We start from the raw sequence: 57671 nt of genomic DNA on the forward strand, positions 1-57671 counted from the left end.
TGTCGCGCCGGTGCGCGTGGCGGGCCGTACGCGCGCGGAGGGTATTTCGACGCGCGTACGGGACTGGTACGACGTTCGTACGAGACTGGGGGCGTGATCCGTTACGACGCCCTGGACCCGCTGCCCGTACGCGGCGCGCTGCCCGGCCTGAACGACGCCCTGGAGGCCTGCGGCAGCGCGGTGCTCGTGGCGCCGCCCGGCACCGGCAAGACAACCCTCGTGCCGCTGGCGCTCGCCGGTCTGCTGGAGGACGGGCGGCCGCTGCGCCGGGTCGTCGTCGCCGAGCCGCGACGGATCGCCGCCCGGGCCGCCGCGCGGCGGATGGCGTGGCTGCTCGGCGAGAAGGTCGGCGAGAGCATCGGCTACACCGTGCGCGGGGAGCGGGTGGTCGGTCCTCACGCACGCGTGGAGGTCGTCACGACCGGTGTCCTGCTGCAGCGGCTCCAGCGGGACCAGGAGCTGGCGGGCGTCGACGTCGTCGTGCTCGACGAGTGCCATGAGCGGCATCTGGACGCCGACACGGTGGCCGCCTTCCTGCTGGACGTACGGGCCGCTCTCCGCCCCGAGCTGCGGCTGGTGGCCGCGTCCGCGACGACGGATGCCGAGGGGTGGGCCCGGCTGCTGGGCGACGCGCCGGTGGTCGAGGCGCAGGGAGTCTCGCATCCGGTCGAGGTGGTGTGGGCACCGCCGGTACGCCCGGTACGGCCGCCGCACGGGATGCGGGTGGACCCGGCGCTGCTGACGCATGTGGCGTCGGCGGTGCGGCGGGCGCTGGCCGAGCGGGAGGGGGACGTGCTGTGCTTCCTGCCCGGCGTCGGGGAAATCGCCCGGGTCGCCGGGCAGCTGGGAGACCTCGGCGAGGTCGACGTGCTTCAGGTGCACGGGCGGGCGCCGGCCGCGGTGCAGGACGCGGTGCTGTCGCCGGGTGTACGGCGCCGGGTGGTCCTCGCGACCGCGGTGGCCGAGTCGTCCCTGACGGTTCCCGGGGTACGGGTCGTCGTCGACTCCGGGCTTGCGCGGGAGCCGCGGGTGGACCACGCGCGCGGGCTGAGCGCGCTGACGACCGTACGGGCCTCACAGGCGGCGGGGCGGCAGCGGGCGGGGCGCGCCGGGCGTGAGGCGCCGGGAGCGGTGTACCGGTGCTGGGCGGAGGCCGAGGACGCCCGTCTGGCCCGTTTCCCCGCGCCGGAGATCAAGGTGGCCGACCTGACGGCGTTCGCCCTCCAGGCGGCCTGCTGGGGCGACCCGGACGCGACGGGGCTCGCGCTCCTCGACCCGCCGCCGGGTGGGGCGATGGCGGCCGCGCGCTCGGTTCTGTCCGCCGTCGGTGCGGTGGATTCCGCGGGACGGGCCACGGAACGGGGTGCGCGCATGTCCCGGCTCGGGCTGCACCCGCGGCTGGCCCGGGCGCTGCTGGACGCGGCGCCCGAGGTCGGTGCGGCCCGGGCCGCCGACGTCGTCGCCCTGCTGAGCGAGGAGCCGCCACGGGAGTACGGGGACGACCTCGCCGCGGCTTGGCGTGCCGCCCGGCGCGGGGGCGACACCTATGCCGGTCGCTGGCGTGCGGAGGCCCGGCGCCTGCGGGCCGGCGCCTCCACCGGCACAGACTTCTCCCTGCCGCCCACCCATGACTCGCTTTCGGGAACCGTCGCCGTCGAACCCCATCCCGGCACCACAGCCACCCACGGCCCACAGACCAGCGACGCGCCCTCCACACCCGCCTCCACCGCGACCGGGGCGGGTGGACGGGCACGCTCCGGGGACGACCGCGTCGTGGGTCTCGTCGCCGCCCTCGCCTTCCCGGAGCGGGTCGCGCGCGCTCAGGGCGGCTCGTATCTGATGGCCTCCGGGACCCGGGCCGAGCTCGGGGACGGCTCGGGGCTGCGCGGAGCGCCCTGGCTCGCCGTCGCGGTGGCGGATCGGCCGGTGGGCGCCGGGCACGCGCGTGTGCGGCTCGGCGCCGTCATCGACGAGGAGACGGCGCGACGGGCCGCTGGGAGCCTGCATACCGAGGGGGACGAGGTCCACTGGGCCGGCGGAGACGTGGTCGCGCGGCGGGTCGAGCGGCTGGGGGCCGTGGAGTTGGCGGTGCGCCCGATGAAGGACGCCGACTCCGGGCTCGTACGAGAGGCTCTTCTGGAGGGGCTCCGGGAGGAGGGGCTCGGGCTGCTGCGGTGGACGCGGGACGCGGAGGTGCTGCGGCAGCGGCTCGCCTTTCTGTACCGGCACCTCGGTGCTCCTTGGCCCGACGTGCGCGACGACGCCCTGCACGCGCGCGTGGAGGAGTGGCTGGAGCCGGAGCTGGGGCGGGCGCGTCGGCGGGCCGACCTGGGGAGGATCGATGCCGGTCAGGGGCTGGGCCGGCTGCTTCCGTGGGCCACCGGCGAGGCCGCGCGGCTGGACGAGCTCGCGCCGGAGCGGGTGGAGGTGCCGAGTGGGTCCAGAATCCGGATCGACTACCGGGATCCTGAACGGCCCGTGCTGGCGGTGAAGCTGCAGGAGATGTTCGGGCTGGCCGAGACCCCCCGCGTCGCCGGTGTGCCGGTACTCGTGCATCTGCTCTCCCCCGCGGGACGGCCCGCCGCCGTCACCGCCGACCTCGCCTCGTTCTGGGGAGACGGCTACAGGGCCGTGCGGGCCGAACTGCGCGGGCGCTATCCCAAGCACCCGTGGCCCGAGGACCCGGCCACCGCCGAGCCCACCCGGCACACCAACGCACGGCTCAGGCGTTGACCGGCTCGGGTTCCGCGACCTCCGTCGGCGCCGGATCGCCCGGGCGGCGGCTGCGGGCCTCCAGGCACAACGACAGCGACAACAGTGCGACGCCCAGGAACAGGAAGCCCCAGGGGAGGTAGGAGGTCATCAGGAGGACCAGAGTGCGGTTCGACTTGACCAGGTCGACCGTGTACTTGATGTAGTCCTCGCGCATCTTCACGTGCCCGGAGAAGGCGGTCACCTTGTCCCGGCCGCCCAGCAGGGTGCCGCCGCGGAGTTCCTCCTTGTGAATCTCCTCGCCGTAGACGGGCGCCCCCGTGACCGGCTCCACCCAGAACTTGCGGACCGTCGTGTACCAGATGCTCGTCCCCGTCTTGGCGAGCGACTCCTGGGTGATGCCCTTGACGGGCATGGCCTTGGGGAAGTGGACCTTGGTCCAGGGAATGGTCTGCTCGAAGTAGTAGACCTTGACTCCCCGGAAGTGCTGGGTGCCCTTGTAGTGGATGGGGTTGGTGGTGCGGGCCATCATGTCGAAGTACTCGTAGTCCCGCTTCTCCGTCATGAAGGGCCATTTGAACTCGATGCCCTCGCGTGTGACGGGGTCGCCGTCGACCATCTCGCCGGTGGCGTGGACGGGTTCTTGGCTGTGCGCGTCGAAGATGTAGCGCTCGGGGATCTTGGAGACCATCTTGCCGTCGGGGCCCTGGATATAGGAGAGGGAGTCCCAGACGACGACGTCACGGCCCGCGGTCTTCTCGATCTTCTCGGAGGCCTCGACGTTGCCCTTGAGGGTCTGTACGACGGTGACCTTGGGAACCTTCCTGGCCTTCATCGTGCCGTAGTCGATGAGGGTCGCGTCCTTCGCCTCCAGGACCATGTCCTGGTACTGGTTGGCGGGAATCTTCGCCAGGCGCGGGAAGGCGTACCAGCGCAGCAGTGGGGACAGCGCCGTGAAGAACACGGCGAAGGCGAGCAGGATCAGGCTTGCCTTGCGGCGCATCTCGGCGTCCCTCCCTGGGAGTTACGGGTGTACGGGTGCGGGGGCACGGTCTACGGGTGTTTGGGCACAGTGGTCAGCAGCGGCTTCGGTGACGTCTTTCCTGCCGGTGAGCCCATGGCCGTGATGGTCAGCACCAGGGCGAACGCCACGGCGAGTCCGATCGCGGCGGCGATGAGGGCACGCATGCGGCCTCCCGAGGGCCAGGAGCTGATAGGTCGTCAGGTCCGGCACCGTAGCAACGGCGGGGCGAGATGAGAACACGTTGCGCACACAGACGAGGGCGCCCCTCCGCCGGGAAGCGGAGGAGCGCCCTGGACGCGCGTATGAACTACGAGGTGGCCGCAGCCACCTTCAGCTCCACGGTCAGCGTCGCGCCGCCCGTGGTGTTGATGCGGAGCAGGAACGTGCCGGTGGTGTCGTCCGCGTACAGCTTCGGGAGCTTGAGCACACCGTCGGCGTCCGTGGTGAGGTCCGTGAGGGTGCGTACGGTCTTGCCGTCCGCGTCCTTGAAGTACGGGCCCTTGTCGTTCTCGGTCGCGTCGTCCGCCGACTTGATGAGCGTCGCGGTGGCAGCGACCTTGTCCGCTGCGGCGCCCTTGTAGGTGGCCTTCACCTCGACCTGGTCGGCGAACTCGCCGCCCGGCACGCAGGTCAGCGCGGTGTCGCTGGTGCGGGTGAGGGTGTCGGCCTGGCGCGGGGTGACGGTCGCCGTGTAGTCGAGGCCGGCCATGACGCGGCCGACGACGGTGGCGCGCACCGTGAAGTCGCCGGTCTTCTCGCCCGCGACGAGCGCGGGCGCGGTGGCCGTCCCCGCGCTGTTGGTGACGACCGTGGCGACGCTCTCGCCCCCGGTGAAGGTGGCGTCCGTGTCGTCGCCGACGATCGTGAACCGCACCCGGACCTTCGCCACCGCCTTGCCGGCCTCGGTCTCGGTCCGTACGGCGACCTTCTCGGCGAACGTGTCGCCCGCCGTCGCCGTGAGCTTCCCGGTGCCCGCGTCCTCCAGGTGATCCACGGTCTCGGTGGGGGTGGGCGGCGTCGGACTCGGCGACGGCGTCGAGGGGGTGGACGGCGTGGACGGGTCCGGGCTGGGGCTCGTCGACCCGCCGTCGCCCGGCTTGGGAGTGCTCGGCCTCGGGCTCGGCGTGGAGGGCGCGGTCGGCGTCGGACTGGGGCTCGCCCCGGCGTTGTCGTCGCTGTTGTGCGAGGGCAGCGTGCCCGTGCCGTCCGGCACCTCGTGGGTGCCCTTGCGGTAGTACTCCAGCCACGACAGGACTGTGTTCAGGTACGCCGTCGAGTTGTTGTAGCTGAGTATCGAGGCGTTCATCTGCGACTGGACCGACATGTCGTGGTCGAACCGGCAGAGGTAGTGGCCGGCCGCCAGCGCGGCGTCGTAGATGTTGTTGGGGTCCTTCTTGCCGTCGCCGTTGCCGTCGCGGCCCGCCCACTCCCAGGTCGAGGGGATGAACTGCATCGGCCCCACCGCGCGGTCGTGCGTCGAGTCGCCGTCGTACGCGCCGTTGTCGGTGTCGCTGATGTTCGCGAAGCCGTTGCCGTTGAGGACCGGGCCGAGGATCGGCGAGTACGTCGTGCCGCTCGCGTCGACCCGGCCGCCGCGGGCCTGGCCCGACTCGACCTTGCCGATGGCGGCGAGGAGCTGCCAGGGCAGGTTGCAGCCCGGCTTGGACCCACGCAGGGACGCCTCGGCCTTCTTGTAGGCGTCGAGGACGGTCGCCGGAATGCCCGCCTCGGCGTCACCCGTGGAAACGGGTGTTCCTGTGGTCGGCGACGGGTTCGGGCTGTCGAGCGGCGGCAGGTCGGTGTAGTAGCGCGAGTTGCCGGTCGCGGTGTCGTCGCCGCTCGGGTCCGGTGTGGCTTCGGCGCCGGTCGTCTGTCTGCCGTGGTCGTCGGTGGTCACTCCCGGGGCCTGGGAGGCGGACAGGGCCGCGACCGCGGCCGCGGCCACGGCGGTGGTAGCCGCCCCCTTGCGCAGCCTCCTGCCGAATTGCGCCGCCATTGAGTGAACCCCTCCCGTGGACGACCGCTTCCGCGCTTCGCCGTGCATTTCCTGCTGGTGTTCGACCGTGCTCCCAAGCACGGCAACCCAGGTGACCCTACGACAACTTGCGTCGCGCGGGCACCTGTTCACGCCCGATATTCACCGGTTGGCCATGTGTGATGATGCGCGAAATGCCGCCTCCGAGTGGCCCACTCAGCTGTTTTCACACGTCCCTCATACTGGGCGTCAGTGATCGCTTGGGGCGGACCTGACCCGCCCGACATCAGCCGCAGGGGGACGACTTGCCCTTCACGCTCAGCCATGCCGCGGCCGTACTGCCCGCCGTGCGCGGTGACGGAAGCGGTCGTGGCCGGCTGGTTCCGGCCTTCCTCGTGGCCGGTTCGTTCGCTCCCGACATGACCTATTACGCGGCGAGTGTGCTGCCCGGGGCGATGGAGTTCGGCACCTTCACGCACTCGTTCACCGGCGTGTTCACCTTCGACGTGCTCGTCGCGTGGGCGCTCGTGGGCGCCTGGCTGGTGCTGCGCGAGCCCCTGGTGGCACTGCTGCCCCCGGCCCGGCAGGGGCGTCCGGCACGGCTGCTGCGCTGCGGGACGCCACGCCAACGCCCGCGTCCGTCGACGGCCTTGTGGTGGTACGGCTCCGCTGTGCTCGGCGCGCTGACGCATGTCGTGTGGGACGCGTTCACGCATCACGACCGGTGGGGAGTGCGACTGCTGCCCGTGCTGGGGCGGGACGTCGGGGGCACGCCGGTGTTCTTGTTCGCGCAGTACGGGAGTTCGGCGGTGGCGGCCGTCGTGATCGCGGTCTTCGTGGTTCTCGCGCTACGCCGGACGCCCTCCGGCGAACCCGTGGGGGTACCGGTGCTGTCCGCTTCCGACCGGTGGCTGGCGGCTGCCGTTCTCGGGTGCTGCGCGCTGGTGGGGGCGGTGCAGCGGGCTTCGCGCTGGTGGGCCTATCGGGGCTCCAGCGCGAAGCCCTGGGAGTTGATCCCGTCGCTGTGCTTCGGCGCGGGCGCGGGCCTGGTGCTCGGACTCGGGCTGTACGCCGTGGGCGTCAGGGTGTGGCGTCCGACTCCGGCTCGTCCCAGCCCGGCAGCGGCTCGTACGGAGCCGAGCCGTCCGGCTTCTCACTGATCGCGCTCTCCGGGGTGGGGCCCTGGAACCAGCCGCGCCCCGGGTTCAGGCCGCGGTGCACGGCCTGGGCGATGCGCTCGATGGTGCGGACCCCGTACGCCATCGTCGGGTTGTCGTGCGACAGGACGACGATGCGGTACGTGCGGTTGGGGCCCGTGAACGCGCCGACGCTGTGCACCCGCCAGCCGTGCGTCGCCCGGGGCAGCCAGCCGTTCTTCACCTGGGCCGTGAGGCCTTTCGGCATGCCGGAGGGCACGCCCCAGCGCTGGTCGGTCCGGACCTGGCTCATCAGCTTCAGACCGTAGGCGCGGGTCTTCAGGAACGAGCGGGCGTTGGTGAGCACGTCCAGCAGCCGCATCTGGTCGGCGGCCGTGGTGCGGGTCAGGCCCCAGTAGCCGTCCGGGCCGAGCAGGGTGCCGGACGTCCCGACGCGGGCGAGGAGGCGATCGAGGTAGGCGTGGCCGAGATCGGTCCACAGCCGCAGGGCGGACGTGTTGTCCGACATGGTGATCATGGGGCGGATGTGGGCCAGTTCCCAGTCGGTGAGTGCGCGGCCGAGTTCCTCCGCCCGTCGCAGAGTGCCCTCCATGATCACGACCTTGGCGATGCTCGCCGAGTCGTACTGCCGTTCACTCGCGAGGGCGCAGGTCAGGCCGGTGTCGTCATCCTGCACCGCCACCGAGACGGTGCCCTCGCGGGACGACAGCGCCGCCTGGATGTCACGGGACAGCCGGGCGGCGAGCTCGGGGTCGCGGGGGGAGCGGCAGGCCGCGGGCACCTGGGCGGTGCCGGCTTCCGCGGCGACCGCGGGTATCGGCGCGAGAAGCGCCGAGACGACAGCTGTGGCCCCGAGGACGACGACGGTGGCCACGGCCGTGCGGCGGTGGAGCGTGCGTATACCCATGCCCGCATCCTTACGGCCCCCCTGGGCGGGGGGCGTCTTTGCGGGGGCCACGCGGGTGACGGGTCCCCCACCCGGGTTGGGCGGGGTACAGCGGGCCTGCGCTCAGCCGGGCATTACGGTGGGACACGAAGACCTCCGGGCGGTGCAGTCCTAGACAGCTCCACCACACCGGAGGTCTTCGCCATGATCAAGCCCTGCGAGTGTTGACAGCGCTCGTGATCAATACGCCTAGTGCGCCGCCGACTCCCAGTCCGCGCCCGAGCCGATGGACACGTCCAGGGGAGCCCGGAGGTGGACGGCGGACGCCATTTCGTGGCGGAGGAGCTTCTCGGCCTTGGCGCGCTCGCCCGGGGCGATCTCCAGGACGATTTCGTCGTGGACCTGGAGGAGCATGCGGGACTTGAGGCCCGCCTCCCGCAGCGCACGGTCCACGTTCAGCATGGCGATCTTGACGATGTCCGCCGCCGTGCCCTGGATCGGGGCGTTGAGGGCCATGCGCTCGGCGGCCTCGCGGCGCTGCCGGTTGTCGCTGTTGAGGTCCGGCAGGTAGCGGCGGCGGCCGAAGAGCGTCGCCGTGTAGCCCGTCGCCCTCGCCTCGTCGACCACGCGGCGCAGATAGTCCCGTACGCCTCCGAAGCGCTCGAAGTACGTGTCCATCAGCGCCCGCGCCTCACCCGCGTCGATGTTCAGCTGCTGGGAGAGGCCGAAGGCCGACAGCCCGTACGCCAATCCGTACGACATCGCCTTGATCTTGCGCCGCATCTCCGCGTCGACCGCGGACCGCTCCACGGAGAACACCTGGGAGGCGACGGTGGTGTGCAGGTCCTCGCCGGAGGTGAACGCCTCCAACAGGCCCTCGTCCTCCGACAGATGGGCCATGACGCGCAGTTCGATCTGGCTGTAGTCCGCGGTCATGAGGGACTCGAAGCCCTCGCCGACCACGAAACCGCGGCGGATGGCGCGGCCCTCGTCCGTACGGACCGGGATGTTCTGCAGGTTCGGGTCCGTGGAGGAGAGACGGCCGGTCGCCGCCACCGTCTGATTGAACGTCGTGTGAATGCGGCCGTCCGCCGCGATCGTCTTGATCAGGCCCTCGACCGTGGAACGCAGCTTCGCCTGCTCGCGGTGGCGGAGCATGATCACCGGCAGTTCGTTCTCGGTCTGCGTCGCGAGCCACGCCAGCGCGTCCGCGTCCGTCGTGTAACCCGTCTTCGTCTTCTTCGTCTTCGGCAGGGCCAGCTCTCCGAAGAGGACTTCCTGGAGCTGCTTGGGCGAGCCCAGATTGAACTCGTGCCCGGCGGCCGCGTGCGCCTCCTTCACCGCCTGCTGCACGGCGCCCGCGAACATCTGCTCCATGGCCTCCAGGTGGGCCCGGTCCGCCGCGATGCCGTACCGCTCCATGCGGGCCAGCAGCGTGGACGTGGGCAGTTCCATGTCCCGCAGCAGGTCGGCCGCGCCGACCTCCGTCAGCTTCTCGTCGAACGCCTCGCCCAGGTCGAGGATCGTGCGCGCCTGGGCCATCAGCGCATCGGCCTCGGCCTGTTCGTCGGTGCCGAAGGCGAGCTGGCCGTCGGCCGCGGCGGCGGGCCCCAGCTCCCGGCCGAGGTACTCCAGGGACAGCGCGTCGAGCGCGAAGGTGCGACGCCCGGGCTTGACCAGATAGGCGGCGAGCGCGGTGTCCATGGACACGCCCTCGATGCTCCAGCCGTGCTCGGCGAAGACCCGCATCGCGCCCTTGGCGTTGTGCAGCACCTTGGGCTTCTCGGGGTCGGCGAGCCACTTCGCGAACGCGTTCTCGTCGGCCTCGTCCAGCTGCGACGGGTCGAACCACGCGGCCGCACCGTCGGCGGCGGCGAGCGCGACCTCGGCCACCGAGCCCGTGCCCAGCGCCCACGCGTCGACCGTGGCCAGGCCGAGGACCGCCGTGCCGTGCTCGGCGAGCCAGGGCTTCAGCTCGCCCGCGCCCAGCACCGTGCCGTCGAGCTCCACGCCCTCGGCGACAGGCTGCGTCCCCTCGGCCTCCTCGCCGCCCGGGTCGACGGCGAGGAGCCGCTCCCGCAGCGAGGGATTGCGGATCTCCAGGGTGTCCAGGACCATCGCGACGGCCTTGCGGTCGTATGCCGCGCGCTCCAGGTCGGCGACCGTCCTGGGCAGCTCCACGTCCTTCACCATCTCGGTGAGACGGCGGTTGAGCTGCACCGCCTCCAGGTGGTCGCGCAGATTCTGCCCGGCCTTGCCCTTGACCTCGTCGACGCGCTCGACCAGCTCCGCGAACGAGCCGAACTGGTTGATCCACTTCGCGGCCGTCTTCTCCCCGACCCCGGGGATGCCCGGCAGGTTGTCCGACGGGTCGCCGCGCAGCGCCGCGAAGTCGGGGTACTGCGCCGGCGTCAGACCGTACTTCTCGAACACCTTCTCCGGGGTGAACCGGGTCAGCTCCGAGACGCCCTTCGTCGGGTACAGCACCGTCGTGTGCTCGGAGACCAGCTGGAAGGAGTCGCGGTCGCCGGTGACGATCAGCACCTCGAAGCCCTCGGCCTCGGCCTGCGTGGCGAGCGTCGCGATGATGTCGTCGGCCTCGAAGCCGTCGACCGCGAACCGCTGGGCGTGCATCGCGTCGAGGAGCTCGCCGATCAGCTCGACCTGCCCCTTGAACTCGTCCGGGGTCTTCGACCTGTTCGCCTTGTACTCGGTGAACTCCTCGGAGCGCCAGGTCTTGCGGGAGACGTCGAACGCCACCGCGAAATGCGTGGGCGCCTCGTCACGCAATGTGTTCGCCAGCATCGACGCGAAACCATAGATGGCGTTCGTCGGCTGGCCGGTCGCGGTGGTGAAGTTCTCCGCGGGCAGCGCGAAGAACGCGCGGTATGCCAGCGAGTGCCCGTCCATGAGCATGAGGCGCGGGCGGCCGCTGCCAGGCTTCTTCTCGGTCTTGTTCGATGCTGTTTCTGCCACGCCCCCGATCCTGCCACGGCGCACTGACAGTGCGGACCGTCCGGGACCTGGCACCGTCGCTGTCGGCGCCGCGTGCGAGGATCGATGGCCTATGAGAAGCCGCACAGCGACGTGCGCACGCGAAGGGGTTCAGCGATGGCCAGCAAGCCGCCGAAAAGCGATCCGGTTCAGGACGCGCCGCAGGTCGCCGAGCCGAAGCACGCCGCGGCCGGGCTGCCCGCCATCGGGCACACCCTGCGCATCGCACAGCAGCAGATGGGTGTGCGCCGCACCGCGCTGACCCTGCTGCGTGTCAATCAGAAGGACGGCTTCGACTGCCCGGGCTGCGCCTGGCCCGAGCCGGAGCACCGGCACACGGCGGAGTTCTGCGAGAACGGCGCGAAGGCGGTCGCCGAGGAGGCCACCCTGCGCCGGGTCACCCCCGACTTCTTCGCCGCGCACCCGGTGACCGACCTCGCGACCCGCAGCGGCTACTGGCTGGGCCAGCAGGGCCGCCTCACGCACCCCATGTACCTCCCCGAGGGCGCCGACCACTACGAGCCGGTCACCTGGGAGCGCGCCTTCGACATCATCGCCGAGGACCTGAAGAGCCTCGGCTCCCCCGACGAGGCCCTCTTCTACACCTCCGGGCGCACGAGCAACGAGGCCGCCTTCCTCTACCAGCTGTTCGCCCGCGAGCTCGGCACGAACAACCTGCCGGACTGCTCGAACATGTGCCACGAGTCCTCGGGGTCCGCCCTCTCCGAGACCATCGGCATCGGCAAGGGCAGCGTCCTGCTCGACGACCTCCACAAGGCGGACCTGATCATCGTCGCCGGGCAGAACCCCGGCACGAACCACCCGCGCATGCTGTCGGCCCTGGAGAAGGCCAAGGCGAACGGCGCGAAGATCATCACGGTCAACCCGCTGCCCGAGGCCGGCCTCGGGCGCTTCAAGAACCCGCAGACCCCCCAGGGCATGCTCAAGGGCGCCGCCCTCACCGACCTGTTCCTGCAGATCCGCCTCGGTGGCGACCAGGCCCTCTTCCGCCTCCTGAACAAGCTCGTCCTCGACACCGAAGGCGCCGTCGACGAGGAGTTCATCGGCGAGCACACCCACGGGTACGAGGAGTTCGCGGCCGCCGCCCGCGCCGCCGACTGGGACGAGACCCTCACCGCGACCGGCCTCACCCGGGAGAAGATCGACGAGGCCCTCCGCATGGTCCTCGCCTCCGAGCGCACCATCGTGTGCTGGGCGATGGGCCTCACCCAGCACAAGCACGCCGTGCCGACGATCCGCGAGGTCGTCAACTTCCTGCTGCTGCGCGGCAACATCGGCCGCCCCGGCGCGGGCGTGTGCCCGGTGCGCGGCCACTCGAACGTGCAGGGCGACCGCACGATGGGCATCTTCGAGCGCCCCGCCCCCGCCTTCCTGGACGCCCTGGAGCAGGAATTCGGGTTCGCACCGCCCCGCGAGCACGGCTACGACGTCGTACGAGCCATCCGTGCCCTGCGCGACGGCGAGGCGAAGGTCTTCTTCGCGATGGGCGGCAACTTCGTCTCCGCATCGCCCGACACCGAGGTGACGGAGGCGGCCATGCGCCGCGCCCGCCTCACTGTGCACGTGTCGACGAAGCTGAACCGCTCGCACGCGATCACGGGCGCGCGCGCCCTGATCCTGCCGACCCTCGGCCGCACGGAGCGCGACCTCCAGGGCAGCGGCGAGCAGTTCGTGACCGTCGAGGACTCCATGGGCATGGTGCACGCCTCACGCGGCCGTCTGGAGCCCGCGAGCGGGCAGCTGCTGTCCGAGCCGGCCATCGTCTGCCGCCTCGCCCGCCGGGTCCTCGGCCACGAATCCCGTACTCCCTGGGAGGAGTTCGAGAAGGACTACGCGACCATCCGCGACCGCATCGCGCGTGTGATCCCCGGCTTCGAGGACTTCAACGCGCGCGTGGCGCACCCTGGGGGCTTCGCGCTCCCGCACGCCCCGCGCGACGAGCGCCGCTTCCCGACGGCCACCGGCAAGGCCAACTTCACGGCCGCGCCGGTCGAATACCCGAGGCTCCCCGAGGGGCGCCTGCTGCTGCAGACGCTGCGCTCGCACGACCAGTACAACACCACGATCTACGGCCTGGACGACCGTTACCGGGGCATCAGGAACGGCCGCCGGGTCGTGCTCGTCAACCCCGAGGACGCGCGCGAGCTGAAGCTCTCGGACGGCTCCTACGTCGACCTGGTCGGCGAGTGGAAGGACGGCGTCGAGCGGCGTGCGCCCGGCTTCCGCGTCGTGCACTACCCGACCGCTCGGGGCTGCGCGGCCGCCTACTACCCGGAGACCAACGTCCTGGTCCCGCTGGACGCGACCGCCGACACCAGCAACACCCCTGCCAGCAAGTCGGTCGTCATACGTCTGGAACAATCGGCAACCGACTGAGCGTTTGCTCAGTGAGAGTGATCCACGACGAAGTGATCCACGACGAACGGAGCCCGGCCCGATGGGCGAGCAGCACACCGTGAAGTTCCCACAAGAGGTCATCGACGAGTACGCCGCACTCGGCGTCGACCTGCCCGCGCTGTTCTCCGCGGGCCACCTCGGCTCCCGCATGGGCGTGCAGATCGTCGAGGCCTCCGCGGACCGCGTCGTGGGCACCATGCCGGTGGAGGGCAACACCCAGCCCTACGGCCTGCTGCACGGAGGCGCCTCCGCCGTCCTCGCCGAGACCATCGGCTCCGTCGGCGCCATGCTCCACGGCGGCAGCTCCAAGATCGCCGTGGGCGTCGACCTGAACTGCACGCACCACCGCGGAGTGCGCTCCGGCCTGGTCACCGGCGTGGCCACACCCGTACACCGCGGGCGCACCTCTGCGACGTACGAGATCGCCATCACGGACGAGAACGACAAGCGCGTCTGCAGCGCCCGACTGACCTGCGTCCTCAAGGACCTTCCCACCCGCTGACATCGCACGGCACCCGATCCCCGGTGCGCGGCGCGGGAGTTCGCCCGCCCCCGCAGCACCGGGGCACCGATGTCGCGGTGCCGCGGGGAGGGGGCGAGCAGGCCGCGGCATCTCGCATGGCGAGACGACCGCCGAGCCCCCGCCGCACCGCACCCCACGCCGGCCATTGGCGGAGCCCCGCACTCCGGCATAGCGTGAAGCATGACCGGCATCGGGCCCGTCGAGCCGTACCACCCCGATGAAGCCGACGGCCCTCACGAGGACACGCCAACCGACCAGCTGTGGTCCAACTCCTCACGTTTCGCCACCCGTTGGGCCGCGCTCCCCCGCTCCCGCCGCCGCCTCCTGGCCTTGATCGTCGCCGCGGCCGGCACCGGCGCCTTCTTCATCCTGCGCCCCGCGCCGGTCACCCAGGCCACCCCGAACCCCTACCCGTGGCCGGCCGGCGTCACGACCCTCCACTACAAGGGACGCGGCCCCACCCCCTCGTCCTTCCGGTTCGAGGTCGACGTCGCCCGGGGGAGCCCCGTCACCGTCCACCAAGTCGGCGCCGGACTGCCCGAGTTGGGCGCCACCACCACACCCGGGCTGCCACTGACAGTGAAGGCCGGCTCCCCCCGCACGATCACCGTACGCATCTCCGTATACAAGTGCGCCGCCCTGCCGCCCGCCCTCGACCTCCCCCACCTCGACCTGCTCCTCAGCAACAGGACCGCACAGCAGCAGCAGAGCTTTCTCTTCGGCGGCGCCTACCCGCACGACCTGTGGACCGACCTGCGCGCCGCCTGCTTCCCCAACCCCGCCTCCCCCGCGTCCACTTCGCCGACCGGCACACCCGCCTCACACGGCGGTAACAGTCGGTTACCTCTGCCGTAATGAAGCAATGCTCGCACCCCGCGACCCTCCGCGGCGCGTGCGACGCAATGCCCCAGCCCACAGCCACAACAGCCGAACCCGCTCTGCCCCATGAACCGGAACAGGGCGTTCTCACGATGCGAACACGTAGCGACATCCCCGAACTGCATCCCAAAATGCCCGAATTGCCTATTCTGTACCCGCCAGGACATCCCCCGCATAACAAGAGCGTCACAGCCTTCCTTAGGCTCCTGTGAGCTCCCCCTACCTGCGCTTATAGTCACGGCCAGTCACCGCGCCGCCGGGCGCGTCTACTGCACGGCCTGTACCACCCAGTACGGCCCGGCGAGACTCACGGCCCCCACCCTGGGGTGCCGCGCCAGGGAGAGGATTCAACGTGCGACAGCGTTCTTTGGTCATACTCACCTCCGTGCTCACCACGGGAGCACTCACGCTGACCGCCTGCGGCTCGCGCGACGACAGCGGGGACGGCAAGAGCAGCAAGAAGACCGAGATCATCATCGGCGTGGACGCGCCGCTGACCGGTCAGAACTCCGCCACGGGCCTTGGCATTCAGGGCGGCGTCCAGATCGCCGTCGACGACGCCAACAAGAACAACACCGTGCCCGGCGTGACCTTCAAGGTCCAGGCGCTCGACGACAAGGCGATCCCGGCCTCCGGCCAGCAGAACGCCACCCAGCTCGTCCAGAACGACAAGGTCCTCGGCGTCGTCGGCCCGCTGAACTCCGGTGTCGCCACCCAGATGCAGCAGGTCTTCGCCACCGCCAACCTGGTCGAGATCTCGCCGTCCAACACGGCGCCCGAGCTCACCCAGGGCAAGAACTGGCAGACGTCGAAGTCGCGTCCGTTCAAGACGTACTTCCGCACCGCCACCACCGACGCCCTCCAGGGTGGCTTCGCCGCCGACTACGCGTACAACACGCTGAAGAAGCGCAAGGTCTTCGTCGTCGACGACAAGCAGACCTACGGTGCCGGCCTCGCCAAGCTCTTCAAGGCCGGCTTCACCAAGTCGGGCGGCAAGGTCGCGGGCCAGGACCACGTCAACACCGGCGACACGGACTTCTCGGCCCTCGTCACCAAGATCAAGAACTCGAAGGCCGACCTCGTCTACTACGGCGGCCAGTACGACGAGTCCGAGAAGCTCACCAAGCAGCTCAAGGACGGCGGAGCCAAGATCCCGGTGTTCGGCGGTGACGGCATGTTCACCCCGACCTACATCGAGACCGCGGGCAAGACCTCCGAGGGTGACCTCGTCACCTCCGTCGGCCAGCCCGTCGACTCCCTGCCCTCCGCCGCCGAGTTCATCAAGAAGTACAAGGCCTCCGGCCTCAAGGGCGACTACGGCACCTACGGTGGCTACTCCTACGACGCCGCCACCGCCATCATCAAGGCCATCGGCAACGTCGTGAAGGACGGCAAGATCCCGGACGGCGCCCGCGCCAAGATCGTCGACGAGGTCCAGAAGACGAAGTTCGACGGCATCGCAGGACCCGTCTCCTTCGACGAGTACGGCGACACCACCAACAAGCAGCTCACCGTCTACCAGGTCGTCGACGGCAAGTGGAAGGCCGTCAAGAGCGGCACGTTCAACGGCTGATCCTTCCTGCCGCTAGCACTACCCCAGGGCCGCGCGGCCAGACCACCCGTCACCGCGCGGCCCGTTTCATACGCCCTGCTCAACTCTCCCCACCACATGGAGGCCATGCGGTGAACACCCTGCCGCAGCAGCTGGCCAACGGGCTGTTCCTCGGCTCGATGTACGGGCTGATCGCCATCGGCTACACGATGGTGTACGGCATCGTCCAGCTCATCAACTTCGCCCACGGCGAGATCTTCATGACCGGCGGCTTCGGCGCACTCACGGTCTACCTTTACGTTCTGCCAAACGGCACATCCATGTGGATAGCCCTCCCGGCGATGCTCATAGGCGGCGGACTCGTCTCCGTCCTCATCGCCGTCGGGGCCGAACGCTTCGCCTACCGACCACTGCGCGGAGCACCACGCCTCGCCCCCCTCATCACCGCGATCGGCCTCTCCCTCGCTCTCCAGCAGGCCGTCTTCAACTGGTACCCGGACGCCAAGACCGACCTCAAGTTCCCGCAACTCCCCTTCGGTCCCTGGCACATCGGCTCCATCAGCGTCCAGAGCGGCTCCGTCTTCGTCATCATCGCCGCCCCCATCTGCATGGCGGCCCTCGCCTTCTTCGTCCGCCTCTCCCGCACCGGCCGCGCCATGCAGGCCACCGCGCAGGACCCGGACACCGCCCAGCTCATGGGTATCGACACCAACCGCATCATCGTCATCGCCTTCGCCATCGGCGGCTTCTTCGCCGCCGTCGCGGCCATCGCCTACGGACTGCGCTACGGCACGGTCAAGTACGACATGGGCTTCCAGATGGGCCTCAAGGCCTTCACCGCGGCCGTCCTCGGCGGCATCGGCAACATCTACGGAGCCATGATCGGCGGCCTCGTCCTCGGCCTCGCCGAAACCATGGCCACCAGCTACATCGACGGCATCCCCGGGATGCAGCAGCTCGGCGGCGGCGGCTGGTCCTCCGTCTGGGCCTTCGTACTCCTCATCCTCGTACTGCTGTTCAGGCCACAAGGCCTCGTCGGCGAACGCGTCGCGGACAGGGCGTGAGCACCATGGCAACCACCGAGACCACCACCTCCGTGCGCGGCCTGATCGCACTGCCGCAGGCCGCCGCCCGCGCCCTCATCGCCCTCGGCGCCGTCGCCACCATCGCCAGCACGTTCATGTCCTGGACGTACACGGCGGACTTCCCCGGCGACCTCACGTACTACGGCTCCCCCGCCGGTCTCCAGGTCCTCGACCTCGTCGCCGGCGCCCTCACCCTCCTCTTCGCCCTCACCACCTGGAACGTCCGCGGCCTCGGCTGGCTCAACCCGGCGGGCGCCACCCAGCCCGTCGTCCTCGCCGCCACCTCCGCGGTCGCCGTCAGCTGGTTCAGCGCCATCGCCATCGCCGTCGACCTCAAGGGCCTCGTCGCCCTCGACCCCGGCGCCTACATCGCCGCCGTCGGCTCGCTGATCGGCCTCCTCGGCGCCCTCGCACTCCCCAAGCCCGGTGACACCTTCAAGGACTACGTCACCAAGCCCGAGAACATCCCCCCGGCCGCCAAGCTGCCCGGCTGGGGCGAGCGCCTCGTCATCACCGCCGCCACCGCCGTGGCCCTGATCGTCTTCACCTACGGCATCGGCGTCGACCCCGACGCAAGCGAAACGTTCCTGGGCTACCTGCTCCTGGTCATCTTCGGCGCCTGGGCCCTGCTCACCGCCGGACTTTTCGACCGCTTCGCCGAACTCAACGCCCGCCACAAGGGATTCGCCACCTCCATGGCGTTCCTCGCCGCGGCGATCTTCCCCTTCGTCGAGAACAACGAGCACAACGCCAACCTCGGCGTGAACATCCTCGTCGTCGCCACCGTCGCCCTCGGCCTCAACATCGTCGTCGGCCTCACCGGACTCCTCGACCTCGGATACGTCGCCTTCCTCGGTGTCGGCGCCTACGCCGCGGCCCTCGTCTCCGGCTCCGAGTTCTCCCGCTTCTCCGGCGTCCAGTTCCCCTTCTGGGCCGCCATGCTCACCGGCATGGCAGCGTCGCTCGTCTTCGGCGTCCTCATCGGCGCCCCCACCCTGCGACTGCGCGGCGACTACCTCGCCATCGTGACCCTGGGCTTCGGAGAGATCTTCCGCATCTCCGTCAACAACATGGACGGATCCAGCGGACCGAACCTCACCAACGGCCCCAACGGCATCTCCATGATCCCGGACCTCAAGATCTTCGGGTTCAACTTCGGAAGCTCGCACGACGTCGGCGGAATGACCCTCGGCCGATTCGCGAACTACTTCCTGCTGATGCTCCTCATCACCGCGCTCGTCGTCCTCGTCTTCAACCGCGCCGCCGACTCCCGCATCGGCCGCTCCTGGATCGCCATCCGCGAAGACGAGACCGCCGCCACCGCCATGGGCATCAACGGCTTCCGCGTCAAGCTCATCGCGTTCGCGCTCGGTGCGTCGCTGGCAGGCCTCGCCGGTACGGTCAGCGCCCACGTCGGCTACAGCGTCAACCCGGCCCCGTACCAGTTCGCCGGCTCCGTGCCCCCGAACTCCGCCTTCCTGCTCGCCGCGGTCGTCCTCGGCGGCATGGGCACCGTCAACGGCCCCATCCTCGGCGCCACGCTGCTCTACCTCCTCCCCGAGAAGCTCAGCTTCCTCAAGGAGTACCAGCTGCTGGCATTCGGCGTCGCGCTCGTGATCCTCATGCGCTTCCGCCCCGAAGGCATCATCGCCAACCGCCGCCGCCAGCTCGAATTCCACGAAACCGGCCAACTCGACATCCCCGAACAAGGCCTGCCCGACACCACCGTCGGCGTCACCAAGGCAGGGGCGTGACCCACATGACCACCACCACGGCCCCCACCCCCGTCCTCGAAGCCAGCGGCGTCACCATGCGCTTCGGCGGCCTCACCGCCGTACGCAGCGTCGACCTCACCGTCAACAGCGGCGAGATCGTCGGCCTCATCGGCCCCAACGGCGCCGGCAAGACAACCTTCTTCAACTGTCTGACCGGCCTGTACGTGCCGACCGAGGGCAAGGTCTCCTACAAGGGCACGGTGCTCCCCCCGAAGCCCCACCTGGTCACCAGCGCAGGCATCGCGCGTACGTTCCAGAACATCCGGCTCTTCGCCAACATGACCGTCCTGGAAAACGTGCTCGTCGGCCGCCACACGCGGACCAAGGAAGGCCTCTGGTCGGCCCTCCTGCGCGGCCCCGGCTTCCGCAAGGCAGAAGCAGCGTCCCGCGAACGCGCCATGGAACTGCTGGAGTTCATCGGCCTCGACCACAAGGCCGACCACCTCTCCCGCAACCTCCCCTACGGCGAACAGCGCAAACTGGAGATCGCCCGCGCGATGGCGAGCGAGCCGGGCCTCCTGCTCCTCGACGAGCCCACCGCAGGCATGAACCCCCAGGAAACGCGAGCGACGGAAGACCTCGTCTTCGCCATCCGCGACAGGGGCATCGCCGTCCTCGTCATCGAGCACGACATGCGCTTCATCTTCAACCTGAGCGACCGCGTCGCCTGCCTCGTCCAGGGCGAAAAGCTCGTCGAAGGCACCTCGGAAGTCGTCCAGGGCGACGAACGCGTCATCGCCGCCTACCTCGGTGAACCGTTCGAAGGCGCCCCCGGCGACGAAGAACTCGCCGAAGTCGAAGCCGCGGAAGCCTCCGGCACCGCCGAGGCCTCGGACGCCTCCGACGCGCAGAGCACCACCAGCAAGGAAGGAACCGCCCAGTGACCGCACTGCTGGAGGTCGAAGACCTCAAGGTCGCCTACGGCAAGATCGAAGCCGTCAAGGGCATCTCCTTCACCGTCGAAGCCGGCGAGATCGTCACCCTCATCGGCACCAACGGCGCCGGCAAGACGACCACCCTGCGCACCCTCTCCGGGCTCCTCAAGCCCAGCGCCGGCCGCATCCTCTTCGACGGCAAACCCCTCTCCGGGGTCCCCGCCCACAAGATCGTCGCCCTCGGCCTCGCCCACTCCCCCGAGGGACGCCACATCTTCCCCCGGCTGACGATCGCCGAAAACCTCCAACTCGGCGCGTTCCTGCGCTCCGACAAGGCCGGCATCGAGAAGGACATCCAGCGGGCCTACGACCTGTTCCCCATCCTCGGGGAACGCCGTAAGCAGGCCGCCGGAACCCTCTCCGGCGGTGAACAGCAGATGCTCGCGATGGGCCGGGCGCTGATGTCCCAGCCCAAGCTGCTCATGCTCGACGAACCCTCCATGGGCCTCTCGCCGATCATGATGCAGAAGATCATGGCCACCATCGCCGAACTCAAGGCCTCCGGCACGACCATCCTCCTCGTCGAGCAGAACGCCCAGGCGGCGCTCTCCCTCGCCGACCAAGGACACGTCATGGAGGTCGGCAACATCGTGCTCTCCGGCACGGGGCAGGACCTGCTGCACGACGAATCCGTGCGGAAGGCGTACCTCGGCGAGGACTGAGTTCGCTCCGGGTGTACGAAGAGGCCCGCGCCCTTGTCAGGGGGGCGCGGGCCTCTCGCTGTACCGCAGCTCCGGGACTAACCCTTCGCGGACTTCTTCTCCTCGGCGTCCTCGATGACCGCCTCGGCGACCTGCTGCATGGACATACGGCGGTCCATGGAGGTCTTCTGAATCCACCGGAACGCGGCCGGCTCGGTCAGCCCGTACTGGGTCTGCAGCACCGACTTCGCACGGTCGACGAGCTTCCGCGTCTCCAGCCGCTGCGTGAGATCCGCGATCTCCTTCTCCAGCGCCTTCAGCTCCGTGAAACGCGAGACGGCCATCTCGATCGCCGGCACGACGTCACTCTTGCTGAACGGCTTCACCAGGTACGCCATCGCGCCGGCGTCGCGCGCACGCTCCACGAGGTCGCGCTGCGAGAAGGCGGTGAGCATGAGGACGGGGGCGATGGACTCCTCGGCGATCTTCTCCGCCGCGGAGATCCCGTCCAGCTTGGGCATCTTCACGTCGAGAATCACGAGGTCCGGGCGGTGCTCGCGAGCCAGCTCGATGGCCTGCTCGCCGTCCCCCGCCTCCCCTACGACGGAGTAGCCCTCTTCCTCCAGCATCTCTTTGAGGTCGAGACGGATCAGCGCCTCGTCCTCAGCGATGACGACGCGGGTCGTCAGCGGAGGCACGTGCGACTTGTCGTCGTCGGGCGCGTCTACGGGCTGGGGCGACTCGGGGGCGGTCACGGGGGCTCCTCGTTCAGGGCGCGGGGTACTGCTCCCAAGAGACTACCCAGCTGCGGTATGGTGGTGGCACGGCGGGTGACCGCTGACCTTCGTTTCGAAGGGGCCCCGGTAGCCCAGCGGTAGAGGCCATGGATTCAAAACCCATACAGCGTCGGTTCGAATCCGACTCGGGGCACTTTTCCTTGGATTTCAAGGTCGCCACAAAAAAGCGGATGTTCCCATTCTCGTGAACATCCGCTTTTTGCTACGTGTCGTAACGATCAGTCGCACAGGGTGTCCACATGTACGACGTGGGCACACGTAAGCGGGCTTTGGCGTTGGTGGCTCAAGGGCGCAGCCTGAACTCGGTGAGCAAGGAGACGGGCGTCTCTCGGGCCGCCATCCGCTCCTGGCAGAGCCGCATCGAACCTCGCAGACGCTCCGGCAGCCCCTGCCCCAGGTGCCAGGACGTACCGGCCCCGCCTGCGAACCAGGCGGCGTACGCCTACCTGTTGGGGCTCTACCTGGGCGACGGGTGTATCAACGCCCATCGGAGAGGCGTCTACTTCATCCGCATCGTGTTGGACAACGCCTGGCCCGGCATCATCGACGCATGCGAAGCCGCCATGCGATCCGTCCGCCCGGACAACAGCGTATGCCGCGTCAAGAAGCAGGGCTGCGTCGCAGTCACCGGCTCCAGCAAACACTGGCCCTGCCTCATCCCTCAGCATGGGCCCGGCATGAAGCACAACCGCAAGATCGCCCTCGAACCCTGGCAACAGGCCATCGTCGACACCCACCCCTGGGAGTTCATCCGAGGGCTCATCCACTCCGACGGCTGCCGCGTCACCAACTGGACCGAGAAGGTCATCGACGGCGAGCGCAAGCGCTACGAGTACCCGCGGTACTTCTTCACGAATCTCTCCGCGGACATCAGGCAGCTCTACACCGACACCCTCGGCAAGGTCGGTGTCGACTGGAAGCAACCTAACGCGCGCAACATCTCGGTCGCCCGGCGCGCCTCCGTCGCCCTCATGGACACCCACGTGGGCCCCAAGTACTGACCCCGCAATATGACCCGTCACTGTCTGCGCGGCCGTCCGTTGGGAGCTGCCCCAGATCGCGAAAGAACCGTTGACCGGAGTGACCGCCCGGGGCGATCTTCGGCCGCATGACTCCCATGAACCGACGAGGTTTCGTCGCGGCGGCCGCCGGTGCGGCTGCGGCGGCCGTGTCCCTGAATCCGCAGTCCGCCACCGCGTTGGATGCCCGTAGCGCCAGTACGGCGGACACCGGCGACTTCGAGGACGCCGACCGGGGGTTCATCGCCGCTCTGGAACCCGGAGTCGTGAAGAACGCCGCCGGCGACGTCGTATGGGACAACGACGCGTATGACTTCCTCACGGGGGACGCCCCGAAAACCGCGAACGCCGGCCTCTGGCGGCAGTCACAACTGACGTGCAAGCAGGGGCTGTACAAGGTCGCCGACCGGATCCATCAAGTCCGCGGGCTGGACATCTCCAACATGACGATCGTCGAGGGCGACACCGGGATTGTCGTCATCGACCCCCTGATCTCCGCCGAGACGGCCGCAGCCGCGCTGAAGCTGTACCGCGAGCATGTGGCCGACAAGGAGGTCACCGGGCTCGTCTACACCCACCCGCACGTCGATCACTACGGCGGCTGCCGTGGTGTACTGCCCGACGGGGCCGGGGACGTTCCCATCCTCGCGCCCGAAGGGTTCATGGAGCACGCCGTCTCCGAGAACGTCTACGCGGGGACGGCGATGACCCGCCGGTCGATCTACATGTACGGCGCCCATCTCGACAAAGGACCCGCCGCGCAGATCGGCTGCGGGCTCGGGCAGAACATCTCGGCCGGCACCATCGGGCTCCTGGAGCCGACCGTGTACGTCTCCACGACCGGGCACCGCGAGACCGTCGACGGGGTCGTCATGGAGTTCCAGATGACGCCGGGGACGGAGGCCCCGGCCGAGATGAACTTCCTCTTTCCCGAGCTGCGTGCCGTCTGTATGGCGGAGAACGCGACGCACACGATGCACAACATCGTCACCTTGCGCGGGGCGCAGGTCCGGGACGCCAAGCAGTGGGCCGCGTATCTGACCGAGTCGATCGGGCTGTACGACGGCCGGGTCGACGTCGCTTTCGCCTCGCACCACTGGCCGACGTGGGGCAACGAGGAGATCGTCGCGCTTCTCGAGCGGCAGCGGGATGTGTACGCGTACATGCATGACCAGACTCTCCGGATGCTGAATTCCGGGATGACCGGGCGGGAGATCGCGGAGGAGTTCGTGCTGCCTCCGGCGCTTGCCGAGGTGTGGGCGAACAGGGGTTATTACGGGTCTCTGAGTCATAACGTGAAGGGTATTTATCAGCGTTACATGGGGTGGTTCGATGCGAATCCCGCGCATTTGTGGGAACATCCGCCGGTCGCCGAGGCTAAGCGGTATGTGAAGGCATTGGGTGGGGTGTCTTCCGCTGTTTCGAAGGCGCGGGGATGCGTTCGGGATGGCGATCTGCGGTTTGCGGCGACTCTGCTCAATCATTGCGTTTTCGCGGAGCCGGATTCCGAGAGGCCGAAGGAGCTTCTGGCGCAGGTCTACGAGAAGCTGGCGTATGCGACCGAGAACGCCGTGTGGCGGAATTTCTATCTGACCGGTGCGATGGAGCTTCGTGAGGGCGTGAAGCCGCCTTCGGCCGGGTCGGACAGTTCGGATGTGAAGGCCGCGCTGTCCGTGGATCAGCTGATCGACGCGATGTCGGTGCGGGTGAACGGTCCGAAGGCGTGGGATCTGGATCTGGCGATCGACTGGTATCTGCCGGGGCAGGGCAGGTACTGGCATCTGCGGCTGAAGAACGGGGTGTTGACCCATACCTCCGATGCGAAGGCCGGTGCCGGCGCCGGGCTCACGCTCACCATGTCCAAGGCGCAGTTGTTGCAGCTGCTGGCCGGTAGGGGGCTGGGGTCGATCGGGACCTCCGGTGACACGGCGCTGCTCACGAAGCTGTTCTCGGTGATCGTGACGCCGACGGCGGACTTCAACATCGTCACGCCGTAGGAAGGCCCAAGGGGGCCCTCTTTGAGAAGGGCCCCCTTTGCGGCCTGCTCGGGGCTGTCGTCGCGTACTACTTGGGACTGTCGTCCTCGCCGATGTGGTGCACCCGTACGAGGTTCGTCGAGCCGGAGACTCCGGGCGGCGAGCCGGCCGTGATGACGACGATGTCGCCCTTCTGGCAGCGGCCGTGGTTGAGGAGGAGCTCGTCGACCTGGTCGACCATGGCGTCGGTGGAGCCGACGTGGGGACCGAGGAGGGTTTCGACGCCCCAGGTGAGGTTGAGCTGGGAACGGGTCGCCGGGTCCGGGGTGAAGGCCAGCAGGGGGATGGGCGAGCGGTAGCGCGACAGGCGCCGGACGGTGTCGCCGGACTGGGTGAAGGCGACGAGGAACTTGGCGCCGAGGAAGTCGCCCATTTCGGCGGCGGCTCGGGCGACGGCGCCGCCCTGGGTGCGGGGCTTGTTGCGTTCGGTCAGCGGCGGCAGCCCCTTGGCGAGGATGTCCTCCTCGGCGGCTTCGACGATGCGGGCCATCGTCTTGACCGTCTCGATGGGGTATTTGCCGACGCTGGTCTCCCCGGACAGCATCACCGCGTCCGTGCCGTCGATGACCGCGTTGGCGACGTCCGAGGCTTCCGCCCGGGTGGGGCGGGAGTTGTCGATCATCGAGTCGAGCATCTGGGTGGCGACGATGACCGGCTTGGCGTTGCGCTTGGCGAGCTTGATGGCGCGCTTCTGGACGATGGGGACCTGTTCCAGGGGCATCTCGACGCCGAGGTCGCCGCGGGCGACCATGATGCCGTCGAAGGCGGCGACGATGTCGTCGATGTTGTCGACGGCCTGGGGCTTCTCCACCTTGGCGATCACGGGGAGGCGGCGGCCCTCTTCGTCCATGATGCGGTGGACGTCCACGATGTCCTTGCCGCTTCTGACGAACGACAGTGCGATGACGTCGAAGCCCGAGCGGAGAGCCCAGCGGAGGTCCGCTTCGTCCTTGTCGGAGAGGGCGGGGACGGAGACGGCGACGCCGGGGAGGTTGAGGCCTTTGTGGTCGGAGACCATGCCGCCTTCGACGACGGTGGTGTGGACGCGGGGTCCGTCGACAGCGGTGACTTCGAGGGTGACCTTGCCGTCGTCGACGAGGATGCGTTCACCGGGGGTGACGTCGGCGGCGAGTCCTTGGTAGGTCGTTCCGCAGGTCTGACGGTCGCCCTCGACGCCTTCTTCGACGGTGACGGTGAAGGTGTCTCCGCGTTCAAGGAGTACGGGGCCTTCGCTGAAGCGGCCGAGTCGGATCTTCGGGCCTTGAAGGTCGGCGAGGATTCCGACGCTGCGACCGGTCTCGTCGGAGGCCTTTCGCACGTGGTGGTAGCGCTCCTCGTGTTCGGCGTAGGTGCCGTGGCTGAGGTTGAAGCGGGCTACGTCCATTCCGGCTTCGACCAGGGCTTTGATCTGGTCGTACGAGTCGGTGGCGGGGCCCAATGTACAGACGATTTTTGCTCGGCGCATGGTTCGAGCCTAGGCCTTACCGGTGGGTAGAGAATTGGTCGTGCGTGACTACCCAACAACCTTTGCGTGAAGAGCTATTGACAACTGTTGAATTGTGCGTGGGTCCGCTCCGATGAGCAGAGCGGGTTTTGGGTACGCCCCGGTCGCATTTATCCATTCATCCGCGAGCCTCCGCACAGGAGAAGCGTTCGGTCACCGACCGTCACATTCTCTACAACTGCGGTGGCGCCATCGTGAATCGGGCGTTGACCTGGGCGTAGACGTGTTGGCGCTGGGGTTCGAGGTCGAGGCCGGCGGCTTCGTCCTCGATGGGGCCGCCGCCATAGGCGGATCTGGCGCGCATGGCGCGGGAGGCCTGGGCTTCGAAGGCGTACGGCTGGGCGCTTTCGGCGCCGATGTCGGCGAGTTCGACGAGGGCGGAGAGGTGGGTCCCGAGCGCTTCGGCGTATTCGCGGGCGCGTTGGAGGGCTTCCCGGACGGCTTGCTGCCTGGCGGTGCGGTGGGCGGGTGAGTCGGGGCGCAGGGCCCACCAGGGACCGTCGACGCGGGTGAGGTCGCGGTCCGCGAGTGCGGTGGTGAGTTCTCCGAGTGCGGTGAAGTCGGTGAGGTCGGCGGTGATGTGGACGCGGCCGTGGTAGGTACGGACGCGTTCGCCGCGGCCGCGTCTGCTGAGTTCGGGGCTGATGGAGAAGGCGCCGGTTTCCAGGCGTTCGACCGCGTCGCCGTAGGACTTCACGAGGTCGAGGGCGGCGGCGTTGCGGCGGGTGAGGTCGGCGAGGGCTTCGCGGCGGTCCCGGCCGTGGGCCTCGACGGTGATGCCGATGCGGGCGATCTCGGGGTCGACTTCGAGGTGGGCTTCGCCTCGGACGGCGATGCGCGGGGATTCGGGTGTGCCGTAGGGGACGGCGGGTTGGGGTTCTTGTGGGGTGGAGTCCGCGGTGGGGGCCATACGTCCCACTCTGTCACCGGGAGAGCCGGTTGTGGTGCTCACAGGTCATCAGATCGAAACCTTCTGGACCTGTTGCGGGGTTGGCTGTTGGGCCAGAATCTACGCGCGTCGTTGACCCTTTCCCTAGGAGCCACAGAGATGCCGTTGAACCGCCGGAAGTTCCTGAAGAAGTCCGCCGTGACGGGTGCGGGAGTCGCGCTCGCCGGGGCGGCCGCGGCTCCGGCGGCGCAGGCTGCCGAGACCTCGGGAGGCACGAAGTCGCCGAAGCGGTACTCGCTGACGGTCATGGGCACGACGGATCTGCACGGCCATGTGTTCAACTGGGACTACTTCAAGGACGCGGAGTACACGGACAAGGCGGGCAACGCGCAGGGTCTGGCGCGGATTTCGACGCTGGTGAACGAGATCCGCAAGGAGAAGGGCCACTGCAACACGCTGCTGCTGGACGCGGGCGACACGATCCAGGGCACTCCGCTGACGTACTACTACGCGAAGGTGGATCCGATCACCGCCAAGGGCGGTCCGATCCACCCGATGGCGCAGGCGATGAACGCGATCGGGTTCGACGCCGCGGCGCTCGGCAATCACGAGTTCAACTACGGCATCGAGACGTTGCGGAAGTTCGAGTCGCAGTGTCACTTCCCGCTGCTGGGCGCGAACGCGCTGGACGCGAAGACGCTGAAGCCGGCGTTCCCTCCGTACTTCATCAAGGAGTTCTACGTCCACGGCGCCCCGCCGGTGAAGGTGGCGGTCCTCGGTCTGACGAACCCGGGTATCGCGATCTGGGACAAGGCCTATGTCCAGGGCAAGTTGACGTTTCCGGGTCTGGAGGAGCAGGCGGCGAAGTGGGTTCCGAAGCTGCGGTCGATGGGTGCGGACGTCGTGGTCGTGTCGGCGCACTCCGGCTCGTCGGGCACCTCGTCGTACGGTGACCAGCTGCCGTACGTCGAGAACTCGGCGGCGCTGGTAGCGCAGCAGGTGCCGGGTATCGACGCGATTCTCGTCGGGCACGCGCATGTGGAGATTCCCGAGCTGAAGGTCACCAACACGGCGACCGGAAAGACGGTCGTGCTGTCGGAGCCGCTGGCGTACGCGGAGCGGTTGTCGGTCTTCGACGTCGAGTTGGTCTTCGAGAAGGGGAAGTGGCAGGTCGAGTCGGTGGCGGCGACGGTCCGCAACTCGAACTCGGTGGCCGACGACCCGAAGATCACCAAGTTGTTGAAGGACGAGCACGACGTGGTCGTCGCGTATGTCAACCAGGTGGTCGGTACGGCGACCGAGACGCTGACGACGGTGGAGGCGCGGTACAAGGACGCCCCGATCATCGACCTGATCACCAAGGTCCAGGAGGACGTGGTCAAGGCGGCGCTGGCGGGCACGGCGTACGCGTCGCTGCCGGTGATCGCGCAGGCGTCGCCGTTCTCCCGTACGTCGGAGATTCCGGCCGGCGATGTGACGATCCGGGACCTGTCGAGCCTGTATGTGTACGACAACACGCTGGTCGCGAAGGTGATGACGGGGGCGCAGATCCGGGCGTACCTGGAGTACTCGGCGAACTACTTCGTGCGGACGGCGGCGGGCACGGTGATCGACACGGAGAAGCTGACGAACGCGAACAACCGCCCCGACTACAACTACGACTACGTGTCGGGTCTTCAGTACGACATCGACATCGCGCAGGCGGAGGGCTCGCGGATCAAGAACCTGAGCTACAACGGTGCGGCGCTGGACGACGCGCAGCAGTTCGTGCTGGCGGTGAACAACTACCGGGCCAATGGTGGCGGCGCCTTCCCGCATGTCGCTTCGGCCACCGAGGTGTGGTCGGAGTCGACGGAGATCCGTACGCGGATCGCCGAGTGGGTGACCGCGAAGGGCACGCTCGACCCGAAGGAGTTCGCTTCGGTGGACTGGAAGCTGACGCGGGACGGCACGCCCGTCTTCTAGGGCTGTCCGTCGTCCGGAGCGGTCCACCTGCCGGGCGGTTCGTCTTCCGGAGCGGTCCGTCTTCCGGAGCGGTCCACCTGCCGGAGCGGTCCACCTGCCGGGCGGTTCGTCTTCCAGAACGTCCGTCTTCCAGAGCGGTAGGTCTGCCAAAGAGCCATCAGGGATACGTCCACGGCGCCGGCGATGGTTTTCGCGCCGGCGCCGTGGACGTGGAGGCCGTCGCGGCTGTTGAACTCGTAGCGGATCCGGTCAGCCGGGAGTGGTGAACGCGCCTTCTTTACCGTCCCTCACCGAGAGGGGTGAGCGGCCGGCTGGTCCGGCGTGCGGGTGGGACCTGCCGATGCGGTTCGAGTCCGAAGGTGGTGAAGGCAGTTCGGCCGGGTAGCGGGTAGGGGTCCTTGCCGGTGAGCGAGTTGAGGATGGTGGCGCTGCGCCAGGCGGCGAGGCCGAGGTCGGGGGCACCGACGCCGTGGGTGTGGAGTTCGGCGTTCTGGACGTAGACGTGACCGGCGACGGACGGGTCGAGGACGAGGCGGAACTGGTCGTCGATGCGGGGGCGTTCGCTGCCGTCACGGCGCAGGTAGGGGTCGAGTCCGGCGAGGATCTGGCCGAGGGGCCGTTCGCGGTAGCCGGTGGCGAGGACGACGGCGTCGGTGGTGAGGCGGGAGCGGGCGCCCTGCTGGCCGTGTTCGAGGTGGAGTTCGACCTTGGTGGTGGCGACGCGTCCCGCGGTGCGAACGGTGACGGCGGGGATGAGGACGGCGTCGGGCCAACCGCCGTGCAGGGTGCGACGGTAGAGCTCGTCGTGGATGGCCGCGATGGTGTCGGCGTCGATGCCTTTGTGGAGCTGCCATTGGGCGGCGACGAGCCGGTCGCGGACGGGTTCGGTGAGGGCGTGGAAGTAGCGGGTGTAGTCGGGTGTGAAGTGTTCCAGGCCGAGCTTGGAGTACTCCATGGGTGCGAACGCTTCGGTGCGGGCGAGCCAGTGGATCTTCTCGTGGCCCGGGGGGCGGTTGCGCAGGAGGTCGAGGAAGACTTCGGCGCCGGACTGCCCCGCGCCGATGACGGTGATGTGTTCGGCGGTGAGGAACTGCTCGCGGTGTTTGAGGTAGTCCGCGGCGTGGATGACGGGCACGCCGGGGGCTTCGACGAGAGGCATGAGCGGTTCGGGGATGTGGGGGGCGGTGCCGACGCCGAGGACGATGTTGCGGGTGTAGGAGCGGCCGAGGGATTCGGCTTTCCCGTCGGTGTCGAGTTGGGTGAAGTCGACTTCGAACAGGGCGCGTTCCGGGTTCCAGCGGACGGCGTCGACCTGGTGGCCGAAGTGGAGTCCGGGGATGTTGTCGGCGACCCAGCGGCAGTAGGCGTCGTATTCGGCGCGCTGGATGTGGAAGCGCTCGGCGAAGTAGAAGGGGAAGAGGCGTTCGCGGGCTTTGAGGTAGTTGAGGAACGACCATGGGTTCACCGGGTCGGCGAGGGTCACCAGGTCGGCGAGGAAGGGGACTTGGAGGGTGGCGCCGTCGATGAGGAGGCCGGGGTGCCAGTCGAAGCCGGGGCGTTGTTCGTAGAAGACGGTGTCGAGTTCGACGAGGGGGTGGGCGAGGGCGGCGAGGGAGAGGTTGAAGGGGCCGATGCCGATGCCCACCAGGTCGCGGGGTGCTTCGGCGGCGGGACGTGGAGGGGTGGGCGTCGGGCTCATCGGAGTGTGTGTCCTTCCACCAGTTTCAGGAGCGCGGACAGGTCCCCCGGCCGGGTGTGGGGGTTGAGGAGGGTGGCTTTGAGCCAGAGGCGGTCGTCGACCGCGGCGCGGCCCAGGACGGCGCGGCCTTCGTGCAGGAGGGTGCGGCGTACGGCGGCGACGGTGTCGTCGGTGGCCCCGGCGGGCCGGAACAGGACGGTGCTGATGACCGGCCGGTCGTAGAGCTCGAAGCCGGGGTGGGCCGCTATCAGCTCGGCCAGCTCTCCCGCACGGGCGCAGACCTGGTCGACGAGGGCGCCGATGCCGTCCCTGCCCAGGGTCTTGAGGGTGACGGCGATTTTGAGGATGTCGGGGCGGCGGCTGGTGCGCAGGGAGCGGCCGAGGAGGTCGGGGAGGCCTGCCTCGGTGTCGTCGTCGGCGTTGAGGTAGTCGGCGCGGTGTTCGAGTACGGCGAGGTCGCTCGTTTCGCGTACCGCGAGGAGTCCGGCGGCAACGGGCTGCCAGCCGAGTTTGTGCAGGTCGAGGGTGACGGTGTGGGCGCGGCTCAGTCCGTCGAGCCGGGCGCGGTGCCGGTCGCTGAAGAGGAGTCCTCCGCCGTAGGCGGCGTCGATGTGGAGGCGGGCGCCGTGGGCGGCGCACAGGTCGGCGATGTCGGGCAGCGGGTCGATGAGCCCTGCGTCGGTCGTGCCCGCGGTGGCGGCTACGACGAAGGAGCCGCGCGGGCCGTGCAGCTCGGTGAGGGCTTCGTCGAGGGCGGCCGGGTCCATCGTGCCTGCCGGGGCGGGGACGACGACGGGGTCGGGCAGGCCGAGCAGCCAGGCGGCGCGGTGCAGGGAATGATGGGCGTTGGCTCCGCATACGAGCTGTACGCCGCCGTGGGCTTCGCGGGCGAGCAGGAGGGCGAGTTGGTTGGACTCGGTGCCGCCGGTGGTGACGAGTGCGGCGCCGTCCGCGTCGTACACCTCGTGGGCCAGTGTCCTGGTGACGAGGGCCTCCAGCTCCGAGGCGGCCGGTGCCTGGTCCCAGGAGTCCAGGGACGGGTTGAGGGCGGAGGCGGCGAGGTCGGCGGCGACGGCGACGGCGAGGGGTGGGCAGTGCAGGTGGGCCGCGCAGAGCGGGTCTGCGGGGTCGGCGGCGCCCTCGGCCAGGGCCCGCACGAGGATGTGCAGGGCGTCCTCGCTGCCCTGCCGGGGCAGGACGTCGCCGACCGCGTCCCGTACGCGCCGTGCCACCGCCTCGGGTCCTCCCGCGGGCAGCGGTCCTCCGCGGGCCGTGCCGCCCTGTTGGAGTGCGTCGAGGACGGTGTCGAGCAACGGCCGCAGTGCGCCGGGGGTTTCGGGGCCTGAGGCAAGGGGCTGCGTGCTCATGGGTGTCCTCCGGTGGGCGCGCGGCGAGGGGAATCCAAGGGTGTACGCATTTAGGGTCGGCGCGCCCGTATAGCACAACGATCGGACCCAAAAGGGGGTACTGCCGTGCGGGGGAAACGTGTTGGGGAGGCGGAGCTACTACTGAGCTCGAACCCGGTTTGCCGCGACTGGTCGGCGCCCCCCCAACAGCTACATCCTGTGGCTGGAATGCCGGAACCGGCGGCGGTACTCCGTCGGCGTCGTGTCCGCCGCCCCTACCCTCCCCCAAGCTCTCGGCTTCGCTCGAGCAGGGGGACCCCCAACGTCCCTGGGGCCTGCGCCCCAGACCCCCATGGCTTGTTCCTTTTGTGCGGGCCGGTGAGGGCTTGTCGCGCAGTTCCCCGCGCCCCTGACAGGGGCGCGGGGAACTGTGCGGTCCCTACGCCTCGCGCACTCGCAACGCCCTTGCCAGGTCGTCGAGTTGGTCGGCGAGCTTGCGGCGCAGTGCGGGGATGGGGTCGGCGTCGTGGAGGCAGGCCTCGCCGAGGGCGAGGGTCTCGGCGGAGATGGCGTGGACGGGGAACGCCCAGCGGCCCGCGGCCTCGGCGATGGCGGGGCCACGGCGGGCGGCGACGGACACGGCGTCGGGCCAGTAGCGCTCGACGTACTCGCGGACGAGGTCGGCCTGTTCGGGCTGCCAGAAGCCCTGGGCGGTGGCGGTGAAGAGGTAGTTGGAGAGGTCGTCGGTCGAGAACATCGCCTCCCATGCCGTCCGCTTGGCCTCGGGGTCGGGCAGCGCGGCATGGCAGCGTGCGGCGCCTTCCTGGCCGGTGGCGCTGGGGTCCTGCACGAGTTCGGCGTCGATGACGGCGTCGTCGACGGCGCCGAGGACGGCGAGCCGCCCGAGGATGCGCCAGCGCAGCTCGGGGTCGAGCTCGGGACCGCCGGGGACGGTGCCCTCGGAGAACCAGGCGCTGATGGTGTCGGGGTGGGCGGCCACGTCGATGAAGTGGCGTACGGCGGTGAGGCGCAGGCCGGGGTGGGAGCCGTCCTCGGTGCGGCGGATGAGGTCGCGGCACAGGGCGGTGAGGGTGGCGAGGGCGGCGGGGCGGTCCTCGGGGGCCAGGTAGCGGTCGGCGACGTGGGCGGCCGCGAAGGACAGGACGCCTTGGACGAGAGCGAGGTCGGTCTCGTGCGGGAGGTGGGCGCGGGCGGCGTCGATGTAGGCCATGGCGGGGAGTTCGCCGTCGCGTACGGCGTCGCGCAGGGCGTTCCAGACGACGGCCCGGGTGAGCGGGTCGGGCAGGCCGGAGAGGGCCGCGCTGACGGTCTCGAAGGACGCGGGGTCGAAGCGGACCTTCGCGTAGGACAGGTCGCCGTCGTTGAGGAGGAGCAGGGCGGGGCGCTTGCCGATCGCCGCCGGCTCGCTCTGCGGTACGTCGACGTCGAGGCGCTCGCGCAGGGTGAGGCGGCCCTCACCGGTGAGGTCCCGGTCGTAGAGGCCGACGGCGATGCGGTGCGGGCGGCTGCCGTCGTGCCGCACGGCGAGGGTGTGGGTGCCGTCGGCCGCCGCGGTGACCGTGGGGGTGAGGGTGTCGACGCCGGTGGTGCGCAGCCAGGCGTCGGCCCAGGCGTGCACATCGCGTTCGGTGGCGGAGGCGAGGTTGTCGATGAAGTCGGCGAGGGTGGCGTTCGCGAACTTGTGGCGGGCGAAGTGGGTGTTGATGCCGGCGAGGAAGTCCTTCTCGCCGAGCCAGGCCACCAGTTGGCGCAGGGCGGAGGCGCCCTTGGCGTAGGAAATGCCGTCGAAGTTGAGCATGGCGGACGCGGTGTCGGGGACGGCGTCCGGGTCGGGGGCGACGGGGTGGGTGGAGGGACGCTGGTCCGCGTCGTAGCCCCAGGACTTGCGGGCGACGCCGAAGTCGGTCCAGGTGTCGGTGAAGCGGGTGGCTTCGGTGAGGGTCTGGTAGCCCATGTACTCGGCGAAGGACTCGTTCAGCCAGATGTCGTCCCACCAGCGCAGCGTGACGAGGTCGCCGAACCACATGTGAGCCATTTCATGGGCGATGACCATGGCGCGGGTCTGCCGCTCGGTGTCGGTGACGGCGGAGCGGTAGATGAATTCGTCGCGGAAGGTGACGAGCCCGGGGTTCTCCATGGCGCCGGCGTTGAACTCGGGGACGAACGCCTGGTCGTAGGAGTCGAAGGGGTAGGGCTCGTCGAACTTCTCGTGGTAGCGGTCGAAGCAGGCGCGGGTGATGTCGAGGATCTCGTCGGCGTCGGCGTCCATGTAGCGGGCCAGGGACCGGCGGCAGTGGATGCCGAAGGGCAGGCCGCGGTGTTCGGTGCGGACGGAGTGCCAGGGTCCCGCGGCGACGGCGACCAGGTAGGTGGAGATCAGCGGGGTGGGCGCGGCCTTCCAGCGGCCCTGCCCGAGGTGCTCGGTGACGCCGTTGGCGAGGACGGTCCAGCCGTCGGGGGCGGTGACGGACAGGTCGAAGACGGCCTTCAGGTCGGGCTGGTCGAAGGCGGCGAAGACACGCTGGACGTCTTCCATGAACAGCTGGGTGTAGAGGTAGGTCTCGCCGTCGGTGGGGTCGGTGAAGCGGTGCATGCCCTCGCCGGTGCGGGAGTAGCGCATGGCGGCATCGACGCGCAGCTCGTGCTCGCCCGTGGTCAGTCCCTTGAGCGGCAGCCGGTTCTCGACGAGGGTCTCGGGGTCGAGGGGCTGCCCGTCGAGGGTGACGGAGCGCAGCTCGGCGGGCTTCAGCTCGACGAAGGTGTCCGCATCGGCACGGACGGTGAACCGGATGACGGTCAGGGAGTCGAAGGTCTCGTCCCCGCGGGTCAGATCGAGTTCGATCCCGTAGTGGTGGACGTCGAGGAGCTTGGCACGGGTCTGCGCTTCGTCGCGCGTCAGTACGGACATGGGGCCATGCTGCCTGATGCCGCTGACAGGGCACAGAGGTGGCCCGGTACACGCCTTATGTCCCTCGACAGCCGCAGGGGCAGGCACGCGTCGGCCACGAGGCGGGGACCTGTCGACCACGGGGCGTGTGCCCCTGTCGGCCACGCGGCAGAGACCCGTCGACCACCGGGCGTGTGCCCCTGTCGGCCACGCGGCAGAGACCCGTCGACCACCGGGCGTGTGCCCCTCTCGGCCACGCGGCAGAGACCCGTCGACCACCGGGCGTGTGCCCCTCTCGGCCACGCGGCAGAGACCCGTCGACCACCGGGCGTGTGCCCCTCTCGGCCGCAGGGTGCGGGCGCCCGTCGGCTACGGAGTGCTGTCCTGCTCCAGCTTCCTGTTGCGGACCTCGCGCGGGCCGGGGCCACGGATGTCCGGGTGCGGCAGGCCGGGGCCGGGGACGGGCGGCCTGTGCACCTTGGCCTGGGTGCGCAGTTCGCGCAGCTCCTGTTCGAGGGCCCGGTGGCGCTGGTGGGTGTCGTACAGGTAGCGGACCTTGGTGCGCAGCGCCCAGGGGTCGATGGGTTTCATGACGAGGTCGGCGACGCCGAGCCCGAAGGCGACGGAGGCGAGTTCGGCGTCCGGGCCGAAGCCGGTGAGCAGGATGATCGGGATGTGCTGGGTCTGCTCCACGCGCCGCATGTAGCGCACGACGTCCAGGCCGCTGACGCCTGGCATGCGCACATCGAGGAGGAGCAGTCCGACCTGGCCGCGCAGGACTTCCTTGAGCGCTTCGTCACCACTGGTCGCCCGGGCCACCTGGTAGCCGAGCGGGGCCAGGGCGCTCTCCAGGGCGTACAGCGTGTCCTCGTGATCGTCGACGATGAGGATCTTGGCATCCGACGGCATGGCCCGACGTCCCCTCGTGTGGACATACCAGCTGCTGCCCGTACCGACTCACGACGTGCGCCCGTGGTTGTGGCGGGAAGTGCCGGAGGCGAGTGCCCGGCGAAGAGTGCTCACGCAGCATGCACGCTCCGACCGCCCGGTGTCACTCCCCCGCGTCGGCCGCGCCGTTGCCCGCGCCGTCCGCGATGCGCTCGTGGTGGCGGATGACCTCGGCGATGATGAAATTCAGCAATTTTTCGGCGAAGGCCGGATCCAGCTTGGCGTTCTCGGCGAGCCGGCGCAGCCGGGCGATCTGGTGGGCCTCGCGGGACGGGTCGGCGGGCGGCAGCTGGTGTGCGGCCTTGAGGTGGCCGACCTGCTGGGTGCACTTGAAGCGCTCGGCGAGCATGTGCACGACGGCGGCGTCGATGTTGTCGATGCTGTCGCGCAACCGGGCGAGTTCGGCGCGGACAGCGGGGTCGACCCGGCCGCTTGCGCCGCCGGTCGCTTCGTTGGTGTTGCTCGTGGTCATGAGGTCCAACCCTACGTGGCGTACAGGGGCTCGATCATGGATCCCTATGAGGTGTTCAGCCGCTCGATCATCGGCGGATCGTCGGGGTCCGGTATCCGGTGGCTCCAGCCGCCGGGGACGGTTCGGCCCTGCTGCTCGCGGAAGCGGACGGGTGCCATGCCGACGCGGCGGGTGAACAGGCGGGAGAAGTAGGCGGGATCGTCGTAGCCGACGCGGCGGGCGACGGCGGCGACCGGGAGCTCGGTGGCGGCGAGGAGTTCCTTGGCGCGGCCCAGGCGGATGCCGAGGAGGTAGTCCTTGGGGCTGCATCCGGCGCCGCGACGTACGGCGATGCGCAGTTCGGCGGGGGTCATGCCGTGCCGGGCCGCGTGATCGGCGACGGACAGCGGCTGGAAGGCGTCGCGGGCGAGGGCCTGCAGCACCTCGTCGCCGTCGGGGGCGAGGTCGGCCCGGGCGCGGCGCAGGGCGACGAGGAGTTCATGGACGGCGGCGCCCGTCTCGACCTCCAGGAGGGGGTTGCCGCGGCGGGCGGCGCGGGCGATGCGGCCGACGACCGCCCGGGCGGCGCCCGCGTCGGCGAGGGGCACGACGGGCCGGTCCGGTTCGATGTAGCCGAGTTCGGTGTACGTCGCTGTCGCGGGCCCGGTGAAGTCGACGAAGCACTCGTCCCAGCTCGGGTCGGGCCCGTAGTGGTGCGGTATGCCGGGGGTGAGCCAGATCAGGGCGGGCGCGGTGACGGGGTGGCGGTGGCCGTCGGGGGTGCGGTACCAGCCGCTGCCCGCGCTGATCACGACGGCGACGTGGTGGTCGAGGGTGCGTGGCCCGACGACGGGCAGCTCGCCGTGCTGGAGGCCGACGCCGAGGCAGGCGAGGCCGAGCCGGTGGTGGGCGGGGGCGGGGGTGAAATAGCGCATCCAGGTGTGGTACATCCGCTTTCCTCCCGCCCGGCTCGGTGACTACGGCGTGTCTCCTCGCGTATGTGAGCGTCAGTGCGTTCCCGTACGCGTCTCTTGCGTCCAATCAGCGCTGATCTTTGTCCATGGACGCGGTCGCCGCCAGGGGGTGATCGTGTGCCCATGAGCGAGTTCACGGTGGGGGACACGGATTTTCTGCTGGACGGACGCCCGGTGCGGCTGCTGTCCGGCGCACTGCACTACTTCCGGGTGCACGAGGAGCAGTGGGCGCATCGGCTGGGGATGCTGCGGGCGATGGGGCTCAACTGTGTGGAGACGTACGTTCCGTGGAATCTCCACGAGCCGCTCCCCGGCACCTTCCGGGACGTCCCGCAGCTGGGCCGTTTCCTGGACGCGGCCCGCGAGGCCGGGCTGTGGGCGATCGTGCGTCCGGGGCCGTACATCTGCGCGGAGTGGGACAACGGCGGGCTGCCGCACTGGCTGACGGGTCCGATCCGGACGCGGGACGCCGAGTATCTGGGGCATGTGGAGCGCTGGTTCCACCATCTGCTGGGCGAGATCGTGCCGCGGCAGATCGATCGCGGCGGCCCGGTGCTGATGGTGCAGGTCGAGAACGAGTACGGCAGCTACGGCTCCGACCAGGTGTATCTGCGCCGGCTGGCCGAGCTGCTGCGCGCCGAGGGTGTGAGCGTTCCGCTGTTCACCTCGGACGGCCCCGAGGACCACATGCTCACCGGCGGTTCGATCCCCGGCATCCTGGCGACCGCCAATTTCGGCTCCCACGCGCGCGTGGCCTTCGAGACGCTGCGCCGGCACCGGCCCGAGGGCCCGCTGATGTGCATGGAATTCTGGTGCGGCTGGTTCGACCACTGGGGCGCCGATCACGTCGTACGCGATCCGGGGGACGCGGCGGACGCGCTGCGGGAGATCCTGGAGTGCGGGGCGTCGGTCAACATCTACATGGCGCACGGAGGCACCAACTTCGCCGGCTGGGCGGGCGCCAACCGGGGCGGCGGCGATCTGCACGAGGGCCTGCTGGAGCCGGACATCACCTCGTACGACTACGATGCGCCGATCGACGAGCTCGGGCGCCCCACCGAGAAGTTCTGGCGCTTCAGGGAGATCCTCGGCGCGTACGCGGACGGGCCGCTGCCCGACGTACCGCCGCCGCCCGCGCGTCTTGGGGCATGCGCGTCGGTCGGCCTTCGGGAATGGGCCTCCCTCGACGCCGTACTGGAGACGCTGGGCGGTCCCGTGGGCGAGTACCCCGTGCCGCCGACCTTCGAGGAACTGGACGTGGACCAGGGGCTGGTCAAGTACGAGGTGACCGTGCCCGGCCCCCGGCAGCCGTATCCGCTGACCCTGCGCGGGTTGCGGGACGTCGCGGTGGTGTACGTCGACGGCGTCCGGGCCGGAGTGGTCACCGAGGACGAGCCGCGGCTCAAGGAGCCCGTCGCGGGGCACGCGCGCGTAGAGCTGTGGGTGGAGTCTCTGGGAAGGGTGAACTACGGGCCGCGCACCGGCGAGCCGAAGGGCATCACGGGGGGCGTGCTGCACGAGCGGCAGTATCTGCACGGAGTGCGGGCGCGGGGGCTGCGCCTCGACGCCCTGAACGACATCGGGGATGTCCCCTTCCGGGAACTCCCCGAGGATGGCGCCCCCGGTCTGTACCGCGGCACCGTCGAGGTGCGCGGCGCCGGGGACGCCCTCCTCGAACTCCCGGGCTGGACCCGGGGGTTCGTGTGGATCAACGGGTTCGATCTCGGACGCTACTGGTCCGTGGGTCCACAGCGCTCGCTGTACGTCCCTGGTCCTGTTCTGCGAGAGGGCGTCAACGAGGTGTGGGTGCTGGAGCTTCAGGAGGCTCCGGTGTCTCAGGAGACCTCGGTGACCTCGAAGGAGTCCAGGGAGAACTCCGCCGTGCCGTCGTCACCGATCTTGCGCAGTCCGACCCAGGCCTCGCCGTCGGAGGGCGCGGTGAACTCGTAGGCGAGTTCGGCCGGTTCGGTGGCGACGGGCAGATCGGTGCGGTCGATCTCGCTCGTCGCCGCCCCTCGGTCGACGGCGGTGATCCAGGCGTACTGTCCGGCCTTCTCGTTCTCGTAGCGGAAGGTGACCCGGTAGCGCCTGCCCGGCTCGAACCGGACCGTGTGCGGCACCGTCCGGTAGACCAGGCCGTCGTTCTCACCGCGCGACTTCAGTGACTGGGAGCCGTCGATGACGTCGTCGATCGCCTTGCCGTTCCAGCCGCGCTGGGTGAACGGCGCATGCCGCTGGGCGACATGGGTGCGCGGGTCGGTGGCGCCGCCCGCGTCGCCCTTGACGAACGGTCCCCAGCCCTGGGGGACGTTCTCGAAGTCCTCGAAGACGAGGGCGCCTTGACTCGTCGTACGGCGTGCCGGCACGACCCGCACGTTGTCGAAGCGCACGCGCGCGTGCCCGGCGGCGGCGCGCAGGGTGAGGTCGACCCGGCCGCCGCCCTCGGGCACGGTGAAGTACGTGAACAGCCGCTGGAAGCGGGTGCCGTGCTTGCGGTCGGCGGCGACGTAGTTGCCCGCGGTGGACGTCTCCGTCCAGTTGGCGGCGGTGACACCGTCGGCCGTACGGACCTGGAGGGACGCCTTGCGGGTGTCGTCGGCGCTCTCGCCGACCTCGACCTGGACGGAGGCGGCGTACGGGCCGGGCCTCAGGCGGGTGAGCCGCTGGGAGACGGTGGCGGCGCCGCCGGAGGCGATCACCAGCTCGTAGTCGCCGAGTTCGCTAAGCTCGACGGATGCGGGTCCGCCGACCGTCCAGCCCTTCAGGGAACCGGAGTTGAAGCCGGGGTCGTGGAGCGGGGTGGCCTGGCCCCAGGCGGGGTCGGGGGCATCGGAGACGCGGGTGCGGTAGACGACGTACGGCTGCTTGGCCGCGGCGTCGAGGGTGATCCTGCCGTCGCGTACGGGGACGTACTTCAGGAACACCCGGCCCTGGTCGGTGAGCCGGTACAGGGCGACCCGGGACAGGGTCTCCCAGGCGCGCGGGAGCCGCCAGCTGCCGCTGCCGCCCGCGGGGTTGTAGTGGTACAGCTTCGTCGGCTTCTTCGGGTCCCAGGGGAGGAGATAGGAGCCCGCGTCGTAGACGAGTCGGCCGTCGGTGGTGATCCGGCGGGCGCCGTCGGCGTCGGAGACGGAAGTGGACCCCTCGAAGGTGATCTCGTGCTCGCCCCACGTCCTGATCGGGTACGCCTGGAGGTACTTGGCGGGCAGCGAGTGGGTCCAGATCAGGTCGTAGAAGGAGGTCCAGTCGGTCTTGCCGGTCCAGCCCTCGAAGTTGCCCATGCGGGCGATGCCCAGCAGGGTGGGCCACTTGTCGGCGAAGACGTCCTTCTGGTGGTGGCGGATGAAGCGGATGAGCTGCGAGTTGATGCCGCGGGAGGTGTCGGGTCCGTAGTCCGTCTCGGTCGCCCAGTGCGACCACAGGGAGGAGCGCTCCAGGCCGTGGCCCCACTCGGAGGTGACGTGCCAGCCCTGGTCGCGCAGGGCGCGCTGAAGGCGGTCGGAGGTCCACCCGGACTCGCGGAAGACGTCGATGTAGAGGGAGTTGAGGGCGGGGTGCGCGTCGGCCCGCAGATCCGCGAAGCGCTGGACGATGTCGCCGGAGACGAGGTCGCGGCGCTGGTCGATCCGGTAGGACTGGTCCAGCCAGTCCCACTGCTCGTTGGTCTTGTCGACGAGGGTCTCGGAGAAGGCGTGGGCGACGGGGTAGGACTCGGTGGCGTTGACGTGGACGGCGAAGTCGCTGTTCCACTTCTTGCCCTCGCCGACCAGGGTGTTGAGGTCGCCGAGGCCGCCCGCGCGCTCGTTGTAATGGCCCGCGTAGTCGGGGTGCGCGGAGTCGTGGCCCTCGGACTGGTAGCCCTTGAGGAGCGTGAACTGCCGCAGTCCGTCGGTCGCCAGGGAGATCCGCTTGACGTTGTCGAGGGTGGCGAGGAACGGATTCGTGGCCTGCGAGGCGAAGTTGAAGGGGATGTGCGGGACGACGCGCAGATACGTCTCGTCGGCGCCGAGCGGGGTGACCATGATGTCGCGGAAGGCGATCGCCGCGTCCTGCCAGTCGATCACGCCGTCCCCGTTGCGGTCGCCGGTGACGATGACCGTTGCGTACGGGAGGGGCTCGGTGTCGGTGGCGGTCGCCGCGCGGTGGGTCCACTGGCCGGGGGTGAGCTGCGCCTTGACGTAGCCGTCCTTGCGGACCGTCTGCCGCCACAGCCTGCCGTTCTCCCACGAAGTGGTGCCGTCGGGCTTGTCGTAGACCGTGTTGGTCTCCACCGCGGCCGCGAGTCGGTGGTGCGCGACGACGGCGTAGGCGCATCCGGTGGCGGTGTCGGCCGGACTGTCGGCGGTCGGGGTGAGCAGGGTGTCGCCACTCTTGGACTTGTCCAACTGGACACGGGCGGCAAGAAGTTGGGCGCCGAGCTGGTCGCTGCGGACGGAGAGCAGGGCGAGGCCGGGGATGCGGAGGGTTCCGACGGGGAGGGCCGCTGTGTCCGCGATCTTCGTGACGCGCCAGGTCACTTGGCGGTCCGTCACCGCGATCTCGACGTCGATCGTGGTGCCGCCGTCGAAGGCCAGGCGGTACGCGACCGAGGTGTCGCCGGCCGTGGCGGTGACCGTCGGGGTGTGCTCGACGTTGTCGACGAGGACGGAGGAGACCTCGTCCTCCTGGCCGTGCAGGACGGCGCCGGTGGCGCGGTCGGTGTAGGAGACGATTCGCGGGAAGGCGGCGGCGACGCGGACCTCGAGCGCGCGGGAGCGGATGACGAGGTCCTCACCGGAGGCGGCCGCCTCGGCGGAGGCCTTACCCGGTATGCCGAGTGCGGCCCCGATTCCGGCTGCGGCGCCCGCCGCGACGACGGCGCGGCGGGTGGGGACGAACGAGTCCGGGGGCAGGGTGTGTGAAGGCATGGCTGAGGGCTGCAAGGCACTCCTCCTGGGGACGGCGTTCCGTGTCGTCAGCCTGCGCCGGGAGGGGCGAACGTGCCCATGGACAAAGGAGGGAGAGGAGTTGGACTAACGGTCGTCGGTCTGACGGTCGTCGGTCTAACGGTCCGATGCCCGCAGCACCTTGTGGAAGTGCACGTCCTGGTGCCCGCCCGGGATTCCCTCCGTGCGACCCGTCTCGCGGTAGCCGTGCCTGCGGTAGAAGTCGGGGGCCTGGAAGGTGAACGACGAGACGATCATCTCGGCGCAGCCGCGCCGGGCGGCTTCCTCCTCGGCCGCCTCGAGCAGTTTGCTCCCCCAGCCCGCGTGCCGCTGGTCCGCACGCACCCACAGCATGTCGACCGCGCAGCAACTGCCCCACACCCAGGCGGTGAGCCCGCCGACGAGTTCGCCCGCGGTGTCGGTCACGCGGACCGAGAGCGGCACGGGCGCACCGGCACCGGTGGCTTCCGCGTTGAACGCGGTGAGCTCGTCGTCGAGCCGCTGCTCCAGAACGTCGTCCTTGGCGCCGACCTCCAACGATGCGGGGACGGGCGGCTGTCGGACAGGGTCGGCGGGGTGTTCTTCGATGGTCATGGCGCGGAGTATGTCAGCGTCCCGGGGCGACCGCCGAGCGCGTTTCCGGCGCCGGCACGGGACACGGTCGAGGGCGATTCCGCCGGCGGACGCGGGCCGCGGCCGAGGACAAGCCGTCACCGCGCACGGGCCGCGGCCGAGCGCGTTGACGCCGCCGGGCACCGCCGCGTCCTCGCCTGCCGGTCTTCTCGTACGGCAGCACCACGCGGACCTGCCGGCCACCCTACGGCGCGGGGCCGACGGCGCGGGGCCGGCGGTGAGGGGACCACCGAGGGCGGTAACGCGTTCGGTGAGGGTGCCACCGAGGGCGGCAATGCGTTCGGTGAGGCCGACGAGGCGCCGGGAGTCACTTCCAGGCCGTCGAGGCCGGACATCCGGATGCCGAGCAGGAGGCGGGGCGCCCGCAACCGGGGTCACGGGCGCCCGCACCTCATGCGTACGAGACGACGGCCTCGGCCCTCACAGCCCGGAGGCCGCCCGGGCTATTTCGGCCGCGAACGTCGAGACCTCGCTGTACACGCCGGGGTATCCGGGCTCGGCGCAGCCCTGGCCCCAGCTGACGATTCCGACCTGGATGTAGGCACCCGTGTTGTCCTTGCGGAACATGGGCCCGCCGGAGTCGCCCTGGCAGGTGTCGACGCCTCCCTGCTGGACGAATCCGGCGCAGATCTCGTCACCGGGGACGAGATCACTGCCGTACGCCTGCTGACAGGTGGCATCGTCGACGAAGGGAACGGTGGCCTTGCGCAGGTAGCGCTGCTGACCGCCGCCCTCGCGGGTGGCACCCCAGCCGGCGACGGTGAAGTTCCCGTTGTTGTACGCGGTGGTGGTGGCGATCTTCAGGGTGGGCTGCTCGATCGGCCTGGCGAGCTTGATGAGGGCCCAGTCCTTGCCCTTGCCGTTGTAGCCGGGGGCCTGGAGCACCTTGGTCGACTTGACCTTGATCGCGCTGCTGCTCTGCAGGTCGACGACGCCGACGGTGGCGGTGATGGAGGTGTTGGTGCCCGAGCCGTCCACACAGTGTGCGGCGGTCAGGACGATGCTCTTGGTGTAGAGGGCGCCGCCACAGCCCATGGACAGCCGCACCATGAACGGGAACTCGCCCTGCGCCGCCCGGGTCCCGCCGACGACAGGCGCGGGTGCGGCCTGCGCGGACAGCGGCTGGAGGGACACCGCGGCGAGCGCGACCGCGGCGACGGCGAGCGCTCTTCTTATGAAGCTGAATTTCTTGAGAGACTTCAACGCGCTTCCTTTCGTGGGGGGTTGAACGCGAGGCGAAGGACATGCAGAGGTGCTATGGCATGCCCCTGCCAAGCTGGTGCGGATTATGGGGACCGCCGCGCAGCCCGGGCAAGGGCCGCATTCCGGCCAGACACCGCTCCGCCCGCCCGCCCATCCCCGCCGCCGGGTGAAACCCCGCTTAGAGTGGAATCCAGTGCGGACGTCTTCAGGGGGTGCAGACGTGGCGAACGGCGGACCCGTCGAGCACGGCTTCCCGCATCTGGACACGGTGCGGGCGTCGATCACCGCGCTCTACAAGCGGCTCTCGTACGACACCATCCACACCTTCGCGACCAGCGTGGCCCCCGCCGACGTGGCCTTCGCCGACACCGACGACCTGCATCTGGGCGCGCAGCGCGTGGCCCGCGAGATGGTGCGGCACTACCGGCTGCCGGACGCCCGGATGATCATCGGCTTCCGCGAGATGACCCACGCGGCGAACGTCGAACTCGCCGCGGGCCCCGAGTACTTCATCGAACTCAACGACCGCTTCCGCACCCACCGCCGCGACATCGGCGCCGCCCTCGCCCACGAGGTGATGCACGTCTATCTGCACCGCCTCGACCTCTCCTTCCCCGGCACCCGCGACACGGAGATCCTCACGGACACGGCGGCGACCTACCTCGGCGCGGGCTGGCTCCTGCTGGACGCGTACCGCGAGGACGCGGCGTCCTCGCAGAAGCTCGGCTACCTCACCCCCGAGGAATTCGGCTACGTCCTCGCCAAGCGCGCCCTCGTCTTCGGCGAGGACCCCGCGATCTGGTTCACCAGCCCACAGGCGTACACCGCGTACACCAAGGGGATGGCGCAGGCCCGCCGCGACGAACAGCAGCCCCCGCTGACCGCCGCCGGGTGGGCCGGCCGCCGCCGCTATGCGAAGGACCGCCGCTACGCCCAGGACCACCACGCCCCCGGGTCCCACCTCGGCGCCCCCTACGCCTTCACCCCGGACACCCGCGGCCCCCTGCGCGTGTCGTTCCCCTGCCCGACCTGCCACCAGCGGATCAGGGTGCCGGTGCGGGGCCGGGTACGGGCCCGCTGTGCGCTGTGCCGGACGGTGCTGGAGTGCGACACGTAAGGGGTGGGGTGCATGGTGTGGGGTGCAAGGGGTGGCGCAAGGGGGGTGTGCGAGGTGAGGTGTAAGAGGTGAGACAGAACACCCCAAAAGCTTTTGCCTCCTGCGTCCTTCGCGAGCGAGGGTCGAAGGATGAGCACGAACGACCCCGCGGCGCGCCTCTTCACCGCTGTGTACGAGAGTGACGAGGACGCTGTCGTACGGCTGCTGCGCTCCGGCGTGAGCCCGGAGTCGGTGGACGAGGACGGCCAGACGGCGCTGTATCTGGCCGCGGTGAGCGACCAACCCGGCATCGTACGACTGCTGTTGGCGGCCGGCGCCACCCCCGACCGGCTCAGCCAGGGTACGGACGCTCCGCTGTGCGGTGCGGCCTGCGGCGGCCATACGGCGGTGGTGCGCGCGCTGCTCGCGGCCGGGGCCGGCCCGGACACGGTGGAGGAGTTCGGCTTCACAGCCCTGACGTGGGCGCTGCGGCGGGGCCACACCGAGGTCGCGGAGGCCCTCCTCGCGGCCGGTGCGGACCCGAACCGGCCCGGCCCGACCGGCCAGCCGCCGCTCGTGGCGGCCGCGCACCGCGGCTCGCCGGGGTGCGTGCGAGTCCTTCTCGCGCACGGAGCACAGGCGGCCGCCGAGGCTCTCGCCGAAGCCCGCCGGTGGCTGTCCTTGGACGTGGAGGCCGAACTCCACGCGGGCCTGGCCCGGACCCACGGCCCCGGTCACCCGTCCGCGACCCACCGCTACCCGGCGGAGGAAGGCGTCATCGTCGAGGTCCAACTCCTTGACGCGGAGGGCCGCCCGTTCGCCGCCGACGATCAGCAGACGGGGCACGCCGAGACAGCGGCGCTTCTGGAAACGGCCTTGCGGGCAGCTCCCTGAGCGGGGGCCGCTCCCGGGTTCTTGCGCCCCCTCCGCCCCTGCCCTCCCCCAAGCTCTCGGCTTCGCCCGAGCAGGGGGGCGCCGCATCGTCGCTTGGAGGCTCCGCCCCCACCCCCCGCCAAGGGGCTCCGCCCCCTGGACCCACGCAAGGGGCTCCGCCCCCTGCACCCCCATCGGCCTTGACGGCCTCGCCCTCAAACGCCGGACGGGCCGAAAGCGGCCCGTCCGGCGTTTGAGGAGCGGGGGTCCTAGGCGGAGCCCACAGGGACGATGCGGGTCACCCCTGATGCTCAGCCACTGCCCGCCGCGGCAGCGCCACACACAGCCCCGCGCAGAGCACGAACCCGCCCATCACCCAAGGCATCGCCGAGGTCAACGCCCCTGTCAGTCCACCCGACGCATGACCGAAGAACACGCTCCCGATCACAGCGGCACCCACAGCCCCACCGAACTGCTGAGCCGTGGAAAAGATGCCGGACGCCCCACCCGCGAGTTCACCGGGCACCGCGGACAGCACCACGTTCACCAGCGGCACCACCAGGAACCCCAGCCCCGCCCCCGCAAGCACCAGCCCCGGCACCAACGGCCATGCCCCGGTGTGCGCGGCGGAGGAGTCCTCGACCGCCGCCCAGATCCATCCGAAGCCCCCGGCCATCAGCAGCGCCCCCGCCCCCAGCACCAGCCGCCCGAACCGCACGGCCAGCCAGTCCGCCGCGGGTGCGGTGAGGAAGCCGCCGACCGAGAAGGCCACGGTCAGCACGCCCGCCTGGGTCGGGGTGTAGCCCTCGCTGCCCTGCAGCCAGATCGCGAAGATCAGGAAGAAGCCCTGCATCCCGACGGAGAAGATGAGTTGGACCAGGACGCCCACCGAGAACGCGGGAAGCCGGAAGGCGCGGGAGGGCAGCAGCGGCACCGTCACCGACCCGCGCCGACGGGCCTCGTACACCCCGAGCCCACCCACCGCGAGCACCCCGCCGGCGAGGCAGATCCATCCCCACAGCGGCCACCCGTTGCCACGCCCCTGCACCAGCGGAAGCACGATCGCGACGAGCCCGCCGGCCAGGAGCGCGCTGCCGAGCACGTCGGGCCGCCCGGTGGACCGCTCGCGCGTGGCCGGGACGAGGACGAGTCCCGCCGTGAACGTGCAGAGGGCGACCGGCACGTTCACCAGGAACACGGACCGCCAGCCCCAGCCGAACAGATCCGCGTCGGTGAGCACGCCGCCGAGCAGCAGCCCGATCGCGGAGGCGAACCCGGCGACGGCGCCGTACATCCCGAAGGCGGCTCCACGCTCCTTGCCCTGGAAGAGCGTGCGGAACGAGCCGAGCACCTGTGGCATCAGCACCGCCGCCATCACGCCCTGCACGGCCCGCGCGGCGATCAGTTGTCCCGGCGACTGGGCGATCCCGCACCCGAGACTCGCGAGCCCGAAGCCCGCCGTGCCGACGAGGAAGAGGGAGCGGCGCCCGAACCGGTCACCGAGATGCCCGGAAATGATCAGGGTCGCGGCGAAGCCCAGCAGATACGCGGAGACCAGCCACTGCAGGGCGCTCTGCGAGGCGTGCAGGTCACGACCCATGGACGGGATCGCGACGTTCACGATCGTCACGTCCAGCAGGTCCATCAGCGCCGCGACCATCATCACGACGGCTGCGGCCCAGCGGCGCGGATACGGCTCCGCGAGGGGTGAGGGGGGTGCTGTTGCGAGGCTCGTGGACATGGCGTCTCCCGTTGCTCCGGATTCATGCGACTCGGCATTTATTTCGTTCGGGCTAACGAAAGACTTGCATCACCACCACCGTGATCGCAAGTCCTTAGTTCGACCGAACGAAATATTTGTTAGCCTGAACCCATGAGCAGCGGAGACGAGGACGCCAGCGGAGACAAGGACGTCAGGGGCGACAGGGTCGACGGAGCCGCCGACGACCGGCGGGCCAAGGCACTGGACCGGCTCATGACCGTGGGCCGCGAGCACAGTGGCGTCACGGTGATGTTCCATTCGGCGGTCGCGGCCATGCAGGGCCTGAGCGCCACCGAGAGCAAGACCCTCGACCTGCTCCAGCGGTTCGGCCCGCTGACCGCGAAGGACCTGGCCGAACGCACAGGCCTGGCCCCCGCGTCCGTCACCGGCCTGGTCGACCGCCTGGAGAGCAAGGGCTTCGTCCGCAGAGTCAAGCACCCGACCGACAAACGCCGGGTGGTCGTCGAGCTGAACCAGGAGAAGATCGCCGAGCTGGCCGTGTTCTTCGACGACTGGGCGCGCGATGTCGTCGAGGCCTGCGAGGAGTTCAGCACGGAGGAGCTGGAGACCGTGAACCGCTTCCTGTCCGTCATGTCCGAGCGGCAGCGGAAGGCCGCCGCCCGCCTCTCCGGCTAGACAGGCGACGGCCTTCCGGCCCCTGTCCCAGCCGGGGCTGCCCGGTCCAGGGCCCCAACTCCTGGGTGCCGTACGCCGATCGCGCTACTACGCCCCGTACACCGCCCCCGGAACCTCTGCCTCCGCGAGCAGTTTCAGCGTCGCCTCGCCCGCCTCCGACGGCGTCCACCGCGCGCCCTTGTCCGCGGTCGGGCCCGGTCGCCAGCCCTCCATGACGGTGATACGCCCGCCCTCGGTCTCGAAGACCCGTCCGGTGACGCCCGCGCTCGCGGCCGACCCCAGCCAGACCACCAGCGGCGAGACGTTCTCGGGTGCCATGGCGTCGAAACCGGTGCCGGGCATCGCCATGGCCTCCACGAAGGTCCGCTCGGTCATCCGGGTGCGGGCCGCCGGAGCGATCGCGTTGACCTGGACTCCGTACCGCCCCATCTCGGCGGCGGCGACGAGCGTCAGCCCGACGATCCCGGCCTTCGCGGCGCTGTAGTTGCCCTGCCCGACCGACCCCAACAGCCCCGCTCCGCTGCTGGTGTTGACGACCCGGGCCACCGGCGTACGCCCCGCCTTCGCCTCCGCCCGCCAGTGCGCCGCCGCATGCTTGAGCGGCAGGAAGTGACCCTTCAGATGGACGCGCAGCACGGCGTCCCAGTCGTCCTCGTCGAGGTTGACGAGCATCCGGTCGCGCAGGAACCCGGCGTTGTTGACGAGCGTGTCGAGGCGTCCATACGCCTCCAGGGCGGTGCGGATGAGCGACGCGGCCCCCTCGGTCGTCGCGATGTCACCACCGTGGGCCACCGCTTCGCCGCCCGCCGCACGGATCTCGTCGGCGACCTGCCGAGCGGGGCTGTCCGGTCCCGGCATGCCGTCGAGGCCGACCCCGAGATCATTGACGACGACGCGCGCGCCCTCGGCGGCGTACGCGAGCGCGTGTGACCTGCCGAGTCCACGGCCCGCGCCCGTGACGATCACGACACGCCCCTCGCACAGCAGCGGTGTGCTCATCTCACTTCTCCTTGTTGGCGGTTGCGGCATCGAGGAAGGCGGGCAGCTCCCCGCCCCCGTGGACGAGCAGCGAGGCCCCGCTGATGTAGGCGGCGGCGTCCGAGGCGAGGAAGACGGCGGCCTCGCCGATGTCGGACGGCTGGGCGAGACGGCCCAGCGGGACGGTGCGCGCGACGGCGGCGATGCTCTCCTCGCCGCCGTAGTGCAGGTGCGCCAGCTCGGTGCGGACCATGCCGACGACCAGGGTGTTGACCCTGATGTCCGGGGCCCATTCCACGGCCATCGAACGGGCCAGGTTCTCCAGGCCCGCCTTGGCCGCCCCATAGGCCGCCGATCCGGGTGACGGTCGCGTCCCGCTCACGCTGCCGATCATCACGACTGAGCCCTTGGCGCGCTTGAGGTGCTCGTAGGCGGCGATCGACGCGGTCAGCGGGACGGTGAGGTTGAGCTCGATCACGCGCGCGTGCCGCTCGGCGTCCGCTTGCGTCAGCGGCCGGTAGGGCGTGCCGCCCGCGTTGTTGACCAGGACGTCGAGCCGGGGCAGCGCGTCGAAGAAGGCGTGCACGGCCGCCGCGTCGCGCAGGTCGACGGACACGAAGTCGGTTCCCTCCAGGGGCACCTCGGGCGGCCTGCGCGCACAGACCACGACCTGCGCGCCGGCCCGTGCGAACGTCTGCGCGATGCCGGCCCCGACCCCACGGGTGCCGCCGGTGACGACGACGGTCCTGCCTCCGAGATCCATGGCGTCCACGTTGTCCACAGTGCCTCCCGCGCGGATGCATTCGCTGCTAGCTTCGAGTCTGTACCTAACAAACGTTTGGTGGAAAGGTAGCTGATGCACCCATGGGTGTCTCCACCTCGTCCCCGGAAAAGGGGATTTCCGTCGTCACGGTCGACTTCCCGCCGGTGAACGCACTGCCGGTGCGGGGCTGGTTCGACCTGGCCGACGCCCTCCGCGCGGCGGGCCGCGACCCCGAGATCCGCTGTGTCGTGCTGGCGGCCGAGGGGCGTGGTTTCAACGCGGGCGTCGACATCAAGGAGATGCAGCGCGACACGGAGGGGCATCGCGCGCTCATAGGCGCCAACCGCGGCTGCTTCGAGGCCTTCGCCGCGGTGTACGAGTGCGAGGTGCCCGTCGTCGCGGCGGTGCAGGGCTTCTGCCTGGGCGGCGGGATCGGGCTCGTGGGGAACGCGGACGCGATCGTGGCCAGCGAGGACGCGACCTTCGGGCTGCCCGAGCTGGACCGGGGCGCGCTCGGCGCGGCCACGCATCTGGCCCGCCTTGTGCCACAGCACCTGATTCGCGCCCTGTACTACACCTCGCGCACCGCCACCGCCGCCGAGCTGCACGCGCACGGCTCGGTGTGGAAGGTCGTGCCGCGCGAGGAACTGCGCACGGCCGCCCTGGATTTGGCGCGCGAGATAGCCGCCAAGGACGGTCACCTCATCCGGCTCGCGAAGGCCGCGATCAACGGCATCGATCCCGTCGACGTGCGCCGCAGCTACCGCTTCGAGCAGGGCTTCACCTTCGAGGCGAACCTCGACGGAGTGGCCGACCGCGTCCGTGACACCTTCGGAAAGGAGGCCGCCCGGTGAGCGACAAGACCATGTCGGCCGAGGAAGCCGTCGCCCGGCTGGAGAGCGGGATGACCCTCGGCATCGGCGGCTGGGGCGCGCGCCGCAAACCGATGGCCCTGGTGAGAGCGCTGCTCCGCACCGAGATCACCGATCTCACCGTCGTCTCGTACGGCGGCCCCGACGTGGGCCTGCTGGCCGCCGCCGGACGGATACGCAAACTCGTCACCGCCTTCGCGACCCTCGACTCGATCCCGCTCGAACCGCACTACCGCGCGGCGCGCGAGAGCGGCGCCCTGGAGCTGATGGAGGTCGACGAGGCGATGTTCATGTGGGGGCTGCGCGCCGCCGCGAACCGCCTGCCGTTCCTGCCGGTGCGGGCGGGCATCGGCTCGGACGTGATGCGGGTCAATCCCGGCCTGCGGACGGTCACTTCGCCGTATGTCGACGAGTCCTCGGGGACAAGGGAGGAGTTCGTCGCCATGCCCGCCCTACGCCTGGACGCGGCCCTGGTTCACATGAACCGCGCGGACCGCCTCGGCAACGGCCAGTACCTGGGCCCGGATCCGTACTTCGACGACCTGTTCTGCGAGGCGGCGGACGCCGCGTATGTGTCATGCGAGCAGCTCGTCGAGAACATGGGCACGGCGGAGCTGACCAAGGAGGCCGCGCCGCAGACACTGCTGCTCAAGCGGTCGAGCGTGACGGGGGTCGTCGAGACACCGAACGGCGCGCACTTCACCTCGTGCGTGCCCGACTACGGGCGCGACGAGGCCTTCCAGAGGCTGTACGCCACCACACCGTACGCCGAGTTCGCCGAGCGGTTCCTGAGCGGGGACGAGCACGCCTACCGGAGCGCCGTCGAGGCCTGGCAGAGGGAGTGGAACCAGTGAGCACGACCCGAGCGGAGACCGGAGCGAAGGCGTCTCGCGCCGAGTACTGCGTGATCGCCTGCGCCGAGACCTGGCGGGGCAACGGCGAGGTGCTCGCCAGCCCGATGGGCGTGATCCCGTCCATCGGCGCCCGCCTCGCCAAGCACACCTTCTCGCCCGACCTGCTGCTGACCGACGGCGAGGCGATGCTCGTCGGCCTCGACGGCGCGCCGGAAGGCTGGCTGCCGTACCGGCAGCATCTGACGATGGTCACCGGCGGCCGCCGGCACGTGATGATGGGCGCGAGCCAGATCGACCGCTTCGGCAACCAGAACATCTCCTGCATCGGCGACTGGGCCAAGCCCAAGCGCCAGCTGCTGGGCGTGCGCGGCGCCCCGGTCAACACGCTCAACAACCCCACGAGTTACTGGATCCCGAAGCACTCGCCGCGTGTCTTCGTCGAGCGGGTCGACATGGTGTGCGGGGTGGGGTACGACCGTGCCGCCGCCGCGGGGCCGAGCGCCACGCGCTTCCACCGCATCCCGCGCGTGGTGACCGACCTCGCCGTCCTCGACTTCGCGACACCCGACCACTCGATGCGCCTCGCCTCGCTGCACCCGGGCGTCACGGTCGAGCGGGTGAGGGAGGCGACGGGTTTCGAGCTGACCGTCCCCGACGAGGTGCCGTACACCCGTGAACCGACTCAGGACGAGCTGGAGTTGATCCGCGAGGTCATCGACCCGACGGGCACCCGGGATCGCGAGGTCACCGAACCCAAGAGCACCCGGGATCGCGAGGTCCCGGACAGCGGCAGGGGCGGGCGCTGATGGAGACCGCGCTGACCCGGCTCGTCGGCGTCCGCCACCCCGTCGTGCAGACCGGCATGGGCTGGGTGGCAGGCCCGCGCCTGGTCTCCGCCACGGCGAACGCGGGCGCGCTGGGCATCCTCGCCTCCGCGACGATGACACTCGACCAGCTGCGGGACGCCGTACGAGAGGTCAAGTCCCGTACGGACGAGCCGTTCGGGGTCAATCTGCGTGCGGACGCCGGGGACGCGGGCGACCGGGTGCGGATCATCGTCGAGGAAGGCGTGCGGGTCGCGTCCTTCGCCCTCGCCCCCTCGCGCGAGCTGATCGCCGAGCTCAAGGAGGCGGGAGTGATCGTCGTCCCGTCCATCGGAGCTCGCCGGCACGCCGAGAAGGTGGCCGCCTGGGGTGCCGACGCGGTGATCGTGCAGGGCGGCGAGGGCGGCGGACACACCGGCGAGGTGGCGACCACCGTGCTGCTGCCGCAGGTGGTGGACGCGGTCGACATCCCGGTCGTGGCGGCGGGCGGCTTCTACGACGGGCGGGGGCTGGTGGCGGCGCTGGCGTACGGCGCGGCGGGCATCGCGATGGGGACGCGCTTCCTTCTGACCTCCGACTCGACCGTTCCGGACGCGGTGAAGGCGAAGTACCTGGCGGCGACGGTCAAGGACGTCATGGTCACCACGGCGGTCGACGGACTCCCGCACCGCATGCTGCGCAGCGAACTCGTCGACTCCCTGGAGAAGTCCGGCCGTACGAGCTCCCTTGTACGGGCCGTCCGCCGAGCCGCCGGGTTCCGGAAGATGTCCGGCCTCTCCTGGTCGCAGATGATCCGCGACGGCCTTGCCATGAAGCACGGCAAGGATCTCTCCTGGAGCCAGGTCCTGCTCGCCGCCAATACGCCGATGCTGCTCAAGTCCTCGATGGTGGACGGGCGTACGGATCTGGGGGTGATGGCCTCCGGGCAGGTCGCGGGCGTGATCGAGGACCTGCCGTCATGCGCGGAGCTGGTCGGGAGGGTGATGGCGCAGGCGCACGAAACTCTCGACGCGCTCCCGGTTCCGGGTGTTTCAATGCCCGGATGACTCAGTCGATCAGAGAGCCCTGGGGCCTCAGCGTGTTCGGTGCGGGAAGCGTACGGGCGGAACCTCAGCTGGTACGTGTGAAGCTGGCGGTGGATGTGCTGGAGCCTTCGCCCGACAAGGCGTTCCAGGAGGCGGGCACGTCGGTGTCCCGGCTGCGCGAGACGTTGCGTCGGCACGGCATACCGGATGCGTCGGTCTCCGGTTCCAAGCTGTCGCTCAACTCCGAGTACGACGGTTACGGAACCGGCCGGAAGTTCCTCGGCTATCGCTGCCAGGCGTCGTACGTCATCGAGACCGAGACGATCGACGACCTGCAGCAGCTCATCGTCGACGCGGTCGACGCCGGCGCCAACCGTGTCGACGACGTCGTCTTCGACGTGCGCGACAAGCCCGCGCTGCGCGACGAGGCCCGGCGCAGGGCGGTGGCCGCGGCCCGCCGGAAGGCGGAGATCTACGCGGAGGCGGCGGGCGTCTCGCTGGGCACCGTCCTCCATGTGCAGGATGTGGACGCCGAGTCGTGGGAGTTCCGCGGTCACCGCGGCCACGGCGGCGGTGGCGGCAGTTCCGAGGGCGATCTGGCACCCGGCATGGTGGAGGTTCACGCGGGCGTGCTGCTGGGCTTCTCGCTCGGCCGCTGACGTGCCCCTGGTGCGCGACGGCACCTCTTGGGTGTCGCCGCGCACCAAGGCCGGTGTCAGAGCCGCTCGATGATCGTCACGTTCGCCTGGCCCCCGCCCTCGCACATGGTCTGGAGGCCGAACCGGCCGCCCGTTCGCTCCAGTTCATGGAGGAGCGTCGTCATGAGCTTCACACCCGTGGCCCCGAGCGGATGGCCCAGCGCGATCGCGCCACCGTTGACGTTGACCTTCTCCGGGTCCGCCCCGGTCTCCTTCAGCCAGGCGAGGACAACCGGAGCGAAGGCCTCGTTGATCTCGATGAGGTCGATGTCGCCGATGGACATGCCGGTCTTCTTCAGGGCGTACGCGGTGGCCGGGATGGGGGCCGACAGCATACGGATGGGATCCTCGCCGCGCACCGAGAGGTGGTGGACCCGCGCGCGGGGCGTCAGCCCGTGTTCGCGGACCGCCTGCTCCGAGGCGAGCAGCATCGCGGCCGCGCCGTCGGAGACCTGGGAGGAGCAGGCGGCGGTGATGGTTCCGCCCTCGACGACCGGCTTCAGGCCGGCCATCTTCTCCGCCGAGGTGTCCCTGCGCGGGCCCTCGTCCACGGCGACCTCCCCGTATGCCACCGTCTCGCGCGCGAAGCGCCCCTCGTCGATGGCACGGATCGCCCGCTGATGGGAGCGGAGCGCGAACTCCTCCTGGTCACGGCGGCTGATACCCCACTTCGCGGCGATCAGCTCGGCGCCATGGAACTGGTTGACGGGCCGGTCGCCGTAGCGTGCCCGCCAGCCCTCGCTGCCCGCGAAGGGGCCCTCGGTGAGACCGAGCGGTTCGGCGGCCTGGCGGGAGGCGAAGGCGATGGGTATCTGCGACATGTTCTGGACGCCCCCGGCGACGACCAGGTCCTGGGTGCCGGACAGCACGCCCTGCGCGGCGAAGTGGATCGCCTGCTGGGAGGACCCGCACTGCCGGTCGATCGTGACGCCCGGCACCTCCTCGGGCAGCCCGGCCGCCAGCCAGCAGGTGCGGGCGATGTCACCGGCCTGCGGCCCCACCGTGTCCAGACAGCCGAAGACGACGTCCTCGACGGCGGCCGGGTCCACACCCGACCGCTCGACCAGGGCCTTGAGGACGTGTGCTCCGAGGTCGGCCGGGTGGACACCGCTCAGGCCTCCCCTGCGCCGCCCGACGGGTGTGCGGACCGCTTCGACGATGTAGGCCTCGGCCATGACAACTCCCTCGCAGACATGGGTTATTCGCGTACGGAGATCCCGTCGAGGACCATCGACAGGTACTGCCGGGCGATCTCCTCCGGGCTGTGCTGTCCACCGGGCCGGTACCAGGACGCGGCGACCCACACGGTGTCGCGCACGAACCGGTAGGTGAGCCGGATGTCGAGGTCGGCCCGGAAGACCTCGGCGTCGACGCCGCGCTCCAGCGTGCTCAGCCACGCCTTCTCGAAGTTGCGCTGCGACTCGGCGAGGAACGCGAAGCGCTGCTGGGCGGCGAGGTGCTTGGACTCCTTCTGGTAGATGGCGACGGCCGCGCGGTGCCGGTCGATCTCCCGGAAGGACTCGGTGACCAGGGCCTCCAGGGTTTCCCTGGGGCCCAGTTCGGCGTCCAGGACGGCGTCGTAGCCGTTCCAGAGCTCGTCGAGGAAGGTCCGCAGGATCTCCTCCAGCATCGATTCCTTGGAGTCGAAGTGGTAGTAGAGGCTGCCCGCGAGCATCCCGGCCTCGTCCGCGATCTTGCGGACGGTGGTGGCGTTGTAGCCCTGCTCGGCGAAGACCTCGGCCGCGGTGTCGAGGAGTTCGCGTCGCCGCTCGGGCGAGGCGGTCACCTGGGGCTTCTTCTTGGTAGGCACGGTCCCATTGTCGTCCTAGGCGTGCTGGCTGCTGACGGCGACGACCTCGCCCGTCATGTACGAGGAGTAGCCCGACGCCAGGAACACGATCACGTTGGCCACCTCCCAGGGCTCGGCGTGGCGTCCGAAGGCCTCGCGCGCGGTCAGCTCGTCGAGGAGCTCGGGCGTGGTGACCTTGGCGAGGTGCGGGTGCATGGCGAGGCTCGGTGACACGGCGTTGACCCGCACGCCGTACGCGGCGGCCTCGATGGCGGCGCATCGGGTGAGCGCCATGACGCCGGCCTTCGCGGCGGCGTAGTGGGCCTGGCCGGACTGGGCGCGCCAGCCGACGACGGAGGCGTTGTTCACCACGACCCCTCCACCGTCCTGCTCCTTGAGCCGCCGCAGCGCTGCCCGGGTGCACCGAAACGTGCCGTTCAGCGTGACGTCGAGCACCTTCGACCACTGCTCGTCGGTCATGTCGACGAGCGCCGAAGTGCCGCCCAAGCCGGCGTTGTTGACCACCACGTCCAGGCCGCCGTGCAGTGCGACGGCCGTGTCGAAGAGGGACTGGACCTGGGCCTCGTCAGTGACGTCGCAGGGCAGTGCGGCGACACTCGCGGCACCGAACTCCTCGGCGAGTGCCTGCTCGGTCTCCTTGAGCCGCCGTGTGTGCGCGTCGCTGATCAGCACGCGCGCGCCCTCCTCCAGAAACCGGCGGGCCGTGGCTCCGCCGATCCCGGCACCCGCGGCGGCGGTGACGACGGCGGTGCGCTCCTTCAGCAGCCCGTGCCCAGGTACGTACTCCGGACCCTCGACGTCTGTCATGACTCCACGCTAACCTACCAAACACTTGTTAGGGAAGGTTGCCACAGAGATCACCACCGAAAGGTGCCTCCGATGGATCTCGCCCACTCGCCCGCCGACGAGGCGTTCCGCGCCGAGGCCCGGGCCTGGCTCGACGCCCATGTCCCGGCCGATCCCCTCCCCTCGCTGGAGACCGAGGAGGGCTTCGCCGCGCACCGCGCGTGGGAGGCCGAACTGGCCGCGGACCGCTGGTCGGTGGTGTCCTGGCCGACGGTGTACGGCGGCCGGGACGCGGACATCGTCCGGTGGCTGGTCTTCGAGGAGGAGTACTACGCGGCGGGCGCGCCGGGCCGGGTCGGCCAGAACGGCATCAGTCTCCTCGCACCGACACTCTTCGACCACGGCACGCAGGAGCAACGCGCGCGCGTGCTGCCGTCGATGGCCACGGGCGAGGTCATCTGGGCACAGGCCTGGTCCGAGCCCGAGGCGGGCTCCGACCTGGCCTCCCTCACCTCGCGCGCGGCGCGTACGGCCGGCGGCTGGCTGCTGAGCGGGCAGAAGACCTGGTCGTCGCGGGCCGCGTTCGCCGACCGCGCCTTCGGCCTGTTCCGCAGCGATCCGGACACCCCGAAACCCCACCAGGGCCTGACCTACCTGATGTTCGACCTCCGCGCACCGGGCGTGACGGTCCGCCCGATCGGCCGTCTGGACGGCAGACCGGCGTTCGCCGAGCTCTTCCTGAACGACGTGTTCGTCCCGGACGACGACGTGATCGGCGAGCCGGGCCAGGGCTGGCGGATCGCCATGTCGACCGCGGGCAACGAACGCGGGCTGACGCTGC

Annotated in this window: 46 protein-coding genes and 1 tRNA gene (1 of these 47 running past the window's edge); 24 read left to right on the plus strand and 23 right to left on the minus strand. The window is 70.0% G+C overall.

What is annotated here, in order from left to right; genetic code table 11:
* The first annotated feature begins 93 nt into the window (after window positions 1-93).
* A complete protein-coding gene (locus tag IEY95_RS21190; RefSeq protein ID WP_189187643.1) occupies window positions 94-2733 on the plus strand; it encodes an ATP-dependent RNA helicase in 2640 nt (879 codons plus the stop codon).
* Here IEY95_RS21190 and pgfA read toward each other — a convergent pair.
* From pgfA to IEY95_RS21205, 3 genes are all read right to left on the minus strand, one after another.
* Complete coding sequence (gene pgfA / locus IEY95_RS21195) at window positions 2723-3715, minus strand: cell envelope lipid trafficking protein PgfA (protein WP_189187644.1); 993 nt, start codon at window positions 3713-3715, stop codon at window positions 2723-2725. The genes IEY95_RS21190 and pgfA overlap by 11 nt on opposite strands.
* 50 nt (window positions 3716-3765) lie before the next feature.
* Entirely contained in the window at window positions 3766-3900 is a 135-nt protein-coding gene (locus IEY95_RS21200) for an SPW_0924 family protein (RefSeq protein WP_189187645.1), read from the minus strand.
* Window positions 3901-4043: 143 nt separating this feature from the next.
* The gene (locus tag IEY95_RS21205; RefSeq protein ID WP_189187646.1) at window positions 4044-5732 is read right to left on the minus strand and encodes a lytic transglycosylase domain-containing protein; all 1689 of its coding nucleotides are present in this window, start codon (window positions 5730-5732) and stop codon (window positions 4044-4046) included.
* Window positions 5733-6016: 284 nt separating this feature from the next.
* Here IEY95_RS21205 and IEY95_RS21210 point away from each other — a divergent pair, with 284 nt between their 5' ends.
* The gene (locus IEY95_RS21210; RefSeq protein WP_189187647.1) at window positions 6017-6871 is read left to right on the plus strand and encodes a DUF4184 family protein; all 855 of its coding nucleotides are present in this window, start codon (window positions 6017-6019) and stop codon (window positions 6869-6871) included.
* On the opposite strand, the gene IEY95_RS21215 is transcribed toward IEY95_RS21210, so the two are convergent.
* Window positions 6792-7775, minus strand: coding sequence for a serine hydrolase (locus tag IEY95_RS21215; protein WP_189187648.1), 984 nt, complete (start codon window positions 7773-7775; stop codon window positions 6792-6794). The two genes, IEY95_RS21210 and IEY95_RS21215, sit on opposite strands and share 80 nt — an antisense overlap.
* A gap of 228 nt (window positions 7776-8003) precedes the next feature.
* Window positions 8004-10730: a DNA polymerase I gene (gene polA, locus IEY95_RS21220; protein ID WP_189187649.1), complete on the minus strand. Its 2727-nt coding sequence runs from the start codon at window positions 10728-10730 to the stop codon at window positions 8004-8006.
* 135 nt (window positions 10731-10865) lie between these two features.
* On the opposite strand from polA, the gene IEY95_RS21225 reads away from it, so the two are divergent.
* From IEY95_RS21225 to IEY95_RS21260, 8 genes are all read left to right on the plus strand, one after another.
* Window positions 10866-13145: an FdhF/YdeP family oxidoreductase gene (locus IEY95_RS21225; RefSeq protein WP_189187650.1), complete on the plus strand. Its 2280-nt coding sequence runs from the start codon at window positions 10866-10868 to the stop codon at window positions 13143-13145.
* Window positions 13146-13206: 61 nt separating this feature from the next.
* A complete protein-coding gene (locus tag IEY95_RS21230; protein WP_189187651.1) occupies window positions 13207-13668 on the plus strand; it encodes a PaaI family thioesterase in 462 nt (153 codons plus the stop codon).
* A 201-nt stretch (window positions 13669-13869) separates the two neighbouring features.
* Window positions 13870-14544 carry a hypothetical protein gene (locus IEY95_RS21235; protein WP_189187652.1) on the plus strand — a complete coding sequence of 225 codons (675 nt, stop codon included), beginning with the start codon at window positions 13870-13872 and terminating at the stop codon, window positions 14542-14544.
* A gap of 376 nt (window positions 14545-14920) precedes the next feature.
* Window positions 14921-16141: a branched-chain amino acid ABC transporter substrate-binding protein gene (locus IEY95_RS21240; RefSeq protein WP_189187653.1), complete on the plus strand. Its 1221-nt coding sequence runs from the start codon at window positions 14921-14923 to the stop codon at window positions 16139-16141.
* A gap of 110 nt (window positions 16142-16251) precedes the next feature.
* Window positions 16252-17184, plus strand: a complete 933-nt coding sequence (locus IEY95_RS21245) for a branched-chain amino acid ABC transporter permease (protein ID WP_189187654.1) — start codon at window positions 16252-16254, stop codon at window positions 17182-17184.
* A gap of 5 nt (window positions 17185-17189) precedes the next feature.
* Window positions 17190-18959 (plus strand): branched-chain amino acid ABC transporter permease, encoded by a 1770-nt coding sequence (locus IEY95_RS21250; protein ID WP_189187790.1) that lies wholly within the window; start codon window positions 17190-17192, stop codon window positions 18957-18959.
* A gap of 5 nt (window positions 18960-18964) precedes the next feature.
* Window positions 18965-19864 carry an ABC transporter ATP-binding protein gene (locus IEY95_RS21255; RefSeq protein WP_189187655.1) on the plus strand — a complete coding sequence of 300 codons (900 nt, stop codon included), beginning with the start codon at window positions 18965-18967 and terminating at the stop codon, window positions 19862-19864.
* Entirely contained in the window at window positions 19861-20577 is a 717-nt protein-coding gene (locus IEY95_RS21260) for an ABC transporter ATP-binding protein (RefSeq protein ID WP_189187656.1), read from the plus strand. Before IEY95_RS21255 ends, IEY95_RS21260 begins: the two co-directional genes overlap by 4 nt.
* Window positions 20578-20654: 77 nt before the next feature.
* Here the strand turns inward: IEY95_RS21260 and IEY95_RS21265 are convergent, their stop codons facing one another.
* Window positions 20655-21311, minus strand: a complete 657-nt coding sequence (locus IEY95_RS21265; RefSeq protein ID WP_189187657.1) for an ANTAR domain-containing response regulator — start codon at window positions 21309-21311, stop codon at window positions 20655-20657.
* Between the two features lie 102 nt (window positions 21312-21413).
* Here IEY95_RS21265 and IEY95_RS21270 point away from each other — a divergent pair.
* From IEY95_RS21270 to IEY95_RS21280, 3 genes are all read left to right on the plus strand, one after another.
* Window positions 21414-21486: transfer RNA gene (locus IEY95_RS21270), tRNA-Leu, on the plus strand.
* 106 nt (window positions 21487-21592) lie between these two features.
* Entirely contained in the window at window positions 21593-22354 is a 762-nt protein-coding gene (locus IEY95_RS21275) for a helix-turn-helix domain-containing protein (RefSeq protein WP_189187658.1), read from the plus strand.
* A 107-nt stretch (window positions 22355-22461) separates the two neighbouring features.
* Window positions 22462-24369 carry an alkyl/aryl-sulfatase gene (locus tag IEY95_RS21280; RefSeq protein ID WP_189187659.1) on the plus strand — a complete coding sequence of 636 codons (1908 nt, stop codon included), beginning with the start codon at window positions 22462-22464 and terminating at the stop codon, window positions 24367-24369.
* Window positions 24370-24436: 67 nt separating this feature from the next.
* Here the strand turns inward: IEY95_RS21280 and pyk are convergent, their stop codons facing one another.
* Together pyk and IEY95_RS21290 are read right to left on the minus strand one after the other, a co-directional pair.
* On the minus strand, window positions 24437-25873 hold the full coding sequence (gene pyk, locus IEY95_RS21285) for a pyruvate kinase (protein ID WP_189187660.1): 1437 nt from the start codon (window positions 25871-25873) through the stop codon (window positions 24437-24439).
* Window positions 25874-26084: 211 nt separating this feature from the next.
* Window positions 26085-26822: an SIMPL domain-containing protein gene (locus tag IEY95_RS21290; protein WP_189187661.1), complete on the minus strand. Its 738-nt coding sequence runs from the start codon at window positions 26820-26822 to the stop codon at window positions 26085-26087.
* 138 nt (window positions 26823-26960) lie between these two features.
* Here IEY95_RS21290 and IEY95_RS21295 point away from each other — a divergent pair, with 138 nt between their 5' ends.
* The gene (locus IEY95_RS21295) at window positions 26961-28766 is read left to right on the plus strand and encodes a bifunctional metallophosphatase/5'-nucleotidase (RefSeq protein WP_189187662.1); all 1806 of its coding nucleotides are present in this window, start codon (window positions 26961-26963) and stop codon (window positions 28764-28766) included.
* Window positions 28767-29043: 277 nt separating this feature from the next.
* On the opposite strand, the gene IEY95_RS21300 is transcribed toward IEY95_RS21295, so the two are convergent.
* The 6 genes from IEY95_RS21300 to IEY95_RS21325 all read right to left on the minus strand — a co-directional run bounded on the left by IEY95_RS21300 (window position 29044) and on the right by IEY95_RS21325 (window position 37068).
* Entirely contained in the window at window positions 29044-30465 is a 1422-nt protein-coding gene (locus tag IEY95_RS21300; RefSeq protein ID WP_189187663.1) for a lysine N(6)-hydroxylase/L-ornithine N(5)-oxygenase family protein, read from the minus strand.
* Window positions 30462-31832: a pyridoxal phosphate-dependent decarboxylase family protein gene (locus tag IEY95_RS21305; protein WP_189187664.1), complete on the minus strand. Its 1371-nt coding sequence runs from the start codon at window positions 31830-31832 to the stop codon at window positions 30462-30464. Before IEY95_RS21305 ends, IEY95_RS21300 begins: the two co-directional genes overlap by 4 nt.
* 418 nt (window positions 31833-32250) lie before the next feature.
* Window positions 32251-34740: an aminopeptidase N gene (gene pepN, locus IEY95_RS21310; protein WP_189187665.1), complete on the minus strand. Its 2490-nt coding sequence runs from the start codon at window positions 34738-34740 to the stop codon at window positions 32251-32253.
* A gap of 348 nt (window positions 34741-35088) precedes the next feature.
* Window positions 35089-35628 (minus strand): response regulator, encoded by a 540-nt coding sequence (locus tag IEY95_RS21315; protein WP_189187666.1) that lies wholly within the window; start codon window positions 35626-35628, stop codon window positions 35089-35091.
* Between the two features lie 142 nt (window positions 35629-35770).
* The gene (locus tag IEY95_RS21320) at window positions 35771-36139 is read right to left on the minus strand and encodes a chorismate mutase (protein ID WP_189187667.1); all 369 of its coding nucleotides are present in this window, start codon (window positions 36137-36139) and stop codon (window positions 35771-35773) included.
* A gap of 44 nt (window positions 36140-36183) precedes the next feature.
* Entirely contained in the window at window positions 36184-37068 is an 885-nt protein-coding gene (locus IEY95_RS21325; protein ID WP_189187668.1) for a helix-turn-helix domain-containing protein, read from the minus strand.
* Between the two features lie 147 nt (window positions 37069-37215).
* Here IEY95_RS21325 and IEY95_RS21330 point away from each other — a divergent pair, with 147 nt between their 5' ends.
* Window positions 37216-39042, plus strand: a complete 1827-nt coding sequence (locus IEY95_RS21330) for a glycoside hydrolase family 35 protein (RefSeq protein WP_189187669.1) — start codon at window positions 37216-37218, stop codon at window positions 39040-39042.
* Here IEY95_RS21330 and IEY95_RS21335 read toward each other — a convergent pair.
* From IEY95_RS21335 to IEY95_RS21345, 3 genes are all read right to left on the minus strand, one after another.
* Complete coding sequence (locus IEY95_RS21335; protein WP_189187670.1) at window positions 38928-41999, minus strand: endo-alpha-N-acetylgalactosaminidase family protein; 3072 nt, start codon at window positions 41997-41999, stop codon at window positions 38928-38930. The two genes, IEY95_RS21330 and IEY95_RS21335, sit on opposite strands and share 115 nt — an antisense overlap.
* A 135-nt stretch (window positions 42000-42134) precedes the next feature.
* Complete coding sequence (locus IEY95_RS21340; RefSeq protein ID WP_189187671.1) at window positions 42135-42611, minus strand: GNAT family N-acetyltransferase; 477 nt, start codon at window positions 42609-42611, stop codon at window positions 42135-42137.
* Between the two features lie 459 nt (window positions 42612-43070).
* On the minus strand, window positions 43071-43853 hold the full coding sequence (locus tag IEY95_RS21345) for a S1 family peptidase (protein ID WP_189187672.1): 783 nt from the start codon (window positions 43851-43853) through the stop codon (window positions 43071-43073).
* Window positions 43854-44073: 220 nt separating this feature from the next.
* On the opposite strand from IEY95_RS21345, the gene IEY95_RS21350 reads away from it, so the two are divergent.
* Together IEY95_RS21350 and IEY95_RS21355 are read left to right on the plus strand one after the other, a co-directional pair.
* Window positions 44074-44970, plus strand: coding sequence for a hypothetical protein (locus tag IEY95_RS21350; RefSeq protein WP_189187673.1), 897 nt, complete (start codon window positions 44074-44076; stop codon window positions 44968-44970).
* Window positions 44971-45099: 129 nt separating this feature from the next.
* Window positions 45100-45843 carry an ankyrin repeat domain-containing protein gene (locus IEY95_RS21355; RefSeq protein WP_189187674.1) on the plus strand — a complete coding sequence of 248 codons (744 nt, stop codon included), beginning with the start codon at window positions 45100-45102 and terminating at the stop codon, window positions 45841-45843.
* A 277-nt stretch (window positions 45844-46120) separates the two neighbouring features.
* On the opposite strand, the gene IEY95_RS21360 is transcribed toward IEY95_RS21355, so the two are convergent.
* On the minus strand, window positions 46121-47563 hold the full coding sequence (locus tag IEY95_RS21360) for an MFS transporter (RefSeq protein WP_189187675.1): 1443 nt from the start codon (window positions 47561-47563) through the stop codon (window positions 46121-46123).
* Window positions 47564-47695: 132 nt separating this feature from the next.
* Between IEY95_RS21360 and IEY95_RS21365 the strand changes: the two genes are divergently transcribed.
* Entirely contained in the window at window positions 47696-48220 is a 525-nt protein-coding gene (locus IEY95_RS21365) for a MarR family winged helix-turn-helix transcriptional regulator (protein ID WP_189187676.1), read from the plus strand.
* Between the two features lie 87 nt (window positions 48221-48307).
* On the opposite strand, the gene IEY95_RS21370 is transcribed toward IEY95_RS21365, so the two are convergent.
* On the minus strand, window positions 48308-49219 hold the full coding sequence (locus IEY95_RS21370) for an SDR family oxidoreductase (RefSeq protein WP_189187677.1): 912 nt from the start codon (window positions 49217-49219) through the stop codon (window positions 48308-48310).
* Between the two features lies 1 nt (window position 49220).
* Window positions 49221-49961 carry an SDR family oxidoreductase gene (locus IEY95_RS21375; protein ID WP_189187791.1) on the minus strand — a complete coding sequence of 247 codons (741 nt, stop codon included), beginning with the start codon at window positions 49959-49961 and terminating at the stop codon, window positions 49221-49223.
* Between the two features lie 101 nt (window positions 49962-50062).
* On the opposite strand from IEY95_RS21375, the gene IEY95_RS21380 reads away from it, so the two are divergent.
* The 5 genes from IEY95_RS21380 to IEY95_RS21400 are packed head-to-tail and all read left to right on the plus strand — an operon-like array spanning window position 50063 to window position 54195.
* A complete protein-coding gene (locus IEY95_RS21380; RefSeq protein ID WP_189187678.1) occupies window positions 50063-50815 on the plus strand; it encodes an enoyl-CoA hydratase family protein in 753 nt (250 codons plus the stop codon).
* Window positions 50812-51687, plus strand: coding sequence for a CoA transferase subunit A (locus tag IEY95_RS21385; protein WP_189187679.1), 876 nt, complete (start codon window positions 50812-50814; stop codon window positions 51685-51687). The genes IEY95_RS21380 and IEY95_RS21385 overlap by 4 nt, the downstream gene beginning before the upstream one ends.
* Window positions 51684-52493, plus strand: a complete 810-nt coding sequence (locus IEY95_RS21390; protein ID WP_189187680.1) for a CoA-transferase subunit beta — start codon at window positions 51684-51686, stop codon at window positions 52491-52493. The genes IEY95_RS21385 and IEY95_RS21390 overlap by 4 nt, the downstream gene beginning before the upstream one ends.
* Window positions 52493-53557 (plus strand): NAD(P)H-dependent flavin oxidoreductase, encoded by a 1065-nt coding sequence (locus IEY95_RS21395; protein WP_189187681.1) that lies wholly within the window; start codon window positions 52493-52495, stop codon window positions 53555-53557. The genes IEY95_RS21390 and IEY95_RS21395 overlap by 1 nt, the downstream gene beginning before the upstream one ends.
* A complete protein-coding gene (locus tag IEY95_RS21400; RefSeq protein ID WP_189187682.1) occupies window positions 53554-54195 on the plus strand; it encodes an SIMPL domain-containing protein in 642 nt (213 codons plus the stop codon). Before IEY95_RS21395 ends, IEY95_RS21400 begins: the two co-directional genes overlap by 4 nt.
* Before the next feature lie 56 nt (window positions 54196-54251).
* Here IEY95_RS21400 and IEY95_RS21405 read toward each other — a convergent pair whose 3' ends face one another.
* Genes IEY95_RS21405 through IEY95_RS21415 form a run of 3 tightly spaced genes read right to left on the minus strand, consistent with a single transcriptional unit; the run spans window position 54252 to window position 56851 of the window.
* Complete coding sequence (locus IEY95_RS21405) at window positions 54252-55409, minus strand: acetyl-CoA C-acetyltransferase (RefSeq protein ID WP_189187683.1); 1158 nt, start codon at window positions 55407-55409, stop codon at window positions 54252-54254.
* Between the two features lie 23 nt (window positions 55410-55432).
* The gene (locus IEY95_RS21410; RefSeq protein ID WP_189187684.1) at window positions 55433-56044 is read right to left on the minus strand and encodes a TetR/AcrR family transcriptional regulator; all 612 of its coding nucleotides are present in this window, start codon (window positions 56042-56044) and stop codon (window positions 55433-55435) included.
* Between the two features lie 15 nt (window positions 56045-56059).
* Entirely contained in the window at window positions 56060-56851 is a 792-nt protein-coding gene (locus tag IEY95_RS21415; protein WP_189187685.1) for an SDR family oxidoreductase, read from the minus strand.
* A gap of 72 nt (window positions 56852-56923) precedes the next feature.
* Here IEY95_RS21415 and IEY95_RS21420 point away from each other — a divergent pair, with 72 nt between their 5' ends.
* Window positions 56924-57671 carry the 5' portion of an acyl-CoA dehydrogenase family protein gene (locus tag IEY95_RS21420; RefSeq protein ID WP_189187686.1) on the plus strand. The gene runs 398 nt beyond the window's last position, so the window shows 748 of its 1146 coding nt (coding positions 1-748); the start codon lies at window positions 56924-56926; its stop codon lies off the right edge, out of view.

The organism is Streptomyces albiflavescens, from assembly GCF_014645835.1.
Taxonomy (GTDB): domain Bacteria; phylum Actinomycetota; class Actinomycetes; order Streptomycetales; family Streptomycetaceae; genus Streptomyces; species Streptomyces albiflavescens.

What these genes read in the sequence shown, in the direction of transcription:
- pgfA (WP_189187644.1), bottom strand. Translation starts at nt 3,715, where the DNA reads ATGCGCCGCAAGGCAAGCCTGATCCTGCTCGCCTTCGCCGTGTTCTTC.
- IEY95_RS21200 (WP_189187645.1), bottom strand. Translation starts at nt 3,900, where the DNA reads ATGCGTGCCCTCATCGCCGCCGCGATCGGACTCGCCGTGGCGTTCGCC.
- IEY95_RS21205 (WP_189187646.1), bottom strand. Translation starts at nt 5,732, where the DNA reads ATGGCGGCGCAATTCGGCAGGAGGCTGCGCAAGGGGGCGGCTACCACC.
- IEY95_RS21215 (WP_189187648.1), bottom strand. Translation starts at nt 7,775, where the DNA reads ATGGGTATACGCACGCTCCACCGCCGCACGGCCGTGGCCACCGTCGTC.
- IEY95_RS21225 (WP_189187650.1), top strand. Translation starts at nt 10,866, where the DNA reads ATGGCCAGCAAGCCGCCGAAAAGCGATCCGGTTCAGGACGCGCCGCAG.
- IEY95_RS21230 (WP_189187651.1), top strand. Translation starts at nt 13,207, where the DNA reads ATGGGCGAGCAGCACACCGTGAAGTTCCCACAAGAGGTCATCGACGAG.
- IEY95_RS21235 (WP_189187652.1), top strand. Translation starts at nt 13,870, where the DNA reads ATGACCGGCATCGGGCCCGTCGAGCCGTACCACCCCGATGAAGCCGAC.
- IEY95_RS21250 (WP_189187790.1), top strand. Translation starts at nt 17,190, where the DNA reads ATGGCAACCACCGAGACCACCACCTCCGTGCGCGGCCTGATCGCACTG.
- IEY95_RS21255 (WP_189187655.1), top strand. Translation starts at nt 18,965, where the DNA reads ATGACCACCACCACGGCCCCCACCCCCGTCCTCGAAGCCAGCGGCGTC.
- IEY95_RS21275 (WP_189187658.1), top strand. Translation starts at nt 21,593, where the DNA reads ATGTACGACGTGGGCACACGTAAGCGGGCTTTGGCGTTGGTGGCTCAA.
- IEY95_RS21280 (WP_189187659.1), top strand. Translation starts at nt 22,462, where the DNA reads ATGACTCCCATGAACCGACGAGGTTTCGTCGCGGCGGCCGCCGGTGCG.
- pyk (WP_189187660.1), bottom strand. Translation starts at nt 25,873, where the DNA reads ATGCGCCGAGCAAAAATCGTCTGTACATTGGGCCCCGCCACCGACTCG.
- IEY95_RS21290 (WP_189187661.1), bottom strand. Translation starts at nt 26,822, where the DNA reads ATGGCCCCCACCGCGGACTCCACCCCACAAGAACCCCAACCCGCCGTC.
- IEY95_RS21295 (WP_189187662.1), top strand. Translation starts at nt 26,961, where the DNA reads ATGCCGTTGAACCGCCGGAAGTTCCTGAAGAAGTCCGCCGTGACGGGT.
- IEY95_RS21300 (WP_189187663.1), bottom strand. Translation starts at nt 30,465, where the DNA reads ATGAGCCCGACGCCCACCCCTCCACGTCCCGCCGCCGAAGCACCCCGC.
- IEY95_RS21305 (WP_189187664.1), bottom strand. Translation starts at nt 31,832, where the DNA reads ATGAGCACGCAGCCCCTTGCCTCAGGCCCCGAAACCCCCGGCGCACTG.
- pepN (WP_189187665.1), bottom strand. Translation starts at nt 34,740, where the DNA reads ATGTCCGTACTGACGCGCGACGAAGCGCAGACCCGTGCCAAGCTCCTC.
- IEY95_RS21315 (WP_189187666.1), bottom strand. Translation starts at nt 35,628, where the DNA reads ATGCCGTCGGATGCCAAGATCCTCATCGTCGACGATCACGAGGACACG.
- IEY95_RS21320 (WP_189187667.1), bottom strand. Translation starts at nt 36,139, where the DNA reads ATGACCACGAGCAACACCAACGAAGCGACCGGCGGCGCAAGCGGCCGG.
- IEY95_RS21325 (WP_189187668.1), bottom strand. Translation starts at nt 37,068, where the DNA reads ATGTACCACACCTGGATGCGCTATTTCACCCCCGCCCCCGCCCACCAC.
- IEY95_RS21330 (WP_189187669.1), top strand. Translation starts at nt 37,216, where the DNA reads ATGAGCGAGTTCACGGTGGGGGACACGGATTTTCTGCTGGACGGACGC.
- IEY95_RS21335 (WP_189187670.1), bottom strand. Translation starts at nt 41,999, where the DNA reads ATGCCTTCACACACCCTGCCCCCGGACTCGTTCGTCCCCACCCGCCGC.
- IEY95_RS21340 (WP_189187671.1), bottom strand. Translation starts at nt 42,611, where the DNA reads ATGACCATCGAAGAACACCCCGCCGACCCTGTCCGACAGCCGCCCGTC.
- IEY95_RS21355 (WP_189187674.1), top strand. Translation starts at nt 45,100, where the DNA reads ATGAGCACGAACGACCCCGCGGCGCGCCTCTTCACCGCTGTGTACGAG.
- IEY95_RS21360 (WP_189187675.1), bottom strand. Translation starts at nt 47,563, where the DNA reads ATGTCCACGAGCCTCGCAACAGCACCCCCCTCACCCCTCGCGGAGCCG.
- IEY95_RS21365 (WP_189187676.1), top strand. Translation starts at nt 47,696, where the DNA reads ATGAGCAGCGGAGACGAGGACGCCAGCGGAGACAAGGACGTCAGGGGC.
- IEY95_RS21370 (WP_189187677.1), bottom strand. Translation starts at nt 49,219, where the DNA reads ATGAGCACACCGCTGCTGTGCGAGGGGCGTGTCGTGATCGTCACGGGC.
- IEY95_RS21375 (WP_189187791.1), bottom strand. Translation starts at nt 49,961, where the DNA reads ATGGATCTCGGAGGCAGGACCGTCGTCGTCACCGGCGGCACCCGTGGG.
- IEY95_RS21380 (WP_189187678.1), top strand. Translation starts at nt 50,063, where the DNA reads ATGGGTGTCTCCACCTCGTCCCCGGAAAAGGGGATTTCCGTCGTCACG.
- IEY95_RS21395 (WP_189187681.1), top strand. Translation starts at nt 52,493, where the DNA reads ATGGAGACCGCGCTGACCCGGCTCGTCGGCGTCCGCCACCCCGTCGTG.
- IEY95_RS21400 (WP_189187682.1), top strand. Translation starts at nt 53,554, where the DNA reads ATGACTCAGTCGATCAGAGAGCCCTGGGGCCTCAGCGTGTTCGGTGCG.
- IEY95_RS21405 (WP_189187683.1), bottom strand. Translation starts at nt 55,409, where the DNA reads ATGGCCGAGGCCTACATCGTCGAAGCGGTCCGCACACCCGTCGGGCGG.
- IEY95_RS21415 (WP_189187685.1), bottom strand. Translation starts at nt 56,851, where the DNA reads ATGACAGACGTCGAGGGTCCGGAGTACGTACCTGGGCACGGGCTGCTG.